The organism is Prevotella heparinolytica (assembly GCF_002998535.1).
Classification (GTDB): domain Bacteria; phylum Bacteroidota; class Bacteroidia; order Bacteroidales; family Bacteroidaceae; genus Bacteroides; species Bacteroides heparinolyticus.
This window is the reverse complement of sequence record NZ_CP027234.1, coordinates 1,048,087-1,105,757: the sequence shown is the minus strand read 5'-3', so window position 1 is coordinate 1,105,757 and position 57,671 is coordinate 1,048,087. Positions and strand designations below refer to the sequence as shown.

The 57,671-nt window shown below is 43.5% G+C and carries 47 protein-coding genes and 2 pseudogenes (2 of these 49 only partly in view); 34 read left to right on the top strand and 15 right to left on the bottom strand.

All coding sequences use genetic code 11. The annotated features are described in order from the left end of the window. A protein-coding gene (locus tag C3V43_RS04600) for an IS1182 family transposase (protein WP_106068183.1) crosses the window boundary here: on the top strand, positions 1-915 show its 3' portion. Its footprint begins 750 nt before the window's first position; the window shows 915 of its 1,665 coding nt (coding positions 751-1,665); its start codon lies off the left edge, out of view; the stop codon is at positions 913-915. A 72-nt stretch (positions 916-987) separates the two neighbouring features. Here C3V43_RS04600 and C3V43_RS04595 read toward each other — a convergent pair whose 3' ends face one another. The 6 genes from C3V43_RS04595 to C3V43_RS04565 all read right to left on the bottom strand — a co-directional run bounded on the left by C3V43_RS04595 (position 988) and on the right by C3V43_RS04565 (position 9,619). Continuing rightward, entirely contained in the window at positions 988-1,323 is a 336-nt protein-coding gene (locus tag C3V43_RS04595) for an RteC domain-containing protein (RefSeq protein ID WP_043895889.1), read from the bottom strand. Between the two features lie 409 nt (positions 1,324-1,732). Further along, complete coding sequence (locus tag C3V43_RS04585; protein ID WP_106068787.1) at positions 1,733-2,977, bottom strand: DUF4374 domain-containing protein; 1,245 nt, start codon at positions 2,975-2,977, stop codon at positions 1,733-1,735. A gap of 41 nt (positions 2,978-3,018) precedes the next feature. Then, complete coding sequence (locus tag C3V43_RS04580) at positions 3,019-5,400, bottom strand: TonB-dependent receptor (RefSeq protein WP_106068786.1); 2,382 nt, start codon at positions 5,398-5,400, stop codon at positions 3,019-3,021. Between the two features lie 6 nt (positions 5,401-5,406). Beyond that, a complete protein-coding gene (locus tag C3V43_RS04575) occupies positions 5,407-7,137 on the bottom strand; it encodes an ABC transporter ATP-binding protein (protein ID WP_021662851.1) in 1,731 nt (576 codons plus the stop codon). A 12-nt stretch (positions 7,138-7,149) separates the two neighbouring features. Further along, the gene (locus C3V43_RS04570) at positions 7,150-8,931 is read right to left on the bottom strand and encodes an ABC transporter ATP-binding protein (protein WP_021662852.1); all 1,782 of its coding nucleotides are present in this window, start codon (positions 8,929-8,931) and stop codon (positions 7,150-7,152) included. Positions 8,932-9,007: 76 nt separating this feature from the next. Then, the gene (locus C3V43_RS04565; RefSeq protein WP_021662853.1) at positions 9,008-9,619 is read right to left on the bottom strand and encodes a TetR/AcrR family transcriptional regulator; all 612 of its coding nucleotides are present in this window, start codon (positions 9,617-9,619) and stop codon (positions 9,008-9,010) included. A gap of 292 nt (positions 9,620-9,911) precedes the next feature. On the opposite strand from C3V43_RS04565, the gene C3V43_RS04560 reads away from it, so the two are divergent. From C3V43_RS04560 to purT, 5 genes and pseudogenes are all read left to right on the top strand, one after another. Further along, complete coding sequence (locus C3V43_RS04560) at positions 9,912-11,306, top strand: DUF3945 domain-containing protein (protein WP_106068785.1); 1,395 nt, start codon at positions 9,912-9,914, stop codon at positions 11,304-11,306. A gap of 34 nt (positions 11,307-11,340) precedes the next feature. Further along, positions 11,341-12,426, top strand: a pseudogene (locus C3V43_RS04555) (DNA topoisomerase); the annotation flags it as partial. A 175-nt stretch (positions 12,427-12,601) separates the two neighbouring features. After that, positions 12,602-14,172, top strand: a pseudogene (istA, locus tag C3V43_RS04550) (IS21 family transposase). 12 nt (positions 14,173-14,184) lie between these two features. Further along, positions 14,185-14,973, top strand: a complete 789-nt coding sequence (gene istB, locus C3V43_RS04545; protein WP_106068784.1) for an IS21-like element helper ATPase IstB — start codon at positions 14,185-14,187, stop codon at positions 14,971-14,973. A 99-nt stretch (positions 14,974-15,072) separates the two neighbouring features. Continuing rightward, entirely contained in the window at positions 15,073-16,224 is a 1,152-nt protein-coding gene (gene purT / locus C3V43_RS04535; RefSeq protein ID WP_106068783.1) for a formate-dependent phosphoribosylglycinamide formyltransferase, read from the top strand. Positions 16,225-16,330: 106 nt separating this feature from the next. Here the strand turns inward: purT and ispE are convergent, their stop codons facing one another. Beyond that, positions 16,331-17,164: a 4-(cytidine 5'-diphospho)-2-C-methyl-D-erythritol kinase gene (ispE, locus tag C3V43_RS04530; protein ID WP_106068782.1), complete on the bottom strand. Its 834-nt coding sequence runs from the start codon at positions 17,162-17,164 to the stop codon at positions 16,331-16,333. Positions 17,165-17,347: 183 nt separating this feature from the next. On the opposite strand from ispE, the gene dnaB reads away from it, so the two are divergent. After that, a complete protein-coding gene (dnaB, locus tag C3V43_RS04525; protein WP_106070466.1) occupies positions 17,348-18,919 on the top strand; it encodes a replicative DNA helicase in 1,572 nt (523 codons plus the stop codon). Between the two features lie 176 nt (positions 18,920-19,095). On the opposite strand, the gene C3V43_RS04520 is transcribed toward dnaB, so the two are convergent. Then, positions 19,096-23,583, bottom strand: coding sequence for a translocation/assembly module TamB domain-containing protein (locus C3V43_RS04520; protein WP_106070465.1), 4,488 nt, complete (start codon positions 23,581-23,583; stop codon positions 19,096-19,098). 204 nt (positions 23,584-23,787) lie between these two features. On the opposite strand from C3V43_RS04520, the gene tsaD reads away from it, so the two are divergent. The 19 genes from tsaD to C3V43_RS04425 all read left to right on the top strand — a co-directional run bounded on the left by tsaD (position 23,788) and on the right by C3V43_RS04425 (position 40,768). Next, on the top strand, positions 23,788-24,807 hold the full coding sequence (gene tsaD / locus C3V43_RS04515; protein ID WP_106068781.1) for a tRNA (adenosine(37)-N6)-threonylcarbamoyltransferase complex transferase subunit TsaD: 1,020 nt from the start codon (positions 23,788-23,790) through the stop codon (positions 24,805-24,807). Between the two features lie 78 nt (positions 24,808-24,885). After that, positions 24,886-25,353, top strand: a complete 468-nt coding sequence (locus C3V43_RS04510) for a CinA family protein (RefSeq protein WP_106070464.1) — start codon at positions 24,886-24,888, stop codon at positions 25,351-25,353. A gap of 121 nt (positions 25,354-25,474) precedes the next feature. Further along, complete coding sequence (rpmB, locus tag C3V43_RS04505; RefSeq protein WP_106068780.1) at positions 25,475-25,735, top strand: 50S ribosomal protein L28; 261 nt, start codon at positions 25,475-25,477, stop codon at positions 25,733-25,735. A gap of 22 nt (positions 25,736-25,757) precedes the next feature. After that, complete coding sequence (rpmG, locus tag C3V43_RS04500; RefSeq protein WP_106068779.1) at positions 25,758-25,946, top strand: 50S ribosomal protein L33; 189 nt, start codon at positions 25,758-25,760, stop codon at positions 25,944-25,946. A gap of 13 nt (positions 25,947-25,959) precedes the next feature. Further along, the gene (locus C3V43_RS04495) at positions 25,960-26,118 is read left to right on the top strand and encodes a DUF4295 domain-containing protein (RefSeq protein WP_106068778.1); all 159 of its coding nucleotides are present in this window, start codon (positions 25,960-25,962) and stop codon (positions 26,116-26,118) included. A 384-nt stretch (positions 26,119-26,502) separates the two neighbouring features. Further along, positions 26,503-27,462, top strand: coding sequence for a signal recognition particle-docking protein FtsY (gene ftsY / locus C3V43_RS04490; protein WP_106068777.1), 960 nt, complete (start codon positions 26,503-26,505; stop codon positions 27,460-27,462). Continuing rightward, a complete protein-coding gene (gene rimO, locus C3V43_RS04485; protein ID WP_106068776.1) occupies positions 27,459-28,757 on the top strand; it encodes a 30S ribosomal protein S12 methylthiotransferase RimO in 1,299 nt (432 codons plus the stop codon). The genes ftsY and rimO overlap by 4 nt, the downstream gene beginning before the upstream one ends. A 77-nt stretch (positions 28,758-28,834) precedes the next feature. Then, positions 28,835-29,134 carry an HU family DNA-binding protein gene (locus C3V43_RS04480; protein WP_106070463.1) on the top strand — a complete coding sequence of 100 codons (300 nt, stop codon included), beginning with the start codon at positions 28,835-28,837 and terminating at the stop codon, positions 29,132-29,134. Further along, the gene (locus tag C3V43_RS04475) at positions 29,131-30,270 is read left to right on the top strand and encodes an HU family DNA-binding protein (protein WP_106068775.1); all 1,140 of its coding nucleotides are present in this window, start codon (positions 29,131-29,133) and stop codon (positions 30,268-30,270) included. Before C3V43_RS04480 ends, C3V43_RS04475 begins: the two co-directional genes overlap by 4 nt. Positions 30,271-30,460: 190 nt before the next feature. Continuing rightward, a complete protein-coding gene (locus C3V43_RS04470) occupies positions 30,461-31,456 on the top strand; it encodes an AAA family ATPase (protein ID WP_106068774.1) in 996 nt (331 codons plus the stop codon). Between the two features lie 92 nt (positions 31,457-31,548). Then, a complete protein-coding gene (locus tag C3V43_RS04465) occupies positions 31,549-32,418 on the top strand; it encodes a DUF58 domain-containing protein (RefSeq protein ID WP_106068773.1) in 870 nt (289 codons plus the stop codon). Positions 32,419-32,425: 7 nt separating this feature from the next. Further along, complete coding sequence (locus C3V43_RS04460; protein ID WP_106068772.1) at positions 32,426-33,505, top strand: BatD family protein; 1,080 nt, start codon at positions 32,426-32,428, stop codon at positions 33,503-33,505. A 53-nt stretch (positions 33,506-33,558) separates the two neighbouring features. After that, a complete protein-coding gene (locus C3V43_RS04455) occupies positions 33,559-34,542 on the top strand; it encodes a vWA domain-containing protein (RefSeq protein WP_106070462.1) in 984 nt (327 codons plus the stop codon). Positions 34,543-34,593: 51 nt separating this feature from the next. After that, positions 34,594-35,622: a VWA domain-containing protein gene (locus tag C3V43_RS04450; RefSeq protein ID WP_106068771.1), complete on the top strand. Its 1,029-nt coding sequence runs from the start codon at positions 34,594-34,596 to the stop codon at positions 35,620-35,622. After that, positions 35,619-36,326, top strand: a complete 708-nt coding sequence (locus C3V43_RS04445; RefSeq protein WP_106068770.1) for a tetratricopeptide repeat protein — start codon at positions 35,619-35,621, stop codon at positions 36,324-36,326. The genes C3V43_RS04450 and C3V43_RS04445 overlap by 4 nt, the downstream gene beginning before the upstream one ends. Positions 36,327-36,349: 23 nt before the next feature. Continuing rightward, positions 36,350-38,194 carry a BatD family protein gene (locus C3V43_RS04440; protein WP_106070461.1) on the top strand — a complete coding sequence of 615 codons (1,845 nt, stop codon included), beginning with the start codon at positions 36,350-36,352 and terminating at the stop codon, positions 38,192-38,194. A gap of 10 nt (positions 38,195-38,204) precedes the next feature. Further along, positions 38,205-39,047 (top strand): tetratricopeptide repeat protein, encoded by an 843-nt coding sequence (locus C3V43_RS04435; protein ID WP_106068769.1) that lies wholly within the window; start codon positions 38,205-38,207, stop codon positions 39,045-39,047. 209 nt (positions 39,048-39,256) lie between these two features. Then, positions 39,257-39,532, top strand: coding sequence for a DNA-binding protein (locus tag C3V43_RS04430; protein ID WP_106068768.1), 276 nt, complete (start codon positions 39,257-39,259; stop codon positions 39,530-39,532). Positions 39,533-39,640: 108 nt separating this feature from the next. Then, positions 39,641-40,768 carry a universal stress protein gene (locus C3V43_RS04425; RefSeq protein ID WP_106068767.1) on the top strand — a complete coding sequence of 376 codons (1,128 nt, stop codon included), beginning with the start codon at positions 39,641-39,643 and terminating at the stop codon, positions 40,766-40,768. Between the two features lie 188 nt (positions 40,769-40,956). Here C3V43_RS04425 and C3V43_RS04420 read toward each other — a convergent pair whose 3' ends face one another. Continuing rightward, a complete protein-coding gene (locus C3V43_RS04420) occupies positions 40,957-41,457 on the bottom strand; it encodes a peroxiredoxin family protein (RefSeq protein ID WP_106068766.1) in 501 nt (166 codons plus the stop codon). A 231-nt stretch (positions 41,458-41,688) separates the two neighbouring features. On the opposite strand from C3V43_RS04420, the gene C3V43_RS04410 reads away from it, so the two are divergent. The 3 genes from C3V43_RS04410 (at position 41,689) to C3V43_RS04400 (ending at position 45,281) form a co-directional block, all read left to right on the top strand. Beyond that, on the top strand, positions 41,689-42,585 hold the full coding sequence (locus C3V43_RS04410; RefSeq protein WP_106068765.1) for an IS5 family transposase: 897 nt from the start codon (positions 41,689-41,691) through the stop codon (positions 42,583-42,585). A gap of 82 nt (positions 42,586-42,667) precedes the next feature. Continuing rightward, positions 42,668-43,897, top strand: a complete 1,230-nt coding sequence (gene serB / locus C3V43_RS04405; protein WP_106068764.1) for a phosphoserine phosphatase SerB — start codon at positions 42,668-42,670, stop codon at positions 43,895-43,897. Positions 43,898-44,033: 136 nt separating this feature from the next. After that, entirely contained in the window at positions 44,034-45,281 is a 1,248-nt protein-coding gene (locus C3V43_RS04400; protein WP_106068763.1) for a DEAD/DEAH box helicase, read from the top strand. Positions 45,282-45,598: 317 nt separating this feature from the next. Here the strand turns inward: C3V43_RS04400 and C3V43_RS04395 are convergent, their stop codons facing one another. The 5 genes from C3V43_RS04395 to C3V43_RS04375 all read right to left on the bottom strand — a co-directional run bounded on the left by C3V43_RS04395 (position 45,599) and on the right by C3V43_RS04375 (position 51,678). Next, the gene (locus C3V43_RS04395; RefSeq protein WP_106068762.1) at positions 45,599-46,771 is read right to left on the bottom strand and encodes an MORN repeat-containing protein; all 1,173 of its coding nucleotides are present in this window, start codon (positions 46,769-46,771) and stop codon (positions 45,599-45,601) included. Positions 46,772-46,841: 70 nt separating this feature from the next. Further along, a complete protein-coding gene (locus tag C3V43_RS04390) occupies positions 46,842-48,131 on the bottom strand; it encodes a M16 family metallopeptidase (protein ID WP_106068761.1) in 1,290 nt (429 codons plus the stop codon). Positions 48,132-48,146: 15 nt separating this feature from the next. Continuing rightward, on the bottom strand, positions 48,147-48,902 hold the full coding sequence (gene kdsB, locus C3V43_RS04385) for a 3-deoxy-manno-octulosonate cytidylyltransferase (protein ID WP_106068760.1): 756 nt from the start codon (positions 48,900-48,902) through the stop codon (positions 48,147-48,149). Between the two features lie 64 nt (positions 48,903-48,966). Continuing rightward, on the bottom strand, positions 48,967-49,344 hold the full coding sequence (locus tag C3V43_RS04380) for a 2-amino-4-hydroxy-6-hydroxymethyldihydropteridine diphosphokinase (protein ID WP_106068759.1): 378 nt from the start codon (positions 49,342-49,344) through the stop codon (positions 48,967-48,969). Positions 49,345-49,347: 3 nt separating this feature from the next. Beyond that, positions 49,348-51,678 carry a transglycosylase domain-containing protein gene (locus C3V43_RS04375; RefSeq protein ID WP_106068758.1) on the bottom strand — a complete coding sequence of 777 codons (2,331 nt, stop codon included), beginning with the start codon at positions 51,676-51,678 and terminating at the stop codon, positions 49,348-49,350. Positions 51,679-52,096: 418 nt separating this feature from the next. Here C3V43_RS04375 and pyrB point away from each other — a divergent pair, with 418 nt between their 5' ends. The 5 genes from pyrB to glyA all read left to right on the top strand — a co-directional run bounded on the left by pyrB (position 52,097) and on the right by glyA (position 56,303). Beyond that, positions 52,097-53,035, top strand: coding sequence for an aspartate carbamoyltransferase (pyrB, locus tag C3V43_RS04370; protein ID WP_106070460.1), 939 nt, complete (start codon positions 52,097-52,099; stop codon positions 53,033-53,035). 34 nt (positions 53,036-53,069) lie between these two features. Next, entirely contained in the window at positions 53,070-53,534 is a 465-nt protein-coding gene (gene pyrI, locus C3V43_RS04365; protein WP_106068757.1) for an aspartate carbamoyltransferase regulatory subunit, read from the top strand. 8 nt (positions 53,535-53,542) lie between these two features. After that, positions 53,543-54,115 (top strand): flavin reductase family protein, encoded by a 573-nt coding sequence (locus C3V43_RS04360; protein WP_106068756.1) that lies wholly within the window; start codon positions 53,543-53,545, stop codon positions 54,113-54,115. Positions 54,116-54,145: 30 nt separating this feature from the next. After that, the gene (locus C3V43_RS04355) at positions 54,146-54,919 is read left to right on the top strand and encodes a porin family protein (RefSeq protein ID WP_106068755.1); all 774 of its coding nucleotides are present in this window, start codon (positions 54,146-54,148) and stop codon (positions 54,917-54,919) included. 103 nt (positions 54,920-55,022) lie between these two features. Then, the gene (glyA, locus tag C3V43_RS04350; protein ID WP_106068754.1) at positions 55,023-56,303 is read left to right on the top strand and encodes a serine hydroxymethyltransferase; all 1,281 of its coding nucleotides are present in this window, start codon (positions 55,023-55,025) and stop codon (positions 56,301-56,303) included. An 89-nt stretch (positions 56,304-56,392) separates the two neighbouring features. Here the strand turns inward: glyA and C3V43_RS04345 are convergent, their stop codons facing one another. Then, positions 56,393-57,671, bottom strand: partial view of an outer membrane beta-barrel family protein gene (locus tag C3V43_RS04345; protein ID WP_106070459.1) — the 3' portion only. Its footprint extends 1,124 nt past the window's final position; 1,279 of the gene's 2,403 nt are visible here — the last part of the coding sequence; its start codon lies beyond the right edge, outside the window — the gene reads right to left on this strand; the stop codon is at positions 56,393-56,395.

Genomic DNA, 57,671 nt, shown 5'->3' with positions numbered 1-57,671 from the left:
GAACAGATTGGCAGTCGCAATTCCATGTCCAAGACAGACCCTGACGCCACGTTCATGCACATGAAAGAGGATGCCATGAACAACGGGCAGACCAAGCCCGGCTATAATCTCCAGATAGCGACGGAGAACCAGTTCATCACCGACTTTGCCCTGTTTCCCAATCCCACCGACACGCTCACGTTTATCCCCTTTATGGATTCTTTCTTCCGGCGCTATCACCGTCATCCTTCCACCGCCGTTGCCGACTCGGGGTACGGCTCGGAGGAGAACTACCGTTTCATGGAGGATGCCGGCGTGGAGGCATACGTCAAGTACAACCGTTTCCACATGGAACAGCGTCCACATTATACACCGGCCCCGTTCCATCAGGACAGCCTGTACTATAATAAGGAGGAGGATTATTACGTCTGTCCCATGGGGCAGCACATGGAGCGCGTCGGGACAACCCGTGGAAAGACCGCAGGCGGATACCTCACCGAAAGCGCACGCTACCGGGCGCAGAACTGCAAAGGATGCCCGCTCAGATGCAGATGCTACGGGGCAAGGACGGACAGACGCATCATGGAGGTCAACCACAGGCTGAACGAATACAAGGGAAAGGCACGGGAAAGGCTCACTTCCCGGGAAGGCATCAGGCACAGGGGACGGCGGTGCATTGAACCTGAAGCCGTCTTCGGACAGATGAAGTTCGATATGGCATACCGACGCTTCCGGCACTTTGGAAAAGACAAGGTTTTGATGGACTTTGCCTTCTTCGCCATGGCCTTCAACATCAAGAAAATGTGCGCAAAGATGCTCAAGGGGGGGATATCGGGGCTGTCAGACGCATTTACAGCCTTGATTTGTGTCCTGATACGCCTTTTCCGGCCCAATGGAGGCCGTCATGGAAGAAAAACAGAGTTGATTGCGGCATAAGGGAAATCGAGCAGGGAAGACGCGAAAAAACAAAAAAAGAGGATGTGTCTATTTTGACACACCCTCTTTGATTTACCGTTTCTTGAACTTTCCGCCTTTCAGGTCACTCTCCACCATACGCTTGTTCAGCTCCTCTCGGAGTTCATCAAGAAAATAGGTGCGGCTGTCATCCTTGCGGCGTTTCATGTTCATATAGACATTGTAGCAGTTCTTGATTTCTATACCAAAGATTTCGGAAAAGGCATCTGCCAATTCTTCTATACCGATTTCACCATCGTTGATACAGTCACAGGTATCAAGTGCGTAGAGTAGTTCCACTAAGTCGGTTGCCTTAGCTGTCCAACGAATACAGAAGGAATTGGATCGCAGATTCGGAGGTGATAAAGATAAAACTCCTTGCATTCGCATATACCATAATTCTAACTCCTTGTCAATGACGTATAGCAGCTCTGATACATTTTTTCCCCATCTCCGTTGTTAATCCGCTCTTTTCGCAGATTGTTTGCAAATGGAAACGAGTGTAACAAAGAGTCCGAAACAAAGAACGTGGTTCTTTTTCTGTTTCGCTTAATCTTATTACGTCTTTGATAAAACTATCACAAACAGCCCTCATTTGGATTGCTGTCAAATCATTTGAAATTAGTTGTTCAAACGCTGTTGTTTGTATGAGTCTTTTCATATTGTAAACAATAAAATGAATGAAAGGCAAACTATCCAAGAAATGCTATTAAGAGAATTAGATATATCTTCTCTAAAAAGACATTGGACAGTTTGCCTTACTTTGCCTTACTACAAACAGAAATATAATCAGAATAGATTATTCTCCGAAATAGTGCATTTGCCAAGCCTGTCCTTCCGTCGTAATCACAGCCTTGCCGCTTGCCGTATTTGTTTTAGGGTCGTATATGTATATGCCTTTGTCTTTCTCGTTCATGTTACCAAACAGAACCTTGTCTTTGTACTTCTCAATGGCAACCGAATATCCACTGGAAACAGGGATGTTGATTCGCTTCATCGTCTTGGACTTTAAATCCATCATTACGGGAACACAAGCCAAGTCAATGTGTCCTATAGACTGGTTACTTTCCTTGACGAACACATAGGCGCATACTTTGCCATTCCCAATATATCGGCATGCAGGAATATATTTAGGACTGACAGAGAATCCTTCTAAATGTTGTTTACTGATAACCCAATGATAACTGGGATCGAACTCTGTCGTTCCTTTCTTGATTCGCAAGAATCCTGCATCTATTGGTTTATATCCGAATCCTCCCATGCAGGCAATGTAAATATCCCCTTGCTCATCCATAAAGATTGTCTTGCGGTCAATAGGACGGGATGGGAAAGCGATGCCGCTACTTTTTTCCGTAATGACCTTCTCAAGTTTATCTGTTTTAGTATCAATAACAGCCATGTCTGAATAAGGTCGCTTTTCTGAAGGTAGCCAATATTCACCCACCATCGCATCCAAAGCGACAAATAGCACTCCATCTCGGATAATCATTGCACCGAGACTTGGATTCTTGACAATGGTTCCATTCTCATCCTTCAGGTCGGGAATACAGCCGTTGAGATCAATCTCCCCGATTTGCTGCATGGTGGTTGGATTGAATACCAACAGTTTGCCCAACGCCTGCAATGATACATAAGCCTTATTCTCGTTGAGAATCTCCATGCAAGCGGCGGAAGCTTGTGGCGGAAGAGGGAGTTTTCCTGCTGGTTCGAGTTTACCGTTATTACGGTTGTACTTGGACAATTCTGGCTTGTCTCCGCCCATATAAGCGGGGAATACATAAATGCTATTTTTATGCCCGAACATTCCAGACATGAATCCTCCATAGAAAGCATTTGCATTGTCTACATGCTTGGCTTCTATACCATCAAGCAGTTTTACATGAACGGTTCCTGATTTGCCGTCAGGATTCACCATATTGAAGGAAACGGCGATGTCTCCTTTTAACTGTTCCGGGGTAGGATTTGGATTATCCTTGCTGCATCCCACAAAACTAAGCATTGCACAAGCTGCAAGCGTGAATTTGAAAAGGTTGTTTTTAATCATAACTTAAAATTTTATATGAAACAATTGAGTTAAAACATCTTCTAACGATGTACATATCGAATTTTTAATCCGAAATTTCTTCCGGGGAGGGGGCGATTAAACTCCGACATAATCTTTGCGTTTGTCAGATTGTTAATGTAGCCGGAGATAAAGAGCCGTTCATTCCAAAGACTATGTTCAATTCCTAAATTGACAGTAAAGGAGGTGGGAATTTTTCTTTCCTGATAATTACTTTGCTTGAAATCGTAGTAATATTCGTGGATATATGAAAAATCGGTCATTATTCGTGTGTTCTGCCCTTTACCTCCAAATAGATTTTCTTTGTGGAACTCCAGTCCTCCATTCATCATCAAAAAGGGGATGTTGGGCATTCTGTTTCCTTTGGTAGGATTGGGATTTTGAGTTAGTGGTTCATATTTTCTTGTGTCGCGCAAGTCTTGATAGGTTATATTTCCATAACCATATAGCCAACGGTTAATGTCCACTTTCATTTCATACTCTATTCCTGTCATTTTCATTTCTCCAAAATTCTCATAATGGGAGCGTATCGGACCTCCGACAAATCGGATCATATCTGTCAGATAGGTATAAAAGCCGTTCAATTCCATCTGAAAATTATTTCCGCTTGAGTTTGTCTGATTAAAAATCAAACCGATATTGGCACTTTTGCTATGTTCCGGTGTCAAATTTGTAGAAGGTTCTATCACCCATCCATCACCCAGCAGTTCTTCTTCAGAAGGCAGGCGTACGTCATAAGAAAAACTCCCTTTTAGGAAGAGAGAGGGGAACAATCGGTAGCGCAGACTCTCACTGACACCAAAATCATGCTTTTTACAATGTATCTGTTGGTAGCGCTCTTTCTCATTCAACGGATTCACAACTGTGGTGTGTGTATTATAGAAATAATGTTTGGCTGCCAATACATTCATCAAACGATTGTTTCTTGTTTTGTATTCATAAGACAATCCATGCGTAGCACTTGTCATATGCGTATCGAAGCTATTCTTGTATCCTAAAGCAGCATCTCGCACGTCATCTTTAGGAATGCCATAAGCATAATTAAAAAGAGAATTGAAGTTTAATGTGTGCTGTTGGGCAAACATGTAGTTCAGATTTATTTTACTCATAAATCCATGTTTCCGATTCTGTGCGTGTGATGGATAGCGTCCGACTTCTCCTCCATATGGAGAAGGACAAGGAAACGGAGTTCCATCAAATTGATAACGAATCGTAGCCGTATCTACAAAAGATGTATTGCCATACGAATACATGAAGTCCGATTTTAAGTCCAAATTCATTAGTAGAAAATCCGTTTTGTCCAAATGGAGTTTGCCCATATAACTCTTCGTATCTGTATGAGCTTGTCGAATGTCATATTCTATCCCTTGAATTTGCTTCTGATTATGAATGCGTCCCATTTCGATTTCAACCTCATCGAACCACCACTTGAAAGCTTTCATTCCAAAGCCTGTGAGTAACTTTTTGTACTGATCGTGGTTACGCTTGATTTTTAAGTTGTCATAATAGGGGGAGTCCATCATATAATTATTGTCAGAATAAGTATATCCTATCCCAATCCCAAATAAAAGTCCCAACTTTTCCTCATTATGCTTAATAACGGAATTAAACTTATGCGTATTGAATGACGAATATCCGTAAGCAATGTCGTAATAACCGGGAGGAAACTCTTTCAGAACAATATTTATCGCTCCTCCTACGGAGCTTCCGCCTAACCATGCAGGTACAATACCCTTATAGATTTCAATTCTTTCTATCATGTCTAAAGGAAAATCATTTATATCGGCGTAGTCGCTATTCTCATTCATGGGACGACCGTCAACGAACACCCCGATACGCTTTCCTTCAAGTCCTCTGACAGATATTCTCGCCGAACTTCCTTCACCGCCTCCGTTCCTTACCGTAACACCTACAGTTTTGGCGAGTATTTCGTTGGCATTGCTTACAGTGCCTTGTAAGTCCTTTGCTGGAATTACGGAAACGGGAATTGTCGATTCTCGCATCCTTTGCTCCTTGCTTTTCCCCACAACGACTACTTCCTGCAAAGAGGAGGACGTTTCTGTAAGAAAGACAGTAATCGGTTTTGTAATCTTTCGACATTCCAAAAGCTTTTTCTCTTCCTCGTAGCCAATATAGGAGAAGAAAAATTCATGTTTCCCTACGGGTAGTTTTAGTGTAAATTCTCCCTTGCTGTTCGTTGCTGTTCCGTTTTTTTGTATCTTGCAATATACAGAAACTCCTTCCAATGGAATTCCTGTTTTTTTATCCTTCACAACTCCACAACACTCATAAAGATCTTCATTTGATTGTGCCATAACCATGCTTTCAACAAACGTCAAAGCAATAAAAATCAATGAGACCCGGTAGACCCAAGAGAGTTGTTTGGCAATACTATTTCTTCTCATTGTCGTTTATTTCTTAGATTGGAGCAGTACCATTTGTTTATATATACCATCTTGATTTATCAGTTCATTATGATTTCCGCATTGTACGACACGCCCAGCCTCAAGAACTACGATCTTATTGGCATTTGATATCGTACGCATTCTATGAGCTATAATAATTACGGTTTTGTTTTTTGTCAGGCAGGATATCGCTTCTTGGATTTTGGTTTCATTTTCGACATCCAAAGAGGCGGATACTTCATCAAGCAATATAATGGGAGCGTCTTTTAACAATGCTCTGGCGATAGATATTCTCTGTCTTTCACCTCCGGAAATCGTGGTTCCATTTTCGCCGACAATCGTATCAATACCATTCGGTAGACGCTTTATAAACTCATCACATCCTGCAGCATGTGCGGCATCCATGATTTCTTTGTCTGTCGCATCCTTTTTTCCTATTCTAATGTTTTCTTTCAGAGATGTATTAAAAAGGGTCACATCTTGAAAGACGATAGAATAGTATTTCAGCAATTCCTCTGAATCAAAATCCTCCACACGAATGCCTCCAATGGTAACTGTGCCCGAATTGGCATCCCAGAAACGGGCTGCTAACTTTGCAACTGTACTTTTACCGCTTCCAGACGGACCGACCAATGCTGTAACTTCTCCTTGTTTGGCAGTAAAGGACACATCTTTCAGAATCGAATCAGTTTTATTGTATCCGAATGTTACATCCTTAAACTCTATTTCAAAATGAGTAGGAGTAATATTCCGTGCAGTATCTTGAATGGGATAATTGATAATCTCATTCATTCGGGTTATTTGGCTATTCACATTTGTGATATGTGCAATGTATTCGAATATGGAAATAACTGGATCAAATATTCGGGAAGCGACTATCAGATACATAAAAAATAACATTGGCGATATTTCTCCTTTTGTCAATAATGCTGTTCCAACAATGACTAAAGTTACGAGTCCCAATTTCAAAACTAACTGAGCAGAATTAGCGATGAGTGCCCCTAATAAGTTAGATTTTATTTGGGTTCTTTCTGCTATTGCTAATTGTTCGTCCAATCCATCCAAATAACGTTTTTCTCCATTGGCAGACTTAATTTCGTGTATACTTTCCAATCCCTCTTGAAGCAAATCTGAGGTTTTCCTTTTCTCCTCAAAATGCACATGATTGTATTTCTTTTGAATCTGTTTGGTTCCTAATATCAAAATAAATGCTACCGGTATAACCCACAACAAAGACAACGCCAGTTGCCAACTGGTTATAAACAGAGGGATAGACATTATAATAAGAGCAATGGTAGAACCGAATAATTGGGGGATGGCATGTGAAAAAGCCTTCTCCAAATCTGCACAATCTGACATTATTGTATTGGTCAAATCGGATAAATCTTTTTTACCGAAGAATGAAAGGGGTAGGCGACGCAGTTTCTCTGCAAGGTGAATACGTCTATTGGCACTTTCATAGTAAGTGCTGACATAAACACTTTTGTATTGAGCTTTGGCGACTACTCCCATTACAAATAACAATAGTATCCCAGTTCCGACATAAAAGATTATAGGGACTTCAAAATGATATATATCTTTAGATAAGTATTCAATAGTAGTAGTCAGAACATAAACTACAAGACCTATTGGCAACATGAACGAAAGGTCTAACAGAGCCGACAACAATGTTCCTTTCAATAACTGGACAGCTCCTTTATTTGTTAGTGCGAACTTTTTTTCTAAATATTTTAGCATGATTATTTTATCTTATATTTTCCAACTAATTGATTTTTGATATTCTGCCCACATACTTGCATACACACCATTTTGTGCTACCAAATCCGAGTGCGTACCCGTCTCTTTTATCTCAGAGTCTTTAACTACAATGATGCTATCTGCGTCTTTGATAGTGGATAGCCTATGAGCAATTGTAAGTACTGTTTTATCTTGTGTTATTGCGGAAAACGCCTGCTGGAATAGATGCTCATTTTCAGGATCGGAAAATGCCGTTGCTTCATCAAGAATGATGATAGGTGCATCTTTCAGTATTGCCCTTGCGAGAGAGATTCGCTGTTGTTCTCCACCGGACAAGTAAACTCCCTTTGTCCCAATAATAGTATTCAACCCATCAGGCATTTTTTCTATGATGTCCTTACACTGGGTTATAGCTAAAGCTTTATTGACTTCCTCTATTGTCGCATTGGGCTTAGCATATCTTATGTTATCCAATAAACTCATCTTGAATAACTTCGAACTTTGAAAAACGAAAGTAATGTAGGACATCAGGTTTTTGCTCGAAATATTCCGAATGTCAATACCGCCAATTTTAATACAGCCTGAATTGACATCAGCAAAGCGAGGTATAAGTTTGGCTATGGTTGATTTTCCTCCGCCCGAAGCTCCTACCAATGCTACCGTTTTTCCTTGCGGAATGGTAAAGCTGACATTGTTTACAGCTTGTTTCTTTTTTTCTTGAGATTGATCATCCGTATATGAGAAACTCACATTTTCAAAGGTTACGGAAAAGTCCGTAGGAATATACTCTTTATCTGTCGCAACTTCTTGTAGTGTAGGATGAGACAAAAGATTTCCAATTCTGTCTATTGCTTCTCTTGCAAGACTGGCAGCTTCTCCTAAATGCATTATCTTATTCATTATAACGACACATAGGGGAGTGAATATCACATAGAAAATAAAGGGATTGATTAGGGCTGCACTTGAATATCCTAGTTTTAGCAATAGGACAAACAGGAAAACAAAAGCTATGGACATACCTTGTATTGATAGAATGAACCCTCGCATAGGATTACAGCAACTCAATGCATATTTATATGCCCAATCCCTATATCTCAAAATGGCATCGTGAAATCCTTTGAATGAGAAAACAGATTGCTGGAATGTTTTTACCACAGGTATTCCTCTGATATATTCTACCGCTTCCGTATTCATGTCTTCAAGAGCATTCATATATTGTCTCATACTATTGCTTTTTTCTCCTCCCATCATACGTTTGATGAAAAAGGCACTCAAAAGCAATAAGCAAAGAGTTACAACTCCGAATCTCCAATCGAAAACAAATAAAGCGACAATAAAAACAATAGGCATTGTTATTGCTGCAACTAAATCCGGTAACTGATGTGCCACAAAACTATGTGTGATACTCACGTTGTCATCAATGATTTTGCGTATTTTCCCTGTTGTGTTCTGATTGAAGAAAACAAGAGGAAATGAAAGAATTCTCTTCATAGCCTGATATCTCATTTCCCGTTCTATTCGAAAAGCACCCAAATGGGAAAAGGTAAGAGATAGAAAATAGAAAAAGATTCCACCGCAGGCGAAAGCTAAGGCAGAATATGCATATTGACTGATTACGGAAGGATATTCCCCTTCGTGTATGTGAGAAATTACCTCATCTATAATGTAATATATATATAGATAAGGGAACATGCTACACACGGCACTCAATCCCGAAAGAAACATTGCAATGGGAATGAATGATGCCTTTTCTCCTGCATAACGCTTTATAGCGTCAAATAAATTTTGATTCATGACAGTATGTTATAAGTTTCAATTTTTATATAGGACGATTTCTTGATTTTGTACTAAAAAATAAGAGTCTGATTTCTCAGACTCTCATTAAATACTTCCATCCGGCTTTCGTATAACTCGAATAGGTTTCCGAAAATGTTTGTAGCTTCTCTTTGGGAATTTTTCGATGAAGAATAAATTCCTTTATGACTGAAACCTGTATTGCCGCATACACATGCATAAAAAATGGATCTATACTTGAATTTATCTTAGGATAAATCTCTTTCATTCTACGAATATACTCTATCCCCATAGCTGTGAATTTTTGAATTAACACCTCTGAATAATTCTCGAAAGAAGAACCTCTTGCTCCAAAAAACAAAAGATATAACTCATCGCTATTTTGAGAAACTAAGGGTGAAAAGTGCCATAAAATAGCATCGTTATGATGTTCTTCCTCAAAAAAACACTTGTTTAGCTTTGATGCTGTATTGTGACTATCTATTAGTTGTTGAATTTGTTCTACTACAGGATATAAGACATCATGGAATAGCTCATCTTTAGTCTTGTAGTAATAGTATATATTCCCTAAAGCCATTCCCGTAATAGCAGAAATGTCCCTCATAGAAACTTTTTGGAAGCCTCTTCTAAGAAATTCTTTCTTTGCCAAGAGAAGTAATCTCTCTCTCGTTTGATTGTCTTTACTCATAGCGAATAGTACAACGTCTTAATTTCGTGCAAAATTAAAGCATCTATCAGTTTCTCGCAATACCAAAAAATGGGTATTTTTCAATTTCATGTTTACGTCTTCTGAATATTATAGGTACGCAAAAAGGAGAATTTCCAACATAAACATATAGATAGGCAATTCTTCCTAAAAAGCCACTTCTATCCATATCAACGCCACAAGTACGCAGTTATCTCCAACTGCTAACACACACGGTTTCTTTGGTTTACTTTTGTCCGTGCACCGCTGTTGGTGCCATTAAATACATTATAATATGGACGAAAAAATCAAAGACCAAGAAGTCCTTTTGGTCAAAGATCAGAAGGGCGAAAACCTCAAAGCCGTCACAGGTACGGACGAGAAAGGCGAGCTGAAAACCGTTCCGCCTACCGCCGAGCATGAACAGAGCTTCCTGAAGTTCGACAAGCACAGCAATGCGCTGGAAAACTTCCTCTCTAACTTCATGCGGCAGTTCAAGCACCCCACACCGCTGAACTTCTTCAAAGTGCCTTTTGAGAGTGCCGTTGCCAGTGCACGTGTGCTCTCGGAGATGCTTAAAGCTCCGGAAGTCCCCTCCAATAAAGAGATGCTGGACTCCGCCCGTGTCAATCCTTCGGACTATGCAGGCGAGCAGAAACAGTCCTTCCAAGGCATTGACCCCGACAAGGTGAAATGGGAACAGTTTGAGCAGATGGGCATAAGCCGTGAGAGTCTGGAAAAGGGCAAGCATCTTGATGACCTGCTTCAATACCGCAAGACTCCGCTTGTTCCCATCAGCATCAAAATCGGCGAAGTCTCCCTCTACACCGATGCCCGTCTTTCCCTGAAAGCCTCCGGAGACGGTATGTTTATCCCCGTCGTCCACGCCATCCGCAAGGAGTCGCAATTGGAGCGCGAGTTCTTCGGGCATACCTTCACCGACGAGGACAAGAAAGCCCTCAGAGAAACGGGCAATCTCGGTCGCACCGTGGAGTTGACCTTCCCCGGCAAGAACGAACCGACCCGCAGCTTCGTAAGCATCGACCGCCTGACGAACGACATCATCGCCTTGGGTGCCGACCGGGTACGAATCCCCGATGAAATCAAGGGCGTGAAGCTGACCGATGAGCAAAAAAAGGAACTCTCGGAAGGAAGGAGCATCTATGTAGAGGGCATGACCTCCAAAACGGGAAAGCATTTCAATGCCAACCTTCAATTCAATGCCGACAAGCGGTCTATTGAATTTCGTTTCGGCTCTCCCAAGCAGGAACAACGCCAAAGGCAAGCCCCCGAAGGGCAGGAACAGGCAGAGCCACAAGAATTGCGTGTTCCCAAGAAGATGCTGGGAAGAAACATCTCTCCCGAAGAGCAAGCGAAACTCAAAGCAGGTCAGACGGTCTATATGACCGGGCTTATCGACAAGAAGGGAGAGCCTTTCAATGCCTATGTGCGTCCGAACTTTGAGAAAAACAAGTTCGACTTCCTCAAATGGAACCCCGACAAGTCCCAAGCCAAAGAGATTACTCCCGATAATGCTTCCCGTACGCAGGTCGCCGTCAATTCCGAAGGCAAGACCAACGAGGCTACCAAGCATGTGAAGGAGCCGCTCAAGCAGGGACAGACAGAGCCTACCACGGGGCAGGAACAAAAGCAAGAAGAGAAAAAGCGTTCCAAGGGAATGAAAATGTAATCCGCCACCACTAATATCCAAAAAGTAAGAACAAATGAAAGTCATCATAGCAGAAAAACCGAGCGTAGCTCGTGAAATCGCCCGTGTCGTTCGGGCAACCAACAAGAAGAACGGTTATATTGAAGGAGGCGGCTATGCCGTCACTTGGGCACTGGGGCACCTGATAACGGCAGCCATGCCCGAAGCCTACGGCATCAAGGGTTTCCACAAAGAGAACCTGCCGATTCTTCCTCCCGTCTTTACCCTTATTCCCCGTCAGATAAAGGAGGGCAAAGGTTATAAAGCCGACCCTGCGGCAGTAGCCCAACTCAAAGTCATCGAAAAACTCTTCCGGGAATGCGAGGGCATTATCGTAGCCACCGATGCAGGAAGAGAAGGTGAGTTAATCTTCAGGTTCATCTACGAGTATCTCGGCATCGCCAAACCCTTCGACCGTTTGTGGATCAGTTCGCTTACGGACAAAGCCATCAAAGAGGGACTTGCCCATCTGCAAAGCGGAGCGGCGTATGACAATCTCTATTATGCCGCCCGTGCCCGCAGCGAAGCCGACTGGTTAGTGGGCATCAATGCCACCCAAGCCATATCCATTGCGGCAGGACGAGGCACTTATTCATTGGGCAGGGTGCAGACTCCGACCCTCTGTATGGTCTGTTCCCGTTTCTTGGAGAACAAGAAGTTCGAGCCACAGCCATTCTGGCAACTCAGCCTTACCGTAAAGGAAGGTGATGAGAGTTTCCGTTTCTCCTCCGCCGACCGCTGGTTCGATAAGGCAAAAGCCACCGCCCTGTATGATAAACTCAAACAGGCTCCTTATGCCACTGTAGAAACGATTGTGCGCAAGGAGACCAAGCAGGAGCCACCGCTTCTGTATGATTTGACCACTTTACAGAAAGAAGCGAACAGCCGGTTCGGCTATTCGGCGGAACAGACCCTTTCCTTGGCGCAGAAACTCTATGAGAAGGCATACATCACCTATCCTCGCACGGGCAGCCGATATATTCCCGAAGATGTCTTTGCCGAAATACCTGCCCTGATAGCCTTTTTACACGACCATCCCGTCTGGGGTGTCCATGCCCGCCGACTGACCGAACTTAATGCGCATTCGGTGGACGGTGGAAAAGCCAATCAACTTTGACCCTTTTGGCCAAACGTTTTTGCCCCCTTTGGGCACAATAAAATTGACCCTTTTGGCTCAAATAAGAATACCCCCCTTAGGTAACAGTGGCCATTGATTTTTATGTAGATTTGTGACACCCGAGTCCTGGTGTAACGGGTTAACCATAAAATCTACATATATGAATAAAAGAATTAAAAGCATTTTAAGATGCTATGCCTCAGGTATGGGAATCAAAGAAATGGCTTGTACGTTTTGTATTTCCCGTAACACGGTTCGTAAGTATGTCCGCCATTTTCTTTCAAGCGGTAAAAGTATCGAAGAGCTCCTTACTTATTCCGATAGGCAGCTGGATGAGATATTCGGTAATACATCGCTCCGTCATCGTGAACCTTCTTCCAAAAGGGTTGAATTGGAAGCGTTGCTTCCCGATTATGTATCTCAATTATCACGTAAAGGGATGAGTGTGAGAAAATTATTCAAGAAGTATCATGCTGCGTATCCTGACGGCTATGGGCTATCATCTTTCAAGCGGATTATCCGCGAATACAGATTTCGCATCAAGGTTGTCGGTCATGTAGAGCATTATTCCGCAGACCAGATGTATGTTGATTTTGCCGGCGACAAACTTGAAGTTGTCGATGAGATGACGGGCGAGACGAAGAAGTCCGAGGTATTCGTTGCCATCCTTCCGTTCAGCCATTACACCTACTGCGAGGCCGTATGGTCTCAACGCAAGGAAGATTTGATAAGGGGGTGCGAGAATGCCATGTATTATTTTGAAGGTGTTCCTGCGGCCATTGTACCCGACAACTTGAAGGCTGCCGTAACGAGAAGCGACCGTAACGAGCCTGTCATCAATGAGGATTTCGCCGCCTTCGCCGAACACTACGGTTGCGCTGTCTATCCCGCCCGTGTGCGCCATCCCAAGGACAAGGCCTTGGTTGAAAATGCGGTGAAGCTGCTCTACCGATCCGTTTACTTTGAAATAGAAGGAATGACATTTACAAGTCTGGATGAGCTCAATGCCGCCATCCGTGTTTCCTTGCAGAAGTTCAATGGGAAGGTGATGGCCGGTCGGGAAATGTCGCGCAGGGAAATGTTCCTGCGTGGCGAAAAAGACTATCTCCGTCCGCTTCCCCAGCAACGTTACATAGTGAAGGAGAGGAAAGTAATGACCGTTGGCAAGAACTCTTATGTTTCGTTGTTCAAGCACCATTACAGCGTTCCGAGAGAATATGTAGGAAGACGCGTAACGATGCTCTACGATGCCGACACGGTGGAAATCTATTGTGGTATGAATCTTGTTGCCACACACGGCCGCTGTGATATTCCCTATACCTATTCATGGAAAAGGAGCACAACTTGCCTGGGCACTACGGCCCTTATGACAAGGATCTGGATGAACTCTTCCGGCAAGCCTCAGAAATGGATAATATCGTTTTGAATTATCTTCGTGAAGTGGAACGAACCATGCAATATCCCCCAAAAGCGTTCAGATCATGTCGGGGCATTCTGGCTCTGGAAAAGAAATACGGCCGTGACCGTCTCATCGCAGCATGCGCATGCGCAGACCAGAAGCTGCAATACGGTTACCAAGCCTTACGAGAGGTGCTGGGATTGGGAGAAGATGCCGACTTCCTTCCCGATGAGGACGGAACAATACAGCCTCATGCAATTCCTATCACTCCGTTGAAACACAAGAATATACGTGGAAGTGAATACTACCAAAAAGAAAAGTCAGGACAATAAAAACGATATCATATGCAAACAAACAATAAAACAGCTCCTATTACGGGGCAACAAGATCAGAATACCATATCATTGGAGCTGATGAACCGAATGAAATTACACGGTATGGCAGAGGCCTTCCGGGAAAGCCTTGCCGGGACCACTACACAGTCAATGACAGCCGATACATTCCTTTCCATGCTCCTTGCACGCGAATGGGACTATCGTGCCCAGGCTGCCATCACAAGGCTTACCAAGAATGCAGCATTCCGATACAAGGCCTATGTCGAACAGATTGATTATGCTGTAAACAGAGGGCTGGACCGTAATCAGATGGAACGTCTTGCTACTCTTGACTTTGTACACAAAGGACAGAATCTTTTCATTACAGGTTCTTCAGGTACGGGCAAAAGCTATCTGGCTTGCGCCTTAGGCCACGAGGCGTGTAAAAGAGGAATCAGAACACTCTATGCCAATGCACCCAAAATGCTTGGTATACTAAAAGTCGCCAAGATTAAAGGGATGCTTGAAACAGAACTCAAAAAGATAGAACGCTGTCAGTTGCTCATCCTCGATGACCTGTTCCTCGTACCCCTTGATGCAAAGGAACGTCCCATACTGCTTGAAATCATTGAAGACAGGCATGAAAGGAAATCCATCATCATCACCTCGCAGTATCCCCCGTCCAACTGGTATGATATGATAGGAGACCCGACCATTGCCGATGCCATCCTTGACCGTATCATCCACACGGCTCATAACATAGAACTGAATGGTGAAAGTATGCGTAAATTAAGATCAAAGAATAACCGAGAAGTTTAAAAGGGTAAAATAAGATTGACCCCTATCACCAGGACTTTTAAAGGGTCAATTCTATTGTGCCCAAAGGGGGCAAATTCTGTTTGGCCAAAAGGGTCAAAGTTGATTGGCTTTTCCAAACTGGGAAAGGAGTTTGTGATTTCCGCTCAGCGCAAGGGACAATACGTGGTTGCATGCGATTCGTATGCCGGAGCACCTGCCATGCAGGTGGCGGACGAAAGCGAAATTTTCAGTATGTTGGATGGAGAGGCTTTGGAAGGTGTGGTTCGTAAGCATCGGCCGGACATCATCGTGCCGGAAATCGAGGCGATTCGTACGGAGTGCTTGTATGATTTTGAGAAAGAAGGTATTCAGGTAGTACCCAGCGCGCGTGCGGTGAACTTTACCATGAATCGCAAGGCCATACGCGATTTAGCCGCTAAAGAATTGGGACTGAAGACTGCCAATTATTTCTACGCCAAATCTTTGGAGGAATTGAAAGAGGCGGCCGAGAAAATAGGCTACCCTTGTGTGGTAAAACCGTTGATGTCCTCTTCAGGCAAAGGGCAGTCGCTCGTGAAGAGTGCCGATGAGCTGGAACATGCGTGGGAATATGGTTGCAACGGTAGCCGTGGGGATATCAAGGAACTTATCATAGAGGAGTTTATCAAGTTCGACAGTGAGATAACATTGCTTACCGTTACGCAGAAAGACGGACCGACTTTATTTTGTCCCCCCATCGGCCATGTGCAAAAGGGAGGCGATTATCGCGAAAGTTTTCAACCTGCCCATATCGAGCCTGCTCACTTGAAAGAGGCGCAAGAGATGGCGGAGAAAGTGACCCGTGCTTTGACCGGTGCCGGGTTGTGGGGAGTGGAATTCTTCCTGAGCCATGAGAATGGCGTTTATTTTTCAGAACTTTCTCCTCGCCCGCACGATACGGGTATGGTGACGCTGGCAGGTACGCAAAACCTGAATGAGTTCGAGCTTCATCTGCGAGCCGTGCTCGGTTTACCTATTCCGAGTATCAAGCAGGAGCATATAGGCGCGAGTGCCGTCATCCTTTCTTCAATATCCAGTCAGGAGTATCCCGATTACCGAGGATTGGAAGAAGTGACCAAAGAAGAAGATACGTATCTGCGCATTTTCGGCAAGCCGACTACCCGGGTAAATCGTCGTATGGGCGTGGTGTTGTGTTATGCACCGCTTGACGGTGATCTTGATGCGCTGCGCGACAAGACGAAGCGTATTGCCGCCAAAGTGGAGGTGTGCTAAGAGCGGTTGACGGGTTAGTGATTAGTGTGGGAAGGTATCTAACTTTTAGGGTGCAGTTCATTGTTGTAAGGTAGTATATATCGTTTCAAAGATGAATCGGGCAGGGTTACATATCGCCGAGCTTGCCTTTGTATATAAACGCTTTCTTCCCGAAATCCACATCGGGTAGCAGGGCGTCTGCTTTGAACAGCCCGTAAACCGATGAGCCTGAACCGCTCATGGAAGCATAGATGGCTCCTTGTCTGTACATCTCCTCTTTGATGGCTTCGATGGCGGGGAACTGCGGGAATACGCTTTCTTCAAAGTCATTGACCATGTGCCCTTTCCACTCTTCTATGGGTAGCTCGATGACTTGCTTCAAGGATAGTGTCGGGCGATGAGGCTTTATCTTGGCAAACGCGTCTTTGGTGGAAACGAAAACATCCGGTTTGACCAACCATATCTGATACCCTTCCAGAGAGAGCGTGACAGGGGAGAAGATGTTTCCGATTCCTTCGGCATAGGTCGGGCGGTTTTTTATGAAGAATGCACAATCCGCTCCGAGTTTTGCCGCATAATCCTCTAATGCTTCGTCCGTCAATCCAAGACCGAACTTCTCGTTCAGCAGTTTCAGCATGAAGGCGCCATCTGCCGAACCTCCTCCCAGTCCTGCGCCCAAAGGAATGCGTTTGAACAGATGAATGTCTACGGGAGGAAGATTGAATTCGGCATCGAGCAGCCTATAGGCTTTTACCACCAGATTGTTTTCCGCTTCTCCGGCAATTTCCAATCCTGCCTGATGCAAGCGGAACTTGGTGTTGCCTTCGTTCAGAATGTTTATTTCCAGCGCATCTTCCACGGGGATAGGGTAAAAGATGGTTTCCAGATTATGATATCCGTCGGGACGTTTTTCTGTGATGTTCAATCCCAGATTGATTTTTGCGTTCGGAAAAGTCAGCATGGTACAATTATCGAGTTATAGAGTTCATGAAACATGATTCGGAGACAAAGTTAACCATTTCTGTTTATAGTAGATTGATAACTTGACCATGAATTGTTGATTCCTATAAATAAAAATAGCTTATCTTTGCTTCCCCTTTCCAAAAACAGAGGGTTATCGGATTATAATATTAAAAGAATAGAAGTGGCAGAACAAAGAAGAACATCCCGAACTCCCAAAAGTAAGGCACCGCAGCCTGTCAATGACTACGGACGCATACAACCGCAGGCTCCGGAACTGGAAGAGGCTGTGTTGGGCGCCTTGATGATTGAGAAAGACGCATATTCGTTGGTCAGTGAAATTCTCCGTCCGGAGTCTTTTTACGAACACAGGCATCAGTTGATATATTCAGCAATTACCGATTTGGCCGTAAACCAAAAGCCGGTGGATATTCTCACTGTGAAAGAACAGCTTGCCAAGAAAGGAGTGCTGGAGGAAGTGGGCGGGCCGTTTTATATCACCCAGTTAAGCAGTAAGGTGGCTTCTTCGGCACATATAGAATATCATGCGCGTATCATTGCCCAGAAATCGTTGGCCCGCGAACTGATAACCTTCACCAGCAATATTCAGAGCAAGGCTTTTGATGAGACATTGGATGTGGACGATTTGATGCAGGAAGCTGAAGGCAAGCTGTTCGAGATTTCTCAGCAGAACATGAAGAAGGATTATACGCAGATTAATCCTGTCATTGCCGAAGCGTATGACCTGATTCAGAAAGCGGCTGCCCGTACCGATGGTTTGAGTGGGTTGGAGAGCGGATTTACCAAGCTGGACAAGATGACTTCCGGCTGGCAGAAATCGGATCTTATTATCATCGCCGCCCGTCCCGCCATGGGTAAAACGGCGTTTGTGCTTTCTATGGCAAAGAATATTGCCGTGAATTTCCACAATCCCGTAGCGCTGTTCTCTCTGGAAATGAGCAACGTACAGCTGGTGAACCGTTTGATATCCAATGTGTGCGAAATTCCGAGCGAGAAAATCAAGAGCGGCCAGTTGGCGGATTACGAATGGCAACAGTTGGACTATAAGCTGCGCGATTTGCTGGATGCTCCACTGTATGTGGATGATACGCCTTCACTGTCGGTCTTCGAGCTCCGTACGAAAGCCCGCCGCTTGGTGCGCGAACATGGGGTAAAGGTCATCATCATCGACTACCTTCAATTGATGAATGCAAGCGGTATGTCGTTTGGCAGTCGTCAGGAAGAGGTCAGTACCATTTCCCGTTCGCTGAAAGGGTTGGCGAAGGAGTTGAATATTCCCATCATTGCCCTGTCGCAGTTGAATCGTGGTGTGGAGAACCGTGAAGGCGAGGAGGGAAAACGTCCCCAGTTGAGCGACCTCCGCGAATCCGGAGCCATCGAGCAGGATGCCGATATGGTGTGCTTCATTCACCGCCCGGAATATTATAAGATATACACCTCTGCCGACGGTACGGATTTGCGTGGCATGGCGGAGATTATCATAGCCAAGCATCGTAACGGTGCTGTGGGCGATGTGCGTCTGCGTTTTATCGGACAGTACACCCGTTTCCAGAATCCGGAGGATGATATGGTCATCCCATTGCCTTCTGAGGGTGGTGGAACCACGCGCGGTTCGCGCATGAATGCACCCATAGGAAGCATTGCCGCACCGCCCCCTCCTTCTTCTGCCGATTTCATGCCGCAGACAGACAACCCGTTTGGCGGAGTGGGTTCGGACGGGCCATTGCCTTTCTGAAAATATCCTGTGGGCAGAGTAAACACAAAGTGCGGGCTTATGCTTCCTAATGTGCGGGCGGAGCAAGTGTAAAGTGCGGGCATACGGGCGATGAAGTGTGGGCTTACAGGCAGTGAAGTGTGGGCGGAAGAGAGCTTAGGTGTGGGCAGAGAATCGGAAGCTTGAAGCAGAAAAAATTACTCTTCCCTGTTCCGTTTGGACTGAGCTTCGGGAGGTGTTTGGGGCAGTTGCCCGGAAGCAGTATCCTTGTTGGCTACGGGTAACGATTCATCTGAGGCGGTTTTCTGCTTTTTCTTCAGTTTTCTCAGTTTCCATTTATTCCAGAAAAGAAGCTCCTTCCATCTGCTGAAATCTTTTTTGAAGATGATACCGATGCCTTGAGTCGTCAGGTTGGTTCGGGTGTAGTAGCGGTCGTTTGTTTCGTTGTATGCCTTTAGGCGAATGTCACCGGAACGATTGACAAGCCATTCGGCATTGAAGTCTCCCACAAAATTGGTGTTCGCCATCGGGTTCTCCCGATAGCCGAAATTGCCATTGATGAGCAGGCGGTTGTTCAGTAATTGCCCCGAAAGCATGGTCTCGAACTCTACATCCGTCCATCCTCTTTCTCCTGTGCTGAAATTAGTTCCGAAATTCCAGTTGTTGAGATTGATAATGTTCGATAGGGCATTGTTCAACTGTCCGGAAAGCGTGGACGACACTACGCTCGACATCATGTTCGAGTTTTGTGTGGCACCCAGATTTTCCGGAGTATAGAACTTTCCGATGGTCAACAAGTAGAGTATCTGCATGTTCATCTGTTCGTCGGTAGGGATGTAGTTGCGCACGATGGCCTGCACCTCGTCTCGTTCGTTGGGCAACTCGATGTCGAATTTTATGTTCGGAGAAGTCAGTTGTCCGGTCAGCCCCATGATGCAGTTCACCTTGACATTGGTTTTGCTGATATACTCCAAAGCGCTTGCATCATTGGGCATCAGGTCGTTCAACGATGCTGAGTTCACCATGTAGCCGGCTGTAATGTTCAGAGAGGCATCGAGCGGTGGGCCGTTGAAGCTGATGCTACTTCCGTTCTTTATGGTAAAGTCCTTACGGAATACCTCTTGCAGACTGAATTTATAGATTCCTTGACTGATTTGATAATTGCCAAACAGTTTCACATCTCCTTTGTTGAAGAATTCGGTGCGGATGTTTCCGCTACCTTTTCCGCTGATGTAATCGCCGGCAATGGGGTTCATGATGATTCTCATGGTTGCATCGGGAGTGGCATCTACCAACAGATTCAGACGAATATCCGCATCTCCTTTTTCCTCCTCTTCTTCTACCGCTCTTTGTGCCATCTCGTATTCGGAAAGGCGGACAGAGTCTTGTACTGCACGACGTGGGGTCTTGTCGACAAAACGTATGAATTGGCTGTTGACTGCCGTAGACACATTGTCTTTGATGTATGTAAAGTGGGTGTTGCGGTCAGTGGTCATTGCAACGTCTATGTTCACGCCATCTTGAGGATTCCCGGCAATGGTGGCATTGCCCGTGCCATAGACGGTGCCGTAAAAAGGATAGTCGGGTGACTCTTTGGTGTTCATCATCAACATATTATTGATGTTGAAATGAAAGCGGTACTCCAAATCTTTGAAGTGCCGGTAGTGCAGATAGCCGTTCACCCTTCCTTGGTGTTCCTGTGTGTCGAAAATGCGGTTGTTGTTGAAAGTCAGTCCCTCCGGCTCTATGTAGATGCTGTCTTTTAAGGAGAAAGTGGTGTTGAGCACATCAATTTTCATGGATGCATCGGCAAACACACGCCCTTGCATGGTCAAGGCCTTGAATTTTCCATAAAAGTGCACGTTCCCGGTGGCACGTCCGTTGAATTCGGGAGTAATGCTGTTCATATAGTAATGAATGAACTTCAAATTGGTGTTTTTCGCTTCAATTTGAAGGTCGAGCGCGCTGGTAGGTTTCAGCGGATAGATATAACCTTGTACGTGGCTTTGGGCTATCTCTTTTTCGCGGATGTGTGCGTCCAGATAAATACCTTTCACGTCGTGATGCCATTCTCCATGTATATTGGCATCGCCCAGCAGTCCGTTGTTCAGTCCGAGGTTACGGATGAACAGATCGGTACTCATCACCGGCTTTTCCAAGACACCACTGGCAAAGGCCGGACCGGTGGCTTCTCCTTTGAAATCCACTCCGAGATCTGCTATGTCGAACACATAACCTATATTGACCTCCTTCAAATCCAGACGAACAGTGTCTTCCGGCTCTTTTGAGACCACCCCGTTGATGCGGAGGTGACGGTCTTTGTGGCTGAAAAAGAAATCGTTGACGTGCACCTTTCCGGAATCGATCATTACCGTAGAAGGATGTATGTTCCACAACGTATCATTGATGATCACATTTGTGGGACGGATGTCTATGATGGCTTTCAACGGTGGCAGGTGTATTTGGCCTTCTTTCTTTTGTTGCCGAATGAAGTGTGCCACGGTGGCAAGTTTGCCACTGTAAGTATCCTTGCTGCTGTTGCCCCAATTCAATGTGGTTCGGATACTGTCGTTTTGCGCTTCTGCCTCCAAGGCCACGTTCATGGCGCCGCCTGATTGGAGATTGTTGAAGCGCAAACTGGCATGAAAGCGGTCGCCGGGATTTTCGCAAAGAAACATGCCGGATTCAATGAAATTCTCTTTGTATCGGAAACGAGGAAAATACCCTTCCACCCGAAGACGTTGTGCCTTGTCGTTGAAGTATCCCTTGATGGTGGAGTGCGTGTATATCTTGATTGGGATCTGAAAAACGGTAGAGAGCAGCTCCGTGTCGTAGACATGTACATCAAAAAGGAAATTGTTTTCCGTTTTCATCGGTTTCTTGTCGGGCAGGATGATAGTAGGAAGGTAGCGCCGTGTGATATTCAGTACGCTGGCAGGCAGTGTGCGATAAGAATAGTCGCCCTCAATACGGCTCTGAAGAAATTTAGACTGTATGGTCAGGCATTTCCGATGCTCGTTTTCCTTTACGGCAGATATCTTCATGTTATCCATAAAGTATTGCGTTTCAGGAGCGATGAATTGCAGACTGTCAATGTTTATTTCACCAATCATTTCGTCGATGGAACCACCGGTGAAATCGGCATTCAGCTTGACCGATATTTCCGTGTCTTTATAGTCGGGAGTGAGATGCAGCGTATGCGGACGAAGCTTGCTGATGCTCGCACGGAAATTGAAAGTAGGCACTTGGCTGGCGGTGTTGATGACACCGTTCAGTACGATGGAGCCATTAGGGTCGTCCAATGCTGCTTTCCCGGTGAATCCTCCTTGCTTGTATTCTCCGTCCAGTGTAATGTTTTCGTAGGTGTAGTTGCTATAATCGATGGAAGCTATCAGCCCTTTCAATAGCATGGACGGGTACTTCTTGTTGTGATGATTGCCGTTGATGTTCAAATTGAAAGTGACCTTTCCGAAAGCGTCATTGTCCAATACTTTGCCCAGCTCAAAATCTTTAGTCTCCACCGCTCCCGAATAGGCGAAATATCCTTTTTCCTTGTCGGAACTGAGTTTTACATCTGTTTTAATGCTGCCGAGATCAGTCTCTACATTTCCGTATGCTACAAGCTCTCTGAAATAGCCTGACACTTCGCCGCGAAATGAAATGGCTCCAAGGCGTTGCAGGGAAGGAGGAACACCGTTGTAGTTTTCGCTGAAGTTCCGGACAAAGAAAGCAATCCCATCAGGGTCGGCATACAAGCGCGACAGGTGGCCGAATAAATAGGAACTCTCGGGATTGGAGAGGTCTTGAAGAGATACCTCTCCTTTTAAATGGAAATGGTTTCCTGCCGAAACGGACAGAAGCGGACAGTTCAGCTGGTCGATGCTGCCATTGGACTTTACTTCCACTTCCAGCTTTTCTTTAAAAGGCCGGAAAGCGGGAACAAAGGCCGACAGGTCTTTTAAGGCGATTTGGGAAGGCAGCATATGAAACGAAAAACGTACATCTTGGGCAAAATTGCCAAAGGCTCCCAGACTGTCATATTCCATGCGTATCGTGTCCATAGCCAAAGACGTATTCGGGAGGTCGATGGCAAAATTCTCTATCTTCATCTGCCGGTTATTGCCGATGACCCTGAGGCTTAGCTTTTTCAATTCAAATCCGGAGCGTTCCTCTTCAATGCTCAGTCTTTTGATGGCCGCATTGATGGAATCGCTTTGCAAGGCTTTGAGAGAAATATTGGCAATGATGTTTCGCAAACGAATGTGCTGCGGGTTGAATCTTTCGGGTGTCTCTTTTTCGGAAAGAACGTCATACGATATTTTTCCGCGACGAACCAGCAGTGAGTTTATGCGAAGAGTCTGGTTGTTCTGCTTTTGAACGGTATCTTTAGGAGCAAGTGCGTCGAGTACGAACCGGAAGTTAGGTTCGGCTTCGGGAGTCTGCTTGTAGAGATTGACATTGAAGCCGAACAGCTGTACGCTACTGATGGATATCTTACCGTTGAACAGCGGAAGAATATCGAATTTAGCTGAAAGGCGGGTTACTTTTACCATTTCTTTTCCCGACCGGTCGTCCAACAGCAAGTCATCAATGATGATTCTATTCAACAGCCCCATGTCGATTCGGCCGATGGTGAGGCGACTGCCCAAGATGGAAGAGAGTTCGTCGGCCACAAGTATGGACATGTTTTGCTGGACATACGGAATGTTCAACAATATGATGGTACCGATGTACAATCCCAGTACGATGCCAAGTACCCAACGCACAACCCTTTTAAGCTTTCTGATAGGCGGTTAATTTTTATAATCAGCCAACAAAAATATGAAATAATACGTTACGAATCGTACTTTTATCACTACTTTTGCGGTGTTTAAACGTAAATAAACATTATGAGTACAATTATTTTGGGAATAGAATCTTCCTGTGACGATACTTCGGCGGCAATCATCAAAGACGGCTACTTGCTTTCGAATGTGGTAGCCGGTCAGGCTGTACACGAAGCGTATGGCGGTGTTGTGCCCGAATTGGCTTCTCGTGCACATCAGCAAAATATTGTTCCGGTGGTGCATGAAGCGCTGAAACGTGCCGGAGTGACCAAAGAAGAATTGAGCGCCGTGGCTTTTACCCGTGGTCCGGGGTTGATGGGCTCTTTGCTGGTTGGCGTGTCTTTTGCCAAAGGTTTTGCCCGTTCGCTTGGTATACCTATGGTTGATGTTAATCACCTGACAGGTCATGTATTAGCTCATTTCATTAAAGTGGAAGGTGAAGATAATGTGCAACCTCAATATCCTTTTCTTTGCCTGTTGGTTTCCGGTGGAAACTCTCAGATTATTCTGGTAAAAGCTTATAATGATATGGAAATCTTAGGGCAGACCATCGATGACGCTGCGGGTGAAGCCATTGATAAATGTTCTAAGGTGATGGGATTGGGTTATCCGGGAGGACCGATTATTGATAAGTTGGCTCGACAAGGAAACCCGAAAGCTTTTTTGTTCAGCAAACCGCATATCCCCGGATTGGATTATAGTTTCAGCGGCCTGAAAACCTCGTTCCTTTATTCTCTGCGCGAATGGATGAAGGAAGATCCCTACTTTATCGAACACCACAAAGCCGATCTGGCTGCCTCTTTGGAGGCCACTGTCGTGGATATCTTGATGGATAAGCTGCGCAAGGCCGCTAAAGAATATAAGATAAAGGAAGTGGCAGTGGCCGGAGGTGTCTCGGCCAATAATGGTTTGCGCAATGCTTTCCGTGAGCATGCCGAGAAGTATGGCTGGAACATCTTTATCCCTAAATTCAGTTATACGACAGACAATGCTGCCATGATAGCAGTTACGGGATATTTCAAGTTTCTGGACAAGGAATTCTGTCCAATGGAGGCACCTGCTTATTCGCGCGTCACTTTGTAGAGAGTAGGAAGTCCCTCTTGGCAGAGGGGGGGGCAGAGTGGTGGCTTGCGGAATGTATATTTATAGTAATATATGTATATGAAAATAGAAGAAGAGATTGGCCGGTTGTTGCTGGCAAAGAAATTGACCATTTCTTGTGCTGAAAGTTGTACAGGAGGAGGTATCGCTTCTTTGATAACTTCTGTTCCGGGCTGCTCGGACTACTTTGTGGGCAGTGTAGTGGCATATTCCAATGAAGTGAAAAAGGCGTTGTTGCATGTCTCTGCCGAAACGTTAGAAAAGTATGGAGCCGTAAGTGAAGAAACAGTTACGGAAATGGTGAAAGGAGCGATGAAATCGTTGAATTCTGACTGTGCGGTTGCCACTTCGGGCATTGCCGGTCCCGGAGGGGGTACTCCGGAGAAACCGGTGGGGACAATTTGGCTGGCTGCTGCCTATAAAAACGAAATTCTGACCATGAAACAAGAGGGGGATTTGGGAAGAACGGAAAATGTACAGAAAGCAATTCGAAACGTTCTTTTCCTGCTTTATAATAAGCTGAAATGAGGAAAAATGCTATTATACAGTGAATTATTTTGGGAAAAACTTGTTTGGTAACGATAAAAGTACTTACTTTGCGCTCTGTTTGAAATAGACAAAAAAGAAAACTATAAAAAATAAGATAGAAATGTCAAAGATTTGTCAAATTACCGGAAAGAAGGCCATGATTGGCAACAATGTTTCACACTCAAAGAGAAGAACAAAAAGAACCTTTGATTTGAACTTGTTTAACAAGAAGTTCTATTATGTAGAGCAGGATTGCTGGATCAGCCTGAGCATTTGCGCTAATGGTTTGCGCGTTATTAATAAAAAAGGACTGGACGCTGCTTTGAAAGATGCAGTAGCTAAAGGTTATTGTGATTGGAAAAGCATTAGAGTTATTGGCTAAAAAGTAGAGGAGAACACTGATTATGGCAAAAAAAGCGAAAGGTAACAGAGTACAGGTGGTTCTGGAATGTACAGAACACAAAGATAGCGGTATGCCGGGTACTTCTCGTTACATTACAACGAAGAATAGAAAGAATACAACTGAAAGATTGGAACTGAAGAAGTATAATCCTATCCTGAAGAAAGTGACAGTACACAAAGAAATTAAATAATATAGTATAACCCATGGCAAAGAAAACAGTAGCAAGTTTGCACGATGGAAATAAAGAAGGTCGTGCTTATACAAAGGTTATTAAAATGGTTAAGTCTCCGAAAACCGGTGCTTATTCCTTTGATGAACAAATGGTTCCCAACGAAAAGGTGCAAGACTTTTTCAAAAAATAAAAAAGATGAATGCGGTAGCTGTAAAGCGCTGACGAATCATATAAAGCTCCCCTTATCGGTTATTCCGGTGAGGGGATTTCTTTTTTAAAAAAAAGAATGAAGGTTTTATTATTCATTAGTTTTGTTATATCTTTGTGCAAAATGTAGAATAGTCCGAAAATTCCCGTGGGTGAATGATTTTCATTTTTATAACACGAAGATGTTCAGTGTTTTACGCTTGTACAAGCATCGCCTCACACTTGTACAAGTGTAAGCTTTCACTTGTACAAGCGTAAGCTTACACATGTAGGGGTGTAAATTGGGAAAGGAAGATGAACGGCATATGCTGTCCACGGGCTTTTCAAGCCGGCTCTGAAATGGAGTTGCATAAAACTTTTTTAGTATATGGGATTTTTTAGTTTTTTTTCCAAGGAGAAGAAAGAGACATTAGATAAGGGATTATCTAAGACCAAAGAGAGTGTGTTCGGTAAAATAGCACGTGCCATTGCAGGTAAATCGAGAGTAGATGATGAGGTGTTGGATAATCTGGAAGAAGTATTGATTACTTCAGACGTAGGTGTGGAAACAACTCTGAAAATCATCGAACGTATTGAAAAACGGGCTGCTGCCGAGAAGTATATGAATGCGCAGGAACTGAATGGGATTTTGCGCGATGAAATTGCAGCCTTGCTCACGGAGAATAACTCTGACGATGTAGATGACTTTGAGGCGCCGATTGCAAATAAACCATACGTAATTATGGTGGTAGGTGTCAATGGAGTAGGAAAGACCACGACCATCGGTAAGCTGGCATATCAAATTAAGAAAGCTGGCAAATCAGTGTATTTAGGTGCTGCCGACACTTTCCGCGCCGCTGCTGTTGAACAATTGGTGATTTGGGGCGAGCGGGTAGGAGTTCCGGTGGTGAAGCAAAAAATGGGTGCCGATCCCGCTTCTGTTGCTTTTGATACGTTAAACTCTGCCGTAGCCAACAACGCGGATGTGGTGATTATTGATACGGCCGGACGCCTTCATAACAAAGTGGGCTTGATGAATGAACTGACCAAGATAAAGAATGTGATGAAGAAAGTGGTTCCCGACGCGCCTAATGAAGTGTTGTTGGTGCTGGATGGCTCTACAGGGCAAAATGCCTTTGAGCAGGCCAAGCAGTTTACGCTGGCTACTGAAGTCACGGCAATGGCTGTCACCAAATTGGATGGGACTGCCAAAGGCGGGGTCGTCATCGGCATTTCCGATCAATTTAAAATACCGGTTAAATACATTGGTCTGGGTGAAGGCATGGAAGATTTGCAGGTGTTCCGTAAAGAAGAATTCGTAGCTTCATTATTTGGAGAAAATGCATGAGAAGAAAAACAGTTGATATCATAACATTAGGGTGTTCTAAAAATCTGGTGGATTCAGAGCATCTGATGCGCCAGTTGGAAGATGTAGGATTTGCTGTGACGCATGATGCCGAAGCTCCCAAAGGGCAAATAGCCGTAATAAATACCTGCGGTTTTATAGGAGATGCGAAGCAAGAATCCATTGATATGATTCTGGAGTTTGCACAAGCCAAGGAAGAAGGTGATTTGGAGAAGCTTTACGTGATGGGGTGTCTTTCGGAGCGTTACCTTAAAGAGCTGGCTGTAGAAATACCTCAGGTCGATAAATTTTACGGAAAGTTCAATTGGAAGGAACTGCTGCATGATTTGGGAAAGACCTATCGCGAAGAATTGCATATAGAGCGTACGTTGACAACCCCCAAACATTTTGCTTACCTGAAAATATCCGAAGGCTGCGACCGGAAGTGTTCTTATTGTGCCATTCCCATCATTACGGGGCGACATGTATCCCGTCCAATGGAGGAAATCTTGGATGAGGTGAAATACTTGGTAGCACGTGGCGTTAAAGAATTTCAGGTTATTGCACAAGAACTGACTTATTATGGTGTGGATTTGTATAAAAAGCAAATGTTGCCCGAGTTGATTGAGCAAATAGCAACCGTTCCCGGTGTGGAATGGGTACGTCTTCATTATGCCTATCCTGCGCACTTCCCTACAGAACTTTTTCGTGTGATGCGTGAGCATGACAATGTGTGTAAATATATGGATATAGCCTTGCAGCATATCAGTGACAATATGTTGCAGAGAATGTGTCGGCATGTAACGAAGGCCGAAACTTATGGGCTGATAGAACGGTTCCGCAAGGAGGTACCCGGCATTCATCTTCGCACAACGCTCATGGTGGGGCATCCGGGAGAAACGGAAGCCGATTTTGAAGAGTTGAAAGATTTTGTCCGTGAGATACGTTTCGACAGGATGGGCGCTTTTACTTATTCTGAAGAGGAAGGTACTCATGCTGCCACACAATATGAAGATACAATTCCGCAAGAGATGAAACAAGCACGTCTGGACGAACTGATGTCTATTCAGCAGACTATTTCAGGAGAGTTGAGTGCTGCGAAGGTAGGTCGGAAGATGAAGGTTATCATTGACCGCTTAGAAGGTGACTATTATATCGGCCGCACAGAGTTCGATTCTCCGGAAGTAGATCCGGAGGTGCTGATAGAGCGTGGAGAATCGAAGTTGAATATTGGTAACTTTTACCAAGTGGAGATCGTAAATTCCGATGATTTCGACCTTTATGGACGAATAATCTAACTATTTTTCTTGAGCATCTTGCATATATGGAGAGGATTTGCTAATATAGCAAAGTGTTTTATTTTAAAGCAGGCATTTTGAATAATAAAGAGTTTATTTCCGAATTATCACGCAGATTGGGGTACACTTTGAAGGATACTTCTGATTTGATTGCTTCATTGCTGTCGAACATGACAAGGCAATTGGAGGAAGGAAATGCTGTCTCTATACAGACGTTTGGAACATTCGAAGTAAAGAAGAAGGCAGAACGTATATCTGTCAATCCGAATACCAAACAACGTATGCTGGTACCTCCTAAATTAGTGTTGACCTATAAACCCAGTACGCTGTTAAAAGAAAAGTTTAAACAGTTGCCCTTTATTAATTCCGAGTTATGAATAAAAGACTGAATATACAGGACTTGATTGATATGCTTGCCGAAAAGCATGGTATGAGCAAGAAGCATGCCGATGGCTTTGTGAAAGAATTCTTTCAGCTGATAGAGGAAGCGTTGGAAACAGACAAATATGTGAAAATAAAAGGATTGGGTACTTTTAAACTGATAGGGGTAGGAAGCCGTGAGAGTGTCAATGTAAATACAGGAGAAAGGTTTGAAATTCAAGGTCATACTAAAGTTTCATTTACACCGGATTCAGCACTGAAGGATGTAGTAAACAAACCCTTTTCTCATTTTGAATCGGTGCCTCTGAATGATGAAATCGTCTTTGAAGATATGCCATTGGAGGATGAGAATGAGGAGGAAGCCGATGGGGCGGAAACTGACATGATTGAAGTGTCACAAGTTATTTCCACCCCTATGTTGGAAGATTTTGCTGAATCGGTTTCTGTATCTCCAGGAACAGTTATCACGCCTGAAGAGATAAATGATCTTGAGAAGGACATTCCTACCGGAGAAGCTAATATCCCTCAAATAGCTGCTGTAACAAATGAAGATGTTGTAACAGATAAGAAAGATGCCTCTGACGCTTCAACCATGAAATATTTCATTGGTATCGTTGTTTTGGTGATATTATTGTGTGGAGCTGCTGTAGTCTTCATATATCAGCCTGACCTACTTGATAAACTGGTGACTAAACCCTTGGTAGAGGAAAAAAAGAAGCCCCAAACAGATGATTCTGCCAATAAGAACAATGCAGCATTGCCTGACAGTATTACTCTAAGGGATTCTACTGAAGAGATAAGCCGAACGGATACTATAGAAATAGCTGTGGCTGCATCAACAGCGAATCCTGTTGCAAAAGAGGAGATAATATCGGAATCGGTTTCGGTAAAAGAAAAACCAAAGGCCTCCGTGCCTTTTGAGCCGGATTCCGTAGGCTATCAAATTGTTGGAACGGAAACCGTTTATACAGTCAAGGAAGGAGAAACATTGACCAAAATAGCATTGCGCTTTTATGGGACAAAAGCTCTTTGGCCTTATATCGTGAAGCATAATTCGGATGTAATCAAGAATCCGGATAATGTACCTTATGGTACTATTATCAAGATTCCCAAATTGGCTAAGAAGCAGTAAATGTACTGCTTCTTTTTTTGTTAAATACTAAACTCTATGAAAGTAGTTTAATCTAAAGGTTTCAAATCGTTTTTTAATAAATATTAGTTGGTATGGTTAATTTATTACTGTACTTTTGGGAGCGAATTTAAATACCGGTTTTAGAAACCGGATAAAAGGAAGAAGTTAAATACAAAAAATAATTTGATTTATGGCTGAAATAATTGACATTCGCGAATTGAATGAGCGGATTGAAAGACAAAGCGCTTTCGTTACCAATCTTACCACGGGCATGGACCAAGTCATCGTAGGACAAAAGCACTTGGTAGAGTCGTTGTTAATCGGGTTGTTGTCTGATGGACATGTATTGTTGGAAGGTGTGCCCGGTTTGGCAAAAACATTAGCAATCAAAACACTGGCATCGTTGATAGATGCTAAATACAGCCGTATTCAGTTTACGCCCGACTTGTTGCCGGCCGATGTTATAGGAACAATGGTCTACAGCCAGAAAGACGAAACCTTTCAAGTGAAGAAAGGTCCTGTTTTCGCCAATTTTGTATTAGCCGATGAAATAAACCGTGCTCCTGCCAAGGTGCAGAGTGCATTATTGGAAGCCATGCAGGAACGTCAGGTCACTATCGGTAAAGAGACTTTCGGCCTGCCCGAACCGTTCTTGGTACTGGCGACGCAAAACCCGATCGAACAAGAAGGTACTTATCCGCTGCCCGAAGCGCAAGTAGACCGTTTCATGTTGAAAGTAGTAATCGACTATCCGAAGCTGGAAGAAGAAAAACTGATTATCCGTCAAAACATCAATGGCGATAAATTTAGTGTAAAGCCGATTTTGAAAGCAGATGAGATTGTAGAGGTTCGTAAGGTTGTTCGCCAGGTTTATTTGGATGAGAAGATTGAAAAATATATTGTTGATATCGTATTTGCCACACGTTATCCTGAAAAATATGATTTGAAAGAGTTGAAAGGAATGATTGGTTTCGGAGGATCGCCTCGTGCCTCTATTAATTTGGCATTGGCAGCCCGTAGCTATGCGTTTATCAAGCGTCGCGGTTATGTGATTCCGGAAGATGTACGTGCCGTGGCACACGACGTATTGCGTCATCGTATCGGTTTGACGTATGAGGCGGAGGCCGATAATATGACCTCGGACGAAATCGTCAGCAGGATATTGAATAAGGTTGAAGTGCCTTGATGTACAGATGTGTAGCTTGAAAGTGCGGATGAAAAAGCAAGAACTTTCTTTCAGGAGGTTTCGAGTTTTTGGTTAATGAGATGTAGAAATCAATGGAGACAACAGAACTTTTAAAAAAAGTCCGTCAGATTGAAATAAAGACGCGCGGATTATCCAATAATATCTTTGCCGGACAATATCATTCGGCTTTTAAGGGTAGGGGAATGGCTTTTTCCGAAGTGCGTGAATATCAATTTGGTGATGATATACGCGACATTGATTGGAATGTTACCGCTCGTTTCAACAAGCCTTACGTAAAAGTGTTTGAAGAGGAGCGAGAACTGACGGTGATGTTGCTGGTCGATGTTTCCGGTAGTCTGGAATTCGGAACAGTAAAGCAGATGAAGAAGGATATGGTAACGGAGGTTGCCGCAACTCTTGCCTTTTCGGCCATCCAGAATAACGATAAAATCGGCGTTATCTTTTTTTCAGACCGGATAGAGAAGTTTATTCCTCCCAAGAAAGGACGTAAACATATACTATACATTATACGTGAGCTGCTGGATTTCCAGGCAGAAAGCCGCAGAACGAATATCCACCTCGGGTTGGAATATCTCACCAATGTGATGAAACGCCGCTGCACCGCTTTTATCCTATCGGATTTTATTGATGAGGAAAGTTTTCAAAACGCTATGACTATTGCCAACCGAAAGCACGATGTAGTGGCCATTCAGGTTTACGACCGACGTGTAGAAGAGTTGCCGGCAGTAGGTCTGATGAAAATCAAAGATGCTGAAACAGGGCATGAACAGTGGATCGATACATCTTCGCGTGCCGTTCGTCGTGCTCATCATGAATGGTGGAGTAACAAACAGGCGAAACTGAACGAAACGTTTACTAAAAGCAATGTTGATAATGTGTCGGTGCGTACTGATCAGGATTATGTCAAGGCTTTGATGAACTTGTTTGCTAAACGAAATTAATCGGAAAATGAAAAGATATTTATTTCTGATAACGTTGCTGATGGCATTGACCGGCAAGACGACAGCTCAGTCCGTGACGGTGGATGCTACGATTGACTCTTTGCAGATTCTTATCGGAGAACAAGCAAAGATAAAACTTCAAGTGTCTTTGGATGCCAACAAGCGCGCCATCTTTCCGGTGTACACCGATACGTTGGTAAGAGGAGTAGAGATTATTGATGTGGCCAAGCCGGACACACAGTTGCTGAATGGCGGTAAACGCGCATTGATTACCCAAGAGTATACGGTTACTTCGTTTGATTCTGCTCTCTATTACCTGCCTCCTATGGAAGTGACGGTAGATAACAAGAAATATGCTTCTAAAGCGTTGGCACTGAAAGTATATTCGGTGAATGTGCCTTTGGATGCGGAGAACCCGGAGCAATTTTTCGGGCCTAAGACCGTGATGCAACCATCTTTTGCTTGGGAAGATTGGTATGGATTTATAGTTTGTGCGCTGCTGATTATTCCGTTGAGTATATTGCTTGTTTATCTGATTAAACGTTTCTTCGACAATAAGCCTATTATCCGTAAAATAAAAGTAGAGCCGAAGTTGCCTCCCCATCAATTGGCTATGCAGGAAATGGAACGCATAAAAAATGAGAAAGTTTGGCAGAAAGGGGAATCGAAGGAGTACTATACGGAACTAACAGACGCTCTTCGTACATATATAAAGAATCGCTTTGGTTTCAATGCCTTAGAAATGACTTCTTCCGAAATTATAGATAAACTATTGGAAATGAAAGATAAAGAGGCTATATCCGATTTGCGTGATTTATTCCGGACAGCTGATTTGGTGAAATTTGCCAAGCATAATCCATTGATGAATGAGAATGATGCTAATTTGATTAATGCTATTGAATTCATAAATGAAACCAAGGAGAAAGAAGACGAAAATGCCAAACCACAGCCCACTGAGATAACCATCATTGAGAAACGTTCTTTGCGTACTAAAATAATGCTTGGTGTAGGTATTACGGCATTGGCTTCTGCAATAGTCGGTTCATTGATATATATAGGGTTGGAGTTGTACAATTATTTTGCTTAGCGGCTGAAAGAGCTTCAATCGTAAATTGTAAATGGTTAAAATAGTAAATGAATATGGTTTTTGCCAATATTGAATATTTGTTTTTGCTGCTGTTGCTTATACCTTATATAGTATGGTATATCATGAGACGGAAGAAAAATGAAGCCACGCTTCAGATTTCGGATGCTCGTGTATATGCCCATACTCCCAAAAGCTATAAGAACTATTTGCTGCATGTTCCGTTTATGCTACGCATCATAGCTTTGATATTGATTATTATAGTTTTGGCGCGCCCACAAACTACTGATAGCTGGCAAAACAGTGAGATTGAGGGAATTGATATAATGCTTGCTATGGATATCTCGACCAGTATGTTGGCCGAAGACCTGAAGCCAAACCGTCTGGAAGCGGCTAAAGATGTAGCGGCGGAGTTTATTAATGGCCGTCCGAATGATAATATCGGCATAACCTTATTTGCCGGAGAAAGTTTTACGCAGTGTCCGCTGACGGTAGACCATACGGTGTTGTTGAATCTGCTTAAAGACATGAAATGCGGGCTGATTGAAGATGGAACAGCTATAGGAATGGGAGTTGCCAATGCCGTTACCCGCTTAAAAGATAGCAAAGCTAAATCGAAAGTGATTATTCTGTTAACGGATGGTGTTAATAATAAAGGGGATATCTCTCCTTTGACGGCTGCAGAGATTGCCAAGAGCTTTGGTATTCGTGTTTATACTATTGGTGTGGGGAGCAACGGGATGGCACCATATCCTTATCCGGTAGGCGGAACCGTTCAGTATGTAAATATGCCGGTTGAAATTGACGAAAAGACCTTGACACAGATTGCCGGGACCACCGAGGGTAATTATTTTCGTGCAACCAGCAACTCGAAGCTGAAAGAAGTGTATGAAGAGATAGATAAATTGGAAAAAACAAAACTGAATGTAAAGGAATACAGTAAACGCAAGGAAGAGTTTCGCTGGTTTGCATTGGTAGCCTTCCTATGCATATTACTGGAAGTTTTGTTGCGTAATTCTATTTTGAAGAAGATTCCATAGTTTTTAGATATAAAGTGGTAAATAGTAAATCGTAAAATAGTAAATAAAGAAATGTTTCGATTTGAAGAACCTGCATATTTGTACATCTTGTTATTATTGCCTCTGCTGGCAGCTTTCTACTTGTACTCTAATTATCGAAGAAAGAGAGCCATTCGCCAGTTTGGTGATCCAGAGTTGATGGCACAATTGATGCCCGATGTCTCCAAGTATCGTCCGGATGTAAAGTTCTGGATGGTATTTGCTGCTATCGGATTGTTTGCTGTATTACTGGCTCGTCCGCAATTCGGTTCTAAACTGGAAACGGTGAAACGTCAGGGAGTGGAAGTCATGATTGCTTTAGATATCTCTAACTCCATGTTGGCACAAGATGTACAGCCAAGCCGTTTGCAGAAGGCGAAACGATTGGTGGCACAATTGGTCGATAAGATGCAGAATGATAAAGTAGGCATGATAGTCTTTGCCGGCGATGCTTTTACGCAGTTACCTATTACGAGCGATTACATTTCTGCCAAAATGTTTTTGGAATCCATAGATCCTTCATTAATATCCAAACAAGGAACGGCTATTGGAGCAGCTGTCAGTTTAGCTACTCGCAGTTTTACTCCACAAGAAGGAGTGGGACGAGCTATCATTGTGATTACCGATGGTGAAAATCATGAAGGTGGTGTGGTGGAAGCTGCAAAAGCTGCTGCGGAGAAGGGCATTCAGGTAAATGTATTGGGGGTAGGTATGCCCGAAGGTGCTCCGATTCCGATAGAAGGAACGAATGATTATCGTCGTGATAGGGATGGTAATGTCATTGTAACCCGCTTGAATGAACAAATGTGTCAGGAGATTGCCCAAGCGGGAAATGGTATATATGTACGTGTAGACAATACAAACGGAGCACAAAAGGCCATCAGTCGGGAACTTGATAAAATGGAGAAAGCAGATGTGGAAACGCAAGTCTATACGGAATTTAATGAGCAGTTTCAGGCAATAGCATGGATTATTTTATTATTGCTGTTGATTGAAATGCTGATATTGGAACGTAAGAATCCTTTGTTTCGCAATGTTCATTTATTCTCCAATAAGAAATGATGCGTATGTTACAGAAAAAGTATATCGGAATATTTTCCTTGTTGTTTTTGGCAGTCTCTGTTTCTGCCCAGAAAGCGGAACGAGACTTTATCCGTAAGGGAAACCGCTTTTTTAAAGATAGTATCTATGTGAATGCCGAAGTGAATTATCGGAAAGCTTTGGAGGTTAATCCTAAATCGACCGTTTCCATGTTCAATTTAGGGAACACGCTGGCTCATCAGAATAAACTCAAAGAAGCCATGGAGCAATATGTGACAGCTACTAAAATAGAAAAGGATAAGTCAAAATTATCACAGATTTATCATAATATGGGCGTTATATTCCATTCTCAGAAAGATTATGCTAAAGCAGTGGAAGCTTATAAGGAGTCTTTGCGCAACAACCCGAAAGATGATGAAACGCGTTATAATCTTGCATTGGCCCAGAAGATGCTGAATGATCAGCAGAATCAAAACCAAAATCAGAATCAGGATAAAAACGAACAACAGAAAGAACAGGAGAAACAAAAGCAGGATCAAAATCAAGATAAGAATCAAGAACAACAGCAGCAATCACCTGCAAAACCGGAGAAAAAAGAGAATGAGATGTCCAAGGAGAATGCCGAGCAGCTGTTGAACTCAATTATGCAGGATGAAAAGGATGTACAAGATAAGGTGAAAAAACAACAGGTCATTCAGGGTAGTCGCTTGGAAAAAGATTGGTAACAAATATTATGAAGAAATTCTATATGAGAAAAATTGTTTTCTTATGGATAATGCTGATAACAGTCAGCATGAAGCTTTTTGCTGATGGTAAAGTCTCATTTACTGCATCCGTCCCAGATGTAGTGGCAGTAGGAGACCAGTTCAGATTGTCGTATACAGTGACTACCCAGAAAGTAAGAGACTTTCGTGCTCCGTCCATGAAAGGATTTGATGTATTGATGGGACCCAGTCGTTCGGAACAAAGCAGTGTGCAAATAATTAATGGGCAGACAACTTCAACGAGCAGCATTACATTTACTTACATCTTGATGGCAACTTCGGAAGGAAACTTTTCCATTCCGGGTGCGACCATTATTGCTGACGGCAATCAATTGGTTTCAAACTCGGTACGTGTGAAAGTGATTCCGGCAGATCAGGCTGCTAACGGAGCTTCAGGAAATAATGGTAAACAAAGTGAAGGTACAGCCAGTCGTGCTTCTTCAAGTACATCGGTATCAAATACAGACTTGTTTATTACTGCCACTGCCAGTAAGACCACAGTATATGAGCAGGAAGCCTTCTTGCTGACATATAAAATATATACGCTGGTTGATTTGCGTATGTTCGACAACGTAAAACTTCCAGATTTTAAGGGATTCCATTCTCAGGAAGTGGAACTTCCAAATGACAGGAGATGGGGACTGGAACATTATAAAGGCCGGAACTATCAAACAACAATCTATCGCCAGTTCGTGTTGTTTCCGCAGCAATCAGGTAAACTGACGATAGATGCCGCCCGTTTCGATGCTTCCATAGCCAAGGCAACACAGGTATCCGATCCCTTTGAAGCGTTCTTCAATGGAGGAAGCAACTACGTGGAAGTTAAAAAAGCAATTCTGACTCCTCAAATGACGATTGATGTGAAACCGTTGCCAGCAGGTAAACCTACGGATTTTTCAGGAGGAGTGGGAGAGTTCAATATCACTTCTTCCATTAACAGTATAAATGTCAAAACAAATGATGCAGTCACGATGAAACTTGTTATCTCAGGTACGGGTAATCTGAAATTGTTGTCCAATCCGGAAATCAAATTTCCTGAGGATTTTGAAGTTTACGATCCGAAAGTTGACAATAAATTTCGCCTGACAAATTCAGGACTTTCCGGTAGTAAAGTGATTGAATACTTGGCCATTCCGCGTAATGCCGGAACATATAAGATTCCTGTCGTAACATTCAGCTATTTTGATATTAATACTCGTTCATATAAGACTTTGAGAACAGAAGAGTATGTACTTCATGTGGAAAAAGGTGCCGGCAACGCAGAACAAACTATTGCTAATTTCACAAATAAAGAAGACCTGAAAGTGCTGAATGAAGATATTCGCTTTATTAAACAGAATGATGTTCATTTGTCTCAAAGAGGCGATTTCTTTTTTGGTTCCTTGATATATTGGTTGTTCTATTTGGTGCCGAGTATTGCATTTATTGTGTTCTTTATTGTGTATCGTAAACAGATAGCTGCTAATGCCAATGTTGCGGGTATGCGTACAAAAAAAGCCAATAAAGTTGCTGTAAAACGAATGAAGCAGGCTGGTAAATTACTGACTGATAATAAAAAAGATGCATTCTATGATGAAGTACTGAAAGCTCTTTGGGGCTATATCAGTGACAAACTGAATATTCCGGTGTCTCGCTTGTCTAAAGACAATATCGAAGAGGAACTGCGCAATTATGGTGTCGATGATGTCCTGATAAAGGAGTTTTTGGAGACACTGAACGAATGTGAGTTTGCCCACTTCGCTCCAGGCGACGACAATCAAGCTATGGATAAGGTTTATTCGGCTTCACTGAAACTTATCAGTAAAATGGAAAACTCAATTAAACGTTAATCGGGAGGATATGATAATGAACAAGATATTATTTTTAGCTCTTAGTTGTGTTATAACATTGGCTACTTATGGCCAGAATCTAGCAAAAGATACATTGCAAGTTCCCAATGATTCCCTTTCAGTCGATTCTCATGCTGATTTTTCAGCTAAAAAACAAGGAGGCGATGTTACAAAGCTCCAAGGAGATAGTGCTTATATGCGAAATGATTATGTTTCTGCCATTCAAATTTATGAAAACCTATTGAAGAAGGGGGAAGCGGCCGAAGTATACTATAATCTTGGGAACAGTTATTATAAGACGGATGATATAGCCAAAGCTATTTTGAATTACGAACGTGCTTTGTTGTTGCAGCCCGGAAATGCGGATATTCAGGCCAATCTGGAGATAGCGCGTGCAAAGACAGTTGATAAGATTGTTCCGGTTCCGGAAATATTTTTTGTGATGTGGACTAAATCATTGATAAATATGCTTAATGTAGATGCATGGGCCAAATTAGGAATTATGTTTTTTATATTGTTACTTGTATCATGTTCTCTTTTCTTTTTCTCAAAGCAGATTATTGTGAAAAAAGTGACTTTCTTTGCTGGATGTGTTTGGTTGGTGCTGGTTATTTTGAGCAATGTCTTTGCAGCGCAACAGAAACATCAATTGACTGAGCGTAACGATGCTATTGTATTGGTACCCAGCGTCACGGTGCGTAGTACACCTAGTGAAAGTGGTGTGGGATTATTTATTCTTCATGAAGGGTGCAAGGTTGAAATAAAGGATAATTCCATGCGCGAATGGAAAGAAATTCGTTTGGAAGATGGTAAAGTCGGGTGGGTGCCTAATATTACAATAGAAGGGATTTAATTGTTCTTTTTTCATTTTCCATCTTTTCTGATTGCTCTCTAAGATAAAAAGCTGATGTTGTCAACCAGCGAAGTATGATATTCTCTTCTTAGGAACTGATCGCTTTTTGAAAAAAGATAAGGAAATAATTTGTTTTATCTTTTTTTTTCCTTAAGTTTATAGCGTAATAATAAAAGAGTAAAAGAATATTAACCATTAAATTTATCAATATGAGAACAATAACATTTAATGAATTACGTAAAATTAAGGACTCATTACCCACCGGAAGCATGCATAGAATCGCTGATGAATTAGGACTGAATGTTGATACAGTAAGAAATTTTTTCGGCGGACATAATTTTAAAGAAGGGAAAAGTGTTGGAATTCACTTGGAGCCTGGGCCGGATGGCGGATTAGTTATGATTGATGACACTACAGTATTGGAACGTGCTTTAAAAATATTGGATGAAATGGCTGATAAAGCTACAGAGCCCATTCAAGTCTAAGAAAGAAGTATATAATCCCAATTGCTAAAACAGTTGGGATTTCTTATTTGTCAAAGAAGAAAAAACATCAACGGGTTAATCTGATTACCCTCTTAAAAACAATAAGGTATGGAAGATAAATTAGTAACATTAGCCATTCTGACCTACGTCAAAGCTCAGATTCTAAAGAATGTACTTGAAAATGAGGGTATAGAAACCTATATCCACAATGTAAATCAAATACAACCGGTCGTTTCTTCAGGTGTTCGTGTACGCATCAAAGAGAGTGACTTACCTCATGCCTTGAGAATCACAGAAAGTTCATCATGGTTATCAGAAGAAGTAGTAGGGGGAAAGACCCCTAAAATAGAGAAAAATAATAATAAAGTATTGATTCCGGTAGACTTCTCTGGTTATTCTTTAAAAGCATGCGAGTTTGGCTTTAACCTAGCTCAGAATATAGATGCTGAAGCCGTGTTGTTGCATGTCTATTTTACTCCGATATATGCAACATCTCTACCTTACGGAGATATTTTTAACTATCAGCTAAGCGATGAAGAAAATGTGAGAAATATCTTGCAGAAAGTTCATGCCGATTTAAAAGCATTGTCTGCTAAAGTGAAAGAGAAAGTTATTTCCGGAGAATTTCCTGATATCAAGTACTCCTGCGTTTTACGTGAAGGCATTCCGGAGGAAGAAATATTACGATATGTTAAAGAATACAGACCACGTATTATCGTTATGGGTACTCGTGGCAAAAATCAGAAAGATTTTGATTTGATTGGCAGCGTGACGGCTGAAGTCATTGAACGTAGTCATATACCCGTCTTTGCCATTCCTGAAAATATTCCATTCAAACGATTTACTGAAGCTAAGCGAATTGCTTTTATTACTAATTTTGATCAACGAGATTTAATAGTTCTTGATTCCTTTATTAATTATTTGAAACCATTTAATGTTTCTATATCTTTGATTCATCTTTCGGAAGTGCAAGATGCTTGGACTGAAATTAAACTGGCAGGAATTAAGGAATATTTTCAAAAACAATATCCACAACAAGAATTTCACTATGACATTGTAACAAATGATGATTTACTTAGTCACTTAGAGCATTATATAAGGAACAATCATATTGATATTATCACATTGACTTCCTATAAAAGAAATATATTTTCTCGCTTATTTAATCCTGGTATTGCCAGAAAAATGATTTTTCATTCTGATACGCCATTATTGGTTGTATATGGCCAGATCTAAATACAAATTTGCTTCTTTTGTAATCAACGTTATGTTTAATATGTGGCAATGAAGAGACTATCCGACTTTTTGGACAGTCCCTTTTGTTGTATTATTCACTCTCTTTCTTTCCGTTGAAAACACGGTTTCGAGAGAACATTCCCACTTTCATCTTACAAATTATCAAGCAATAAAAGCAAATGCTTCGCTTAATTCAAGTAAGCAGAAAGTTCCGAAGCAGAGATGTTTTTGGCAATAATCACACCATTATCATCCAATAAATAGCTGGTAAATCCACGGCTTATACGATATTTTTTGAAAAGGCCGGAAGATTCGCCTTTAGTTTCCACGAGACAAGTGGGCGTAGCTATTTGATCCTTACGAATGGTTTCTTCAAAGATTGAACGATATTCGTCGAATGAGACAGAAACCATTTCTACATTATTTCGGGAAGCAGAGCGGAGCGCATTGCTTAAACTTACGTTTTGCATCCGGGATTGCGCATCATAGCTTGCCCAAAAACAGAGCAACACATACTTGCCTTTCAAGTCTGAAAGGTCGATTTGCGATTGCCCAGCCGACATGGATTGGATTTTAAAATCCGGGGCCATGTCACCCACATTCAAACCTCCGGTAGATTTGTCTTTTTCTACAAAAGAAGTCAAGGAACTTATCAGTAATACAACAAAAATCCATTTTACATATTTCATGTAACGCGGTTTTGGTTAGTACTATCCGGGCCTGCCCTTCAACAGCGATTTCTTCCCGGAACATAGTTTTCTTTGAACTTTCAATAATGAAAAATCATTGATATTCAAAGCCTTTTATTCAGAAATCAGGTGCAAAGGTAAGTAAATATTAAACAAACCTCCAAATAAACAACTAAAAAACTTGCTTTTAATATCCATCTTTTTATGAAGTGATTTAAACTAATTGATCAAATGATAAACAGCGTACTAATAGCTAAAATTGTTATATTATGGGTGAGCAAACTCATTCATAACAACATCCCCATGTACGCTTTGTTGGACAAAGATACAATAAAAAGTGAAATATTGCCTCATTTATGTGTGGGCAAACGTGGTTTCGTAACTCAAAGAAGTCTTGTTGAAATCGTAAATGCCATTCTTTATAAACTGAAAACAGGGTGTCAGTGGAAATATTTACCTGTAGATTCCCTGTTCAGTGACAAGGTTCTGACCTATGGTGCGGTATTCCATCATTATAACAAATGGAGTAAAAAAGGTGAATGGAAGTCTCTTTGGCTTCATCTTTTGAATAAGCACCGTACAAAGTTTGATATGTCAAGTGTAGACCTTGACGGAAGTCATACGGTAGCTATGCGTGGTGGAGAGGAGGTTGGTTATCAGGGTAGAAAAAAGCGCAAGACAACCAACGCTCTTTATATTACAGACCGGCAAGGCATACCGGTTATCATGTCTTCTCCTAAAAGCGGCGAACATCATGATACTCATGACATAAAAAACGTAATCCGCTCCATGATGCATGACCTTGGGATTGCAAAAGTCAGAACAGATGGTCTTTTCTTGAATGCGGATGCCGGATTTGACTGTAAAGCTCTTCGAAGTGTACTTGGCTGTCATGGAGTAGTCTCCAATATCTGCATCAATAAAAGAAACGGGACTCCCAATAATACCGTTGTGGACGAACTGTTGTATGCTGAACGTTATGCCATTGAGAGGACCAATGCATGGATGGACAGTTACAGAACTATTTTAAATCGATTTGAAACAACGGTTAGGAATTGCGAATCATGGAACTATATTGCATTTATGGTAATTCTGCTAAGGAAATATTTGAGAAAAAGAAAAGTTTAAATCACTTCAATGTTATTTAGCATAGATAGCAAAAAAAATACCTACTTTTGTAACCTATTAGATTATCAAAAAGATGTGGCCTATGCAACAATTGAACACTGAACTCATCCTGATTCGTATTACAGGGGAAGATCGTCCCGGTTTGACAGCCTCTGTCACAGAAATTCTGGCTAAATATGATGCTACTATTTTAGATATAGGACAAGCAGATATTCATAATACTCTTTCACTGGGAATCCTATGTAAGACAGAGGAGCAACACTCAGGTTTCATTATGAAAGAGTTGCTTTTTAAAGCTTCGTCTTTGGGAGTAACTGTTCGTTTCTATCCCATTACAGTAAAAGAGTATGAAAACTGGGTGAGCATGCAAGGTAAGAATCGTTATATTCTTACATTGTTGGGACGTAAGTTATCAGCTCGTCAAATCGCCACAGTGACTCGCATTCTGGCAGAGCAAGGCATGAATATTGATGCCATCAAGCGACTTACAGGGCGCATCCCTTTGAATGAATATGAGTCCCGTACACGGGCATGCATTGAATTCTCGGTACGAGGCACGCCGAAAGACCGCATTGCCATGCAGGAAGAACTGATGAAATTGGCGGCGGATTTAGAAATGGATTTCTCTTTTCAATTAGATAATATGTATCGCCGGATGCGGCGCTTGATATGTTTTGATATGGATTCTACTCTGATAGAGACCGAAGTTATTGACGAACTTGCCATACGTGCGGGAGTGGGCGAACAGGTAAAAGCCATTACCGAGCGTGCCATGCGCGGTGAAATTGACTTCATAGAAAGTTTCCGCGAGCGAGTGGCTCTGTTGAAAGGTTTAGATGTGTCTGTGATGCAAGATATTGCAGAAAGTCTACCTATCACAGAGGGAGTGGATCGTTTAATGTATGTGTTGAAAAAATATGGCTACAAGATAGCTATCCTTTCAGGAGGTTTCACTTACTTTGGACAATATCTTCAAAAGAAGTATGGAATAGATTATGTGTATGCCAATGAACTGGAAATAGAAAATGGAAAGTTGACCGGCCGCTATTTGGGAGATGTGGTAGATGGCAAACGAAAAGCCGAACTGTTGCGTCTGATAGCTCAAGTTGAGAAAGTAGATATTGCTCAAACCATTGCCGTGGGTGATGGAGCCAATGATTTACCAATGCTTGGCGTTGCAGGTCTGGGAATTGCTTTCCACGCAAAACCCAAAGTGGTGGCCAATGCCAAGCAGTCAATTAATACGATTGGCTTGGACGGAGTTCTTTATTTCTTAGGATTTAAGGATTCGTATATTGACCTTCCTCAATAACATAACCAAAATCTTTCGATACAGTTGAAATTAATAGAACTCCTTACAGAACTTATTTTACGTAAGATCCTATTTTAGAAGTCTTTTTTCTATCTTTGTCTCAAAAGCATAAATAAGCTCAAATTAAAAGATATACATGAATTTTGCCGAACTGAATTTAAATGACAATGTACTCGATGCGTTGGATGCCATGCGTTTTGAAGAGTGCACGCCTATACAAGAAACATCTATTCCGGTCATACTCGAAGGACGGGATTTGATAGCGGTAGCACAAACCGGAACCGGAAAAACCGCTGCGTATTTATTGCCTGTACTGAATAAACTTTCAGAAGGTGGCCATCCGGCAGATGCCATTAATTGTATTGTCATGGCTCCCACACGCGAATTAGCTCAACAAATAGATCAGCAGATGGAAGGCTTTTCTTATTTCATGCCGGTATCCAGCGTGGCCGTATATGGTGGTAACGACGGTATTTTGTTTGAGCAGCAGAAAAAAGGGCTGATTTTAGGTGCTGATGTTGTCATTGCTACTCCCGGTCGTCTGATCGCTCATCTCAGCTTGGGGTATGTTGACCTTTCCCGCGTCTCTTATTTTATTTTGGACGAAGCGGACCGTATGCTTGATATGGGATTCTATGATGATATCATGCAGATAGTCAAATATCTTCCCAAAGGGCGTCAAACAATAATGTTCTCTGCCACTATGCCGGCCAAGATTCAACAGCTGGCCAGCAATATACTCAATAATCCGGTGGAGGTTAAACTTGCTGTTTCAAAGCCGGCAGAGAAAATTGTGCAAGCTGCTTATGTTTGTTATGAAAATCAGAAGTTGGGGATTATCCGTAATTTGTTTGCCGAAGAAACGCCGGAGCGCGTCATCATTTTTGCTTCCTCCAAATTGAAAGTGAAAGAGGTGACTAAAGCTTTGAAGCAAATGAAACTGAATGTCGGTGAGATGCACTCTGATCTGGAGCAAGCACAGCGTGAGGCCGTGATGTATGAGTTCAAGGCCGGGCGCATCAATATCTTGGTGGCTACGGATATTGTGGCGAGAGGCATTGATATTGATGATATTCGTTTGGTGATAAACTATGATGTTCCTCATGACAGTGAAGATTATGTGCACCGCATCGGTCGTACAGCCCGTGCAAACAATGACGGTGTAGCCATCACTTTTGTATCTGAAAAAGAGCAAGGGAGTTTTAAGGCCATTGAGCGTTTTCTGGAAAAAGATATTTATAAGATACCGATTCCAGAGGAACTTGGAGAAGCTCCTGAATATAATCCAAAGTCGTTTGGTGGAAATAAACGGGGAAATGATGGTCGTAAACCGAGAAACAGGAACAACCGGAATAGGCAAAACAATAAGCCTAAACGTTCATAAAAGTAGAAAGAATAAGAGATAAGTATAAAAAGGCAGTATCCATAATTTTGTGTAAATAGAAACGGGATTCAGTTATAAGTTCTCTTATAGGTAGTGTAAGTTGAACTGTGTCAAGACCATTTCTCTTATTACATTAACCTCAGATGGGAGACACGATTTCCAATCGTGTTTTCCAGATGAGGGGCCTTTCCGCCTGCAAAGTTACATGATTTCATACCTGTCTCCAAATTTTATGGCCAATTGTTGTGAGATGAGTGCCCAGTTTGCCAGTGGCATAGTCCATTTCTCGGCACTATAAAATAAGCCAATGCCTCTTATCATCTATCATTGGCTTCCAATTTCCCCATTTTGTAGGTTCCTTTTCTCATCACTTTTCCATTCTTGTCAGTCTCAACAAAAGGGCCGTGTTTTTTCCCTTGCTTGAAAAAGCCTTCATAGCGATTTCCGTTTTTATCTTCTAAAACACCATTACCCTCTTCCATGCCGTTCACAAAACTGCCTTTATACTTTGTTCCATCGGTCTGTATCAAGATGCCTCGGCCATTGAATTTATTATCTTTCCATTCACCTTCGTACGAATCGCCCACATTCCATTTGTAGATACCATATCCGTTACGTTGGTTATCTTTCCATTCGCCTTCATACACGGCACCATTGTGCCACGTAAAAGTACCACGACCTTCTTGCTTACCGTCTTTGAAATTACCTACATACTTATCGCCATTGGCATGATAATAAATACCTTCACCAGTGCGCTCACCCTGAACATACGAACCTTCGTAACGGTCACCCGTATGGAAGAAATAGAGACCTTTACCATGCTGCATGTCATCCAGCCAGCCTCCCACGTATTTATCTCCATTGGCATACTCAAAAGTTCCTTTGCCATCGCGAACATCCTTTTTCCACAGACCTTCGTATTTGGAACCATCGTTCCAAGTCAGCGTTCCTTTACCGTCCTTCTTATCGTTTTTCCACAGACCGATATATTTAGAGCCGTTTTTCCATGTATATGTACCTACTCCTTCTCGTTTGTCATTCACCCAATCGCCTTCATAACGGTCGCCGTTATAATAATACATCACTCCCTTGCCATGTTGATAATCTTGATACCACATACCATCATAGCGATTGTTATTCATGAAGTAGTAGATACCTTTACCATGTTGTTGATCCTGAAACCATTGTCCTTCGTATTTTTCGCCGTCCGGAAAAATATAGATTCCATATCCTTCCCGTTTGCCTTTCACATATTCGCCTTCGTATATATCCCCGTTTTTAAAGACGGTCTTACCTTTTCCATTGGGTTTACGACCTTTCATTTCACCGGTATATATAGCTCCGTTTTCCTTAAAAGTATAAGTTCCTATGGTAATTTCGGATGAAAAAGTAGTTTTCACCTTATTCAAGAAAGTTCCTTTTTTTTCTTGAGCCACGATATTGGCTTGGCATAATAAAGTCAGAATGAGTATTGTATATAGATATTTCATGGATTAAAAACTAAGTATTATGCACAAAGATAAGGTTTATCTCTTTACATAAGGCGTAGCTTTCCGTTTTTTATGACATTTTTTTGCCGGATACCACTTCTTTTAATGTCTCTTTGCAAAAATAACATTCGGCAAGTTTACGGATTTCTTGGGGTGTGACGGTTTTTACCACATTCAGAATATCAGCAAAGTAGGTATCCTGCAAGCCGGATACTTGTACAAAAATCCATGCATCCGCCAAAGAAAAAGGTGACTCATAGCTACGGCAAATCTCTCCCAACATATAGTTCTTCACTATGCCGAGTTCTTCGTCGGATACCGGTTCATTCTGAAGCCGTTCCATCTCGTAATAGACTTCCCCGATAAGAGGCTCCACATATTCGTTGGCAGTTTCAGCGTTAATAACCAGTACTCCCTGCCCGGGATAGGACATGAGACCGGCCGAAATGTTGTAAGTATATCCCTTTTCCTCTCGGATATTGGACATCAGACGACTGCCGAAGTATCCTCCGAAAAGCGTCACCAGCACACGTGTTTTCAAATAATCGGGATGGCTATAATCCAAAGAGAGCATGCCCATGTGGACAGCACTTTGCAGGGCTTCGGGACGCTCTATGAAGACGCGCTTTTCGGACAGAGTGGCAGGAGAAAACTCTTTCTTATCAGGTTTGCGGAAATCCTTGCCGAAAGACTCATTGCCAAACACCTTCTCTATTCTGCATAGATTCTCGTCCGTCACTCTTCCCGAAAGATAAATGCTACAATTGCCGGAATGATAATGACGATTGTAAAACTCGCGCAAAACATCGGGGGTGATGTGCCGATAATCGACTTCCCGAACCAACCGTCCGCAGGGATGCTGCTCACCATACAAGGCGCTCATCAATCCACGATGCGCAAGAAAATCCACTTTGGACGAATTGACGAGGAATTGCTGGATATTGCTATCTACAATTACATTCAATTCTTTTTCCGGAAACGTCGGTTCTTTTATAATAGATTCCAGTACATCCAGTGTCTCAGCAAAATATTTGTTCAATGAATAGAGTGTGACATACGTATATTCCGAAGCACTGGAAAGTTCCAACCAAGCCCCATAGTAATCCAACTTTTCCGCTATCTCGGCAGTAGTGTAGCGTTTGGTTCCTTCACGTAGCATGCGGTTTGTGAACAACGATTGCAAAGGGCAGGTCTGCTGCCAGCGCCCTCCCCCCATTAATAAATCTACGCGCATCACGTCGTTGTCACCGACATTGAGTATATTCAAGGGAATGCCGTTAGGCAACAATACAAATTCCGGCTTTTGTACGGCCAGTTGTTCCGGCTCTATGACGGCAGGACGATTCGTTCGGTTCAGCATGCTATTCCGATAAGTTTATAAACTACAACTTTCAAGGAATCTCTCAGCGCGTTCCAAGTCCTGTGGAGTATCTATGCCTATGGTCTCCACTTCGGTGATGCCCGCCTTGATGCTGTATCCATTTTCCAGCCAGCGCAGTTGTTCCAACGATTCAGCCAATTCGAGCGAAGATTGGGGAAGTGACGTTATCTCCTTCAATACCTCTGCACGATAGGCGTACAGGCCGATGTGTTTATAATAAACATGATTCTTCAACCAATCTTTCTTGTCGGCATTGCGCTGATAAGGAATAATGGAGCGACTGAAATAGAGAGCCTTCATGTTCCGGTCGAGTACGACCTTCGGAGAGTTTACGTTTTCCAAAGCCTCGAAATCATTGTCGGCAGTGAAGGGTTTCACCAAGGTGGCTATCTGGGTGGAAGGAGTGTCGAAACAGGCTTTGATTACTTGCAATTGAGAAGCTTGAATGAAAGGTTCATCACCCTGAATGTTCACAATGACATCATAGTTTCCTCCTATCCGGGTATAGGCTTCATAACATCGGTCGGTACCGCTCTTGTGACGGACGGAAGTCATAACAACCTTTCCGCCAAAAGCCTTTACGGTATTCTCTATTCGCTCGTCGTCCGTAGCCACATAGGCATCGTCCAATATACCGGCCACTTGTTCATAAACTCGTTGTATCACAGTTTTTCCACCCAACATAGCCAAAGGCTTGGCCGGGAAACGCGTAGATGCGTAGCGGGCGGGAATAATTCCTAAAAACTTCATTTCAAATTTTATTTTTATCTTCGTCTGCTTCGGTTCGGTGGATGAAAAGCACGACGTTTATTCTTTAATAGCGGCCAGAGGATAGTTGTTCCAAACCGTGCACGATGTAATCTCGTTTCAAATCTTCCGGCTTATAGGCTGTGTCGTCGCAAGAAAGCAAATCAATATCCAGTCTGATAATCTCCAATTTCTTTTCTTCAGGTTTTCTGCCGGCTTCACGCTCTATGGCTTTCAGTCGCAAGAGGATTTCCGCAGGTTGCTGTTCCGAGGAAAAACGTGCCACCTGATTGGAAAACAGAGCAGGACGATGAAAAAGCAAGGGGGATGTCTCCTCCTCTTTTGAGAAACATATTCCCGGAAAAAGCTCGATCAGGCGTCGGCGCGCCAAAGCCATGTTCTCTTTCCGTTGCTCGTTACTGCCAATGCTGATTGTGTAAACCATCTGCTAATTAAATAATTCATCAAGCCCCTCTATCGGTTCTTCCGGATTGCCTCCTTCATGCAGGTTGCCATCGTCTTTACACGGGTCATAACCTTCGGGTAACTGAAATGTCTCCTTTTCATCGTAACCTAAGGATTTATCTCCCAAAACTTTCACCATGTATTTGCTCCAGATAGGCAATGCCATCGAAGCTCCCTGCCCGTGCAACATGGTGTCGAAGTGGATATCACGATCCTCACCGCCTACCCAGCAACCTGATACGAGCGAGGGGGTGAATCCCATGAACCAACCGTCGGCATTGTAATTGGTAGTTCCCGTTTTGCCTCCCATATCTGCTTTTATACCGAGGCGACGTACACGCCCTCCGGTGCCTTCGTTGATTACGGAGCGCAGCATGACCAGCATCTTGTATGCACTGGATGCACTAATGACCTCCTGCATTTCGGGAGTAAAAGTAGCCAGCACATTGCCTTCATTATCTTCAATGCGAGTAACAAACAAAGGGGCTACCCGAATACCTTTATTGGGAAATGCCGTATAGGCACTGACCATTTCGCCTACGGAGATTTCGCACGGGCCGAGACACAAGGAGACGGAAGGCACGATATCGCGATTGCGCACGCCGAAAGTATGTATCAGACGTTTCAGGTTGTATGGGTTCAACTTGCCCATCAGGTAGGCCGTAATCCAGTTGTCCGAGTTTGCCAACCCCCACTTCACCGTCACCATTTCGCCATACCGTTTTTTATTGGTATTGCGCGGTGTCCATGCCCTCCCGTTCTCGTCAAGCAGCGTGTATTCCACATGGCGCACTTCATCGCAAGGAGAAAACCCGTTTTCCATGGCCAGCGTATAGAGAAAAGGTTTGACGGTAGAGCCTACCTGACGACGCCCCACCATTGCCATATCATACTGAAAATAATGATAATTAGGGCCGCCTACGTATGCCTTCACATATCCGTTACGCGGATCCATAGACATAAAGCCGGCGCGAAGGAAGAATTTATAATAGCGTATGGAGTCCATCGGCGTCATGACGGTATCTTTCCCTCCCTGCCAACTGAACACCGTCATTTCTTCGGGCGTGTTGAAAGCCTTCTTTATTTCGGCTTCGGAAGCCCCGTTCTTCTTCATGATGCGATAGCGGTCGGACTGCCGCATGGCGCGTCCCAGCATTTCGTCTACTTGCTGTTGGGTGACCCGGAAAGTGTAGGGAGCTTTCTTAGCGCCTTTCTTCTCCTTGAAGAAATGACCTTGCAACTCTTTCAGGTGCTCCGTCACGGCTTCTTCGGCATATTGCTGCATACGCGAGTCGATGGTGGTGTAAATTTTCAGTCCGTCGGTATATAGGTTGTACTTCGAGCCGTCTTTCTTGGTGTTCTTCTCGCACCATCCATACAGAGGATTATTCTCCCAATCCAACGAGTCTTCGTAGAATTTCTGCATCTGCCATCCGCGATAGTCGCTCTTGTCCGGCTTCTTGGCAGTGAGCACTCCGCGCAGGTATTCGCGAAAGTAAGTGGCAAGTCCTTCCTTATGGTCTACCCGGTTATACTTCAACTTCAAGGGCAAAGTCTGCAAAGAATCGCATTCGGCCTGAGTAATATATCCGGCTTTACGCATCTGGTCGAGCACCACATTGCGCCGTCCGCGCGAACGTTCGTTGTAGCGAATGGGATTGTAAAGCGACGGATTCTTGCACATGCCCACCAAGGTGGCAGCTTCCTCCGGCCTCAGGTCTTTCGGCTCACACCCGAAATAGGTAAAGGCGGCCGTCTTGACACCTACCGCATTGTTCAGAAAATCGAATTTATTGAGATACATTGTCAGTATTTCCTCTTTGGTATAGTAGCGCTCCAACTTCACGGCAATCACCCACTCTATGGGTTTCTGAAACAGGCGTTCCATAATATTCCCCGCACTGGGCGAGTAGAGTTGTTTGGACAACTGCTGGGTGATGGTACTTCCTCCGCCGGCATTTTTCTGCATCAGTATTCCCCGCTTCACCAAAGCACGGACCAAAGCGATGGCATCGATGCCCGAATGGTCGGCAAAACGCACGTCTTCCGTGGCAATCAAGGCATTGATGATGTGCGGTGACAAATCGGCATACCCTACAAATACGCGGTTCTCCTTACTGTATGAATATGTACCCAGCACTTTCCCGTCATCCGATAGGACTTCTGTGGCAAACTTATAGTTAGGATTCTCCAAATCTTCAACCGGCGGCATATAGCCTATCCAACCTTTTGCTATGGAAAAGAATATCAATACGCATACAAGAGCTGTCAGTGCAATGAAAATCCATAGGATTTTGACTACTTTCTTTATCATGTTGAGTTCTTAAAATCAAAGTTAAATAATAGGGCAAAGGTAGGAAAATATATTGGATACACCCATGTTTTCGCTTATCTTTTTCGGATAAACAGGTTTCCGAACACTTGCAGAAGCATAGCATTACACTTGTCAAAATGAGAGGCTGTGTTTACAGAGGTTTAACACGGTCTTTTCCGAAGTGCGGGATTACCTTTTCCGAAGTGCGGGAATATCTCCCATAAAGTGTGGGCATACATCTGCTGAAGTGCGGGCATACGCCTGCTCAAGTGTGGGCATACATCCGCTCAAGTGTGGGCATATGCCCGCTGAGGTGTGGGCTTGGAAATTCCATTAAAAAACTTCCCTACATATTTCCACAGCACGCAGATTTTACTTAACTTTACACTCTCGAAAAATATAAATGAATATCAACGATATGGAAAACAGAAGTTTAGTCACCATTGCCGAACACAGTAAGGAAAAAATCCTCTACATGCTCGAAATGGCGAAAGAGTTTGAGGCCCATCCCAACCGGCGTCTACTGGAAGGGAAAGTAGTAGCCACCCTATTTTTCGAGCCTTCCACCCGCACCCGCCTGAGTTTTGAGACGGCGGCAAACCGTCTCGGAGCACGTGTTATCGGCTTTTCCGACCCCAAAGCCACCAGTTCATCCAAAGGCGAAACACTGAAAGACACCATCAAAATGGTGAGCAACTATGCCGACATCATTGTGATGCGCCACCATCTCGAAGGTGCCGCGCGCTATGCCAGCGAAGTCACTGCCGTGCCCATAGTCAATGCCGGAGACGGTGCCAATCAACATCCCTCGCAAACCATGCTCGACCTCTATTCCATCCACAAGACGCAAGGCACGCTGGAAAACCTGAACATCTTTCTGGTGGGGGATTTGAAATACGGCCGCACCGTTCACTCACTGTTAATGGCAATGCGCCACTTCAATCCCACGTTCCATCTCATTGCTCCCGAAGAGCTGAGAATGCCCGAAGAATACAAAATCTATTGTCGGGAACACAACATAAAATATGTGGAACACACCGATTTTACGGAAGAAACCATCGCCGACGCCGACATCCTGTACATGACACGCGTCCAACGCGAACGCTTCACCGACCTGATGGAATATGAACGTGTGAAGAATGTCTATATCCTGCGCAACAAAATGCTGGAGCACACCCGCCCAAACCTGCGCATCCTACACCCCCTGCCCCGTGTCAACGAAATAGCCTACGATGTGGACGACAACCCCAAAGCCTACTATTTTCAGCAGGCACAAAACGGACTGTATGCACGCGAAGCCATCCTGTGCGATGTACTGGGCATCACGTTGGAGCAAGTCAAGGATTTCGCCAAATAATAATTCGTAAATCGTCAAAACAGTAGATAGAAAGATGCTAAACGAAAAAAAACAAGAGTTGCAGGTTGCCGCTCTGGAAAACGGAACCGTTATCGACCATATTCCTTCCGAAAAGCTGTTCACCGTAGTCTCCTTGTTGGGACTGGAACACATGAGCAATAACATCACCATCGGTTTCAACCTCAAAAGCAAGAAACTGGGCACAAAGGGCATCATCAAAATTGCCGGCAAGTTTTTCTGCGACGAAGAGATAAACCGCATTGCCGTGGTGGCTCCGAATGTGAAACTGAACATCATCCGCGATTATGAGGTGGTAGAAAAGCGGGAAGTCAGTCTGCCCGACGAGCTGCGTGGCATAGTGAGATGCGCCAACCCCAAATGCGTCACGAACAACGAGCCGATGCCCACACGCTTTCATGTGGTAGACAAAGAGAATTGTATCATCCGATGTCATTACTGCGAAAAAGAACAAACGCGCGAAGACATCGAAATAATCTGAACAGCAAAGTGAAAGAAGACTGGAAACCCGGAACAATGATTTATCCGCTACCCGCCGTACTGGTGAGTTGCGGAAGCACTCCGGAAGAATATAATATATTGACCGTAGCATGGACGGGGACGATTTGCACGAATCCGCCCATGTGCTACATTTCCGTGCGTCCCGAACGATACTCCTACGACATCATCAAACGCAACATGGAATTTGTCATCAACCTGACCACGAAAGAGATGGCACATGCCACTGATTGGTGCGGTGTACGCTCAGGCAGAAACCATGACAAATTTAAAGAAATGGGTCTGACGCCGGGAAAGAGTACCGTGGTCAGCGCTCCCCTCATCGAAGAGTCTCCGCTCTGCATAGAGTGCAGGGTAAAGGAAATCATATCTCTCGGCTCGCATGACATGTTCATCGCCGAGGTAGTGAACGTCCGCGCCGAAACAAGCAACCTTAATCCACAAACCGGCAAGCTCGAATTGGCCGAAACCAATCCGTTGGTCTACGTGCATGGCGGATATTATGAGTTGGGCGAAAAGATAGGCAAATTCGGATGGTCGGTAGAAAAGAAAGGAAACAAGTAGCGAACGACCGATGAAATATTTAAGACAGGCATGAAATTGAAAAGAACCTTTATCTGTTTATACTCAGCGATTCTTTCCGCAGCAATGTGGGCACAGACCCCTATGGTGCCGGGTACAGTTGATGATGAACAACCCATCCAAAGAAAAGACCGTCTGGTAAATTTCGGCGTTAAAGGCGGATTTACTTCTTCTTTATTCCTCATCTCCAGCTTCAATGTCGACGGAGTGCCCGTTGAAGAAGTACAGAACAACTATAAAATAGGCTATTTCGGTTCTCTTTTCATGCGGATAAACTTCAATAGGCACTTCCTTCAGCCCGAAATTTCATACAATATCAATCGTTGCAACATTACTTTCGAACGTCCTTTGCCGGCCGTTGCCACTACAACGCCCCCGTCGGTGGAGGCCTCTATTACATCATCCATCCACAGCATAGACTTCCCTGTCATCTATGGCTATAACATTATCAAAGAAGGCCCTTACCGCCTTGCCGTCTTCGGAGGACCTAAAATACGATATATCTGGAATAAAAAAAGCGATATAACGTTTGACGGATTCAATCAGAAAAACATCCGTGAGCAACTACACCCTTTCAACATTAGCTTTACGACGGGCGTATCGGTCACCATCTCGCGTATATTTTTCGATTTCCGTTACGATATCGGGCTGCACAATATCTCCAAACGCGTCACTTACGACATACCGACCAATGAAAACAAAGCAACGGATGAAACCGCAAAAAACAGAATACGTTTCAAACGCCGGGACAACGTGCTCAGTTTTTCTTTCGGAGTACTTTTCTAAGCATAATTTTCTGTACCATCTTTCCGTTTATTCATTTATTTCCTTTAAATTTGTGCTCTACAAGAGAAAAGCACCGATTTATCAACTTATCTAATAAGCAGTAATGAAAAGAGACGATTTAATTTTCGACATCATCGAAAAAGAACATCAACGTCAGCTCAAAGGCATTGAACTGATTGCATCAGAGAATTTTGTCAGTGATCAAGTTATGCAGGCCATGGGATCCTGTCTGACCAACAAGTATGCCGAAGGTTATCCCGGCAAGCGTTACTACGGCGGTTGCGAAGTAGTAGACCAAAGCGAACAGATAGCCATCGACCGACTAAAACAAATCTTCGGAGCAGAATGGGCAAACGTACAGCCCCACTCCGGTGCACAAGCCAATGCTGCCGTATTCCTCACCGTACTGAATCCGGGCGATAAATTCATGGGATTAAACCTTGCCCACGGCGGACACCTCTCTCACGGTTCGTTGGTCAACACTTCCGGCATCATCTACACTCCCTGCGAATACAATCTGAATCAGGAGACCGGACGCGTGGACTATGACCAAATGGAAGAAATTGCCCTGCGCGAGAAACCGAAAATGATTATTGGCGGCGGATCTGCTTATTCACGCGAATGGGACTACAAGCGCATGCGCGAAATTGCCGACAAGGTTGGCGCCATCCTGCTGATTGACATGGCTCATCCTGCCGGACTGATTGCTGCCGGCGAACTGGATAATCCGGTGAAGTATGCCCACATCGTTACCTCCACCACCCACAAGACTTTGCGCGGTCCTCGAGGCGGTGTCATCATGATGGGTAAGGACTTCCCCAACCCATGGGGCAAAACAACTCCGAAAGGAGAAATCAAGATGATGTCGCAATTGCTTGATTCGGCCGTATTCCCGGGCATTCAGGGCGGTCCGTTGGAGCACGTCATCGCAGCAAAGGCTGTGGCTTTCGGCGAAATTCTGCAACCGGAATGGAAAGAGTATGCCAAGCAAGTGAAAAAGAATGCCGCCGCATTGGCACAGGCATTGATAGCCCGTGGCTTCACAATCGTTTCAGGCGGTACGGATAATCACTCCATGCTGGTAGACCTGCGCAGCAAATATCCCGACCTGACCGGTAAAGTTGCAGAAAAGGCCTTGGTATCTGCCGACATCACCGTAAATAAGAACATGGTTCCATTCGACAGCCGTTCGGCTTTCCAGACCTCCGGCATCCGTTTGGGCACTCCCGCCATCACAACCCGTGGCGCTAAGGAAGACCTGATGCTTGAAATTGCAGAAATGATTGAAACCGTTCTTTCCAACGTAGACAACGAACAAGTCATCGCAGACGTTCGCACACGTGTAAACAAGAAAATGAAAGAGTATCCACTGTTTGCATATTAATAGGAAACGGCTGCTTAGCTCAGCATACATCAAAATAATCAAAGGCTGCAATCATGCAGCCTTTGATTATTTTATACATGAAGATATGGCTACAATCTATCTACTTCCTCAAACTTGCTATTGTGCGAAACATCCTTCTTCTTTCCGAATCTGTAAGCTACATTCAGCTTTATCTGCCTTGATTCGCTCTTTCCCCAATTCCACAATTGAAAACCGGTGAATGAGCGGTAATTATCCCATCGGCTGGTTCGAAAAATGTCGCTCACAGCCAGACTGACCGTCCACCTTTTATCGTCAAAGCTTTTACTGAAACCGACATCGACACAGCCCGAAGATTCTATGTGTTCATTGGAAGTCCCCAAATGTCTGGTCGCATACGAGCCGTTCAGCTCCATTTGAATCAGCCACGGAAGGCGTATCGTATTCTGAATGGAGAAAATACCGGCAAAGTCGTCCAAATCGAATGTCCGGTAGCGGTCGAAAGCGATGTCGTTTTTAATGTAATACCCTATCAGGTTCAGGTTCATCTCCCACCATCGCGTCATATCAAGACCCTGAAACAAGGTCAGCGAGAGCCTCTGCTGCTTCCCGATGTTGCGCGACGTCATAATCATCTTGCTGACGGAAACTGTATCGGTGATTTGCGTCTTATAATCTTTCATGTACGAATAAGAGACAGTCAGTGCCGTCCGTTTGTGAGAGTAAGAGAGAGACAACTGATGCATTTTCTGTGGAATGAGGAAAGGATTTCCTTTCCATGAGGTCAATTCGTCGAGAAGATACTCAAAAGGATTCAAATCCTGATAAGCCGGACGGTCTATCCTGTTAGCATAGCTCAATGTCAGTACATGATTATCATTGAGCCGATAATTCAAATCAAAGGTCGGGAACAGGTTAAAATAGTTACGTCTGTTCTTCTCGTCGCTCCTCCCGTCTACGGAATGCAAGGTTCCGTCGGAGAAGGTATATTCGCCGCGCACCCCCGCCTCCAGTTTTAGTTTGCCGCCTATGGCGCGAGAATAAAGCATATAAGCAGCCAGTATTTGCTCTCTATACCCGAAGGCGTTGGACTGGGTACGGTCTATTATTTCCTTCTCGTTCACCACGTTATAGAACCAATAACCATTGTCTGCACGGACCGACGAATATTTCATCCCGGACTTCAGCTCACCGTTCCATAAAGGATGCTGCTGATCATAAGACAAGGCATAGATATGGATATTCCTGCTATTTACCGACTTGTAAAGATTATCCTCCAGTACTTTCCCGTCGGGTGCGAGGTATTTGTTAGGCTGCCGGTTGCCGGAACCGCCATCAAACCATGCGTAGTTGATGTCCAGCGTGTAGCTGACACCCTCTTCGGGCGTT

Bases quoted from the DNA above. Each gene is read 5' to 3' on its own strand.
- C3V43_RS04565 (WP_021662853.1), bottom strand. From the start codon at position 9,619: ATGAGTAAAGACAATCAAACGAGAGAGAGATTACTTCTCTTGGCAAAG.
- istB (WP_106068784.1), top strand. From the start codon at position 14,185: ATGCAAACAAACAATAAAACAGCTCCTATTACGGGGCAACAAGATCAG.
- C3V43_RS04450 (WP_106068771.1), top strand. From the start codon at position 34,594: ATGTTTCGATTTGAAGAACCTGCATATTTGTACATCTTGTTATTATTG.
- C3V43_RS04510 (WP_106070464.1), top strand. From the start codon at position 24,886: ATGAAAATAGAAGAAGAGATTGGCCGGTTGTTGCTGGCAAAGAAATTG.
- rpmB (WP_106068780.1), top strand. From the start codon at position 25,475: ATGTCAAAGATTTGTCAAATTACCGGAAAGAAGGCCATGATTGGCAAC.
- C3V43_RS04580 (WP_106068786.1), bottom strand. From the start codon at position 5,400: ATGAGAAGAAATAGTATTGCCAAACAACTCTCTTGGGTCTACCGGGTC.
- C3V43_RS04380 (WP_106068759.1), bottom strand. From the start codon at position 49,344: ATGGTTTACACAATCAGCATTGGCAGTAACGAGCAACGGAAAGAGAAC.
- C3V43_RS04570 (WP_021662852.1), bottom strand. From the start codon at position 8,931: ATGAATCAAAATTTATTTGACGCTATAAAGCGTTATGCAGGAGAAAAG.
- C3V43_RS04460 (WP_106068772.1), top strand. From the start codon at position 32,426: ATGAAAAGATATTTATTTCTGATAACGTTGCTGATGGCATTGACCGGC.
- tsaD (WP_106068781.1), top strand. From the start codon at position 23,788: ATGAGTACAATTATTTTGGGAATAGAATCTTCCTGTGACGATACTTCG.
- C3V43_RS04410 (WP_106068765.1), top strand. From the start codon at position 41,689: ATGATAAACAGCGTACTAATAGCTAAAATTGTTATATTATGGGTGAGC.
- rimO (WP_106068776.1), top strand. From the start codon at position 27,459: ATGAGAAGAAAAACAGTTGATATCATAACATTAGGGTGTTCTAAAAAT.
- pyrB (WP_106070460.1), top strand. From the start codon at position 52,097: ATGGAAAACAGAAGTTTAGTCACCATTGCCGAACACAGTAAGGAAAAA.
- C3V43_RS04420 (WP_106068766.1), bottom strand. From the start codon at position 41,457: ATGAAATATGTAAAATGGATTTTTGTTGTATTACTGATAAGTTCCTTG.
- C3V43_RS04575 (WP_021662851.1), bottom strand. From the start codon at position 7,137: ATGCTAAAATATTTAGAAAAAAAGTTCGCACTAACAAATAAAGGAGCT.
- C3V43_RS04445 (WP_106068770.1), top strand. From the start codon at position 35,619: ATGATGCGTATGTTACAGAAAAAGTATATCGGAATATTTTCCTTGTTG.
- C3V43_RS04595 (WP_043895889.1), bottom strand. From the start codon at position 1,323: ATGCGAATGCAAGGAGTTTTATCTTTATCACCTCCGAATCTGCGATCC.
- C3V43_RS04425 (WP_106068767.1), top strand. From the start codon at position 39,641: ATGGAAGATAAATTAGTAACATTAGCCATTCTGACCTACGTCAAAGCT.
- C3V43_RS04520 (WP_106070465.1), bottom strand. From the start codon at position 23,583: ATGTCCATACTTGTGGCCGACGAACTCTCTTCCATCTTGGGCAGTCGC.
- C3V43_RS04435 (WP_106068769.1), top strand. From the start codon at position 38,205: ATGATAATGAACAAGATATTATTTTTAGCTCTTAGTTGTGTTATAACA.
- C3V43_RS04475 (WP_106068775.1), top strand. From the start codon at position 29,131: ATGAATAAAAGACTGAATATACAGGACTTGATTGATATGCTTGCCGAA.
- ispE (WP_106068782.1), bottom strand. From the start codon at position 17,164: ATGCTGACTTTTCCGAACGCAAAAATCAATCTGGGATTGAACATCACA.
- C3V43_RS04395 (WP_106068762.1), bottom strand. From the start codon at position 46,771: ATGAAATATCTATATACAATACTCATTCTGACTTTATTATGCCAAGCC.
- C3V43_RS04430 (WP_106068768.1), top strand. From the start codon at position 39,257: ATGAGAACAATAACATTTAATGAATTACGTAAAATTAAGGACTCATTA.
- C3V43_RS04355 (WP_106068755.1), top strand. From the start codon at position 54,146: ATGAAATTGAAAAGAACCTTTATCTGTTTATACTCAGCGATTCTTTCC.
- C3V43_RS04560 (WP_106068785.1), top strand. From the start codon at position 9,912: ATGGACGAAAAAATCAAAGACCAAGAAGTCCTTTTGGTCAAAGATCAG.
- glyA (WP_106068754.1), top strand. From the start codon at position 55,023: ATGAAAAGAGACGATTTAATTTTCGACATCATCGAAAAAGAACATCAA.
- C3V43_RS04495 (WP_106068778.1), top strand. From the start codon at position 25,960: ATGGCAAAGAAAACAGTAGCAAGTTTGCACGATGGAAATAAAGAAGGT.
- C3V43_RS04470 (WP_106068774.1), top strand. From the start codon at position 30,461: ATGGCTGAAATAATTGACATTCGCGAATTGAATGAGCGGATTGAAAGA.
- C3V43_RS04585 (WP_106068787.1), bottom strand. From the start codon at position 2,977: ATGATTAAAAACAACCTTTTCAAATTCACGCTTGCAGCTTGTGCAATG.
- C3V43_RS04375 (WP_106068758.1), bottom strand. From the start codon at position 51,678: ATGATAAAGAAAGTAGTCAAAATCCTATGGATTTTCATTGCACTGACA.
- ftsY (WP_106068777.1), top strand. From the start codon at position 26,503: ATGGGATTTTTTAGTTTTTTTTCCAAGGAGAAGAAAGAGACATTAGAT.
- kdsB (WP_106068760.1), bottom strand. From the start codon at position 48,902: ATGAAGTTTTTAGGAATTATTCCCGCCCGCTACGCATCTACGCGTTTC.
- serB (WP_106068764.1), top strand. From the start codon at position 42,668: ATGCAACAATTGAACACTGAACTCATCCTGATTCGTATTACAGGGGAA.
- C3V43_RS04400 (WP_106068763.1), top strand. From the start codon at position 44,034: ATGAATTTTGCCGAACTGAATTTAAATGACAATGTACTCGATGCGTTG.
- rpmG (WP_106068779.1), top strand. From the start codon at position 25,758: ATGGCAAAAAAAGCGAAAGGTAACAGAGTACAGGTGGTTCTGGAATGT.
- C3V43_RS04455 (WP_106070462.1), top strand. From the start codon at position 33,559: ATGGTTTTTGCCAATATTGAATATTTGTTTTTGCTGCTGTTGCTTATA.
- pyrI (WP_106068757.1), top strand. From the start codon at position 53,070: ATGCTAAACGAAAAAAAACAAGAGTTGCAGGTTGCCGCTCTGGAAAAC.
- C3V43_RS04465 (WP_106068773.1), top strand. From the start codon at position 31,549: ATGGAGACAACAGAACTTTTAAAAAAAGTCCGTCAGATTGAAATAAAG.
- C3V43_RS04390 (WP_106068761.1), bottom strand. From the start codon at position 48,131: ATGCTGAACCGAACGAATCGTCCTGCCGTCATAGAGCCGGAACAACTG.
- C3V43_RS04440 (WP_106070461.1), top strand. From the start codon at position 36,350: ATGAGAAAAATTGTTTTCTTATGGATAATGCTGATAACAGTCAGCATG.